General features: G+C 29.6%; 57 protein-coding genes (1 of these 57 only partly in view). 26 read left to right on the forward strand and 31 right to left on the reverse strand.

The window, feature by feature from the left end:
- Positions 1–17 precede the first annotated feature (17 nt).
- Positions 18–323 (reverse strand): hypothetical protein, encoded by a 306-nt coding sequence (locus ACTTA4_RS00325; protein ID WP_440633046.1) that lies wholly within the window; start codon positions 321–323, stop codon positions 18–20.
- Between the two features lie 127 nt (positions 324–450).
- Between ACTTA4_RS00325 and ACTTA4_RS00330 the strand changes: the two genes are divergently transcribed.
- Entirely contained in the window at positions 451–1761 is a 1311-nt protein-coding gene (locus tag ACTTA4_RS00330) for an NCS2 family permease (RefSeq protein ID WP_075506462.1), read from the forward strand.
- 38 nt (positions 1762–1799) lie between these two features.
- Here ACTTA4_RS00330 and ACTTA4_RS00335 read toward each other — a convergent pair whose 3' ends face one another.
- The gene (locus ACTTA4_RS00335; RefSeq protein WP_440613739.1) at positions 1800–2333 is read right to left on the reverse strand and encodes a phosphoribosyltransferase; all 534 of its coding nucleotides are present in this window, start codon (positions 2331–2333) and stop codon (positions 1800–1802) included.
- 28 nt (positions 2334–2361) lie between these two features.
- Between ACTTA4_RS00335 and ACTTA4_RS00340 the strand changes: the two genes are divergently transcribed.
- Complete coding sequence (locus ACTTA4_RS00340) at positions 2362–2658, forward strand: DUF1330 domain-containing protein (RefSeq protein ID WP_440633386.1); 297 nt, start codon at positions 2362–2364, stop codon at positions 2656–2658.
- Here ACTTA4_RS00340 and ACTTA4_RS00345 read toward each other — a convergent pair.
- Together ACTTA4_RS00345 and ACTTA4_RS00350 are read right to left on the reverse strand one after the other, a co-directional pair.
- Positions 2645–3280 (reverse strand): DNA-3-methyladenine glycosylase family protein, encoded by a 636-nt coding sequence (locus tag ACTTA4_RS00345; protein ID WP_440633047.1) that lies wholly within the window; start codon positions 3278–3280, stop codon positions 2645–2647. The two genes, ACTTA4_RS00340 and ACTTA4_RS00345, sit on opposite strands and share 14 nt — an antisense overlap.
- Complete coding sequence (locus ACTTA4_RS00350) at positions 3273–4154, reverse strand: DMT family transporter (protein ID WP_440633048.1); 882 nt, start codon at positions 4152–4154, stop codon at positions 3273–3275. Before ACTTA4_RS00350 ends, ACTTA4_RS00345 begins: the two co-directional genes overlap by 8 nt.
- A gap of 33 nt (positions 4155–4187) precedes the next feature.
- On the opposite strand from ACTTA4_RS00350, the gene msrA reads away from it, so the two are divergent.
- Genes msrA through ACTTA4_RS00370 form a run of 4 tightly spaced genes read left to right on the forward strand, consistent with a single transcriptional unit; the run spans position 4188 to position 9571 of the window.
- The gene (msrA, locus tag ACTTA4_RS00355) at positions 4188–4631 is read left to right on the forward strand and encodes a peptide-methionine (S)-S-oxide reductase MsrA (protein ID WP_440633049.1); all 444 of its coding nucleotides are present in this window, start codon (positions 4188–4190) and stop codon (positions 4629–4631) included.
- A gap of 1 nt (position 4632) precedes the next feature.
- Complete coding sequence (locus ACTTA4_RS00360; RefSeq protein WP_440633050.1) at positions 4633–5445, forward strand: rhodanese-like domain-containing protein; 813 nt, start codon at positions 4633–4635, stop codon at positions 5443–5445.
- Positions 5446–5448: 3 nt separating this feature from the next.
- Positions 5449–6444, forward strand: a complete 996-nt coding sequence (locus ACTTA4_RS00365; protein ID WP_440613734.1) for an efflux RND transporter periplasmic adaptor subunit — start codon at positions 5449–5451, stop codon at positions 6442–6444.
- A gap of 4 nt (positions 6445–6448) precedes the next feature.
- Positions 6449–9571, forward strand: a complete 3123-nt coding sequence (locus tag ACTTA4_RS00370; protein ID WP_440633051.1) for an efflux RND transporter permease subunit — start codon at positions 6449–6451, stop codon at positions 9569–9571.
- Here ACTTA4_RS00370 and ACTTA4_RS00375 read toward each other — a convergent pair.
- Positions 9568–10179, reverse strand: coding sequence for a transglycosylase SLT domain-containing protein (locus ACTTA4_RS00375; protein WP_440633052.1), 612 nt, complete (start codon positions 10177–10179; stop codon positions 9568–9570). The genes ACTTA4_RS00370 and ACTTA4_RS00375 overlap by 4 nt on opposite strands.
- 44 nt (positions 10180–10223) lie before the next feature.
- Here ACTTA4_RS00375 and ACTTA4_RS00380 point away from each other — a divergent pair, with 44 nt between their 5' ends.
- Positions 10224–10934 carry a 2,3-bisphosphoglycerate-dependent phosphoglycerate mutase gene (locus ACTTA4_RS00380; protein WP_440633053.1) on the forward strand — a complete coding sequence of 237 codons (711 nt, stop codon included), beginning with the start codon at positions 10224–10226 and terminating at the stop codon, positions 10932–10934.
- On the opposite strand, the gene ACTTA4_RS00385 is transcribed toward ACTTA4_RS00380, so the two are convergent.
- The 7 genes from ACTTA4_RS00385 to polA are packed head-to-tail and all read right to left on the reverse strand — an operon-like array spanning position 10912 to position 19402.
- Positions 10912–11601 (reverse strand): sugar phosphate nucleotidyltransferase, encoded by a 690-nt coding sequence (locus tag ACTTA4_RS00385; protein ID WP_440633054.1) that lies wholly within the window; start codon positions 11599–11601, stop codon positions 10912–10914. The two genes, ACTTA4_RS00380 and ACTTA4_RS00385, sit on opposite strands and share 23 nt — an antisense overlap.
- A gap of 3 nt (positions 11602–11604) precedes the next feature.
- On the reverse strand, positions 11605–12546 hold the full coding sequence (locus ACTTA4_RS00390) for a phosphotransferase (RefSeq protein WP_440633055.1): 942 nt from the start codon (positions 12544–12546) through the stop codon (positions 11605–11607).
- Positions 12547–12558: 12 nt separating this feature from the next.
- Positions 12559–13011, reverse strand: a complete 453-nt coding sequence (gene tsaE / locus ACTTA4_RS00395; protein WP_440633056.1) for a tRNA (adenosine(37)-N6)-threonylcarbamoyltransferase complex ATPase subunit type 1 TsaE — start codon at positions 13009–13011, stop codon at positions 12559–12561.
- Entirely contained in the window at positions 12995–14281 is a 1287-nt protein-coding gene (gene ahcY, locus ACTTA4_RS00400) for an adenosylhomocysteinase (protein WP_440633057.1), read from the reverse strand. The genes tsaE and ahcY overlap by 17 nt, the downstream gene beginning before the upstream one ends.
- 42 nt (positions 14282–14323) lie before the next feature.
- Positions 14324–15865: a sensor histidine kinase gene (locus tag ACTTA4_RS00405; protein ID WP_440633058.1), complete on the reverse strand. Its 1542-nt coding sequence runs from the start codon at positions 15863–15865 to the stop codon at positions 14324–14326.
- The gene (locus ACTTA4_RS00410; protein ID WP_440613724.1) at positions 15865–16572 is read right to left on the reverse strand and encodes a response regulator transcription factor; all 708 of its coding nucleotides are present in this window, start codon (positions 16570–16572) and stop codon (positions 15865–15867) included. Before ACTTA4_RS00410 ends, ACTTA4_RS00405 begins: the two co-directional genes overlap by 1 nt.
- Positions 16573–16627: 55 nt before the next feature.
- Positions 16628–19402: a DNA polymerase I gene (gene polA / locus ACTTA4_RS00415; protein WP_440633059.1), complete on the reverse strand. Its 2775-nt coding sequence runs from the start codon at positions 19400–19402 to the stop codon at positions 16628–16630.
- A 111-nt stretch (positions 19403–19513) separates the two neighbouring features.
- Between polA and ACTTA4_RS00420 the strand changes: the two genes are divergently transcribed.
- A complete protein-coding gene (locus ACTTA4_RS00420) occupies positions 19514–20065 on the forward strand; it encodes a biotin transporter BioY (protein WP_440633060.1) in 552 nt (183 codons plus the stop codon).
- Here ACTTA4_RS00420 and ACTTA4_RS00425 read toward each other — a convergent pair.
- Positions 20058–20621 carry an ActR/PrrA/RegA family redox response regulator transcription factor gene (locus ACTTA4_RS00425; RefSeq protein ID WP_440613721.1) on the reverse strand — a complete coding sequence of 188 codons (564 nt, stop codon included), beginning with the start codon at positions 20619–20621 and terminating at the stop codon, positions 20058–20060. The two genes, ACTTA4_RS00420 and ACTTA4_RS00425, sit on opposite strands and share 8 nt — an antisense overlap.
- A gap of 164 nt (positions 20622–20785) precedes the next feature.
- Between ACTTA4_RS00425 and ACTTA4_RS00430 the strand changes: the two genes are divergently transcribed.
- The 3 genes from ACTTA4_RS00430 to speB are packed head-to-tail and all read left to right on the forward strand — an operon-like array spanning position 20786 to position 23891.
- Complete coding sequence (locus tag ACTTA4_RS00430; protein ID WP_440613720.1) at positions 20786–21970, forward strand: type III PLP-dependent enzyme; 1185 nt, start codon at positions 20786–20788, stop codon at positions 21968–21970.
- A complete protein-coding gene (locus tag ACTTA4_RS00435; protein WP_440633061.1) occupies positions 21970–23013 on the forward strand; it encodes a 1,9-bis(guanidino)-5-aza-nonane synthase in 1044 nt (347 codons plus the stop codon). Before ACTTA4_RS00430 ends, ACTTA4_RS00435 begins: the two co-directional genes overlap by 1 nt.
- 2 nt (positions 23014–23015) lie before the next feature.
- Entirely contained in the window at positions 23016–23891 is an 876-nt protein-coding gene (speB, locus tag ACTTA4_RS00440) for an agmatinase (protein WP_440633062.1), read from the forward strand.
- Here speB and ACTTA4_RS00445 read toward each other — a convergent pair.
- The 4 genes from ACTTA4_RS00445 to ACTTA4_RS00460 are packed head-to-tail and all read right to left on the reverse strand — an operon-like array spanning position 23888 to position 27420.
- Positions 23888–24442 (reverse strand): queuosine precursor transporter, encoded by a 555-nt coding sequence (locus ACTTA4_RS00445; RefSeq protein WP_440633063.1) that lies wholly within the window; start codon positions 24440–24442, stop codon positions 23888–23890. The genes speB and ACTTA4_RS00445 overlap by 4 nt on opposite strands.
- On the reverse strand, positions 24442–24753 hold the full coding sequence (rpmB, locus tag ACTTA4_RS00450; RefSeq protein WP_075506505.1) for a 50S ribosomal protein L28: 312 nt from the start codon (positions 24751–24753) through the stop codon (positions 24442–24444). The genes ACTTA4_RS00445 and rpmB overlap by 1 nt, the downstream gene beginning before the upstream one ends.
- Before the next feature lie 52 nt (positions 24754–24805).
- Positions 24806–25858: a quinone-dependent dihydroorotate dehydrogenase gene (locus ACTTA4_RS00455; RefSeq protein ID WP_440633064.1), complete on the reverse strand. Its 1053-nt coding sequence runs from the start codon at positions 25856–25858 to the stop codon at positions 24806–24808.
- Positions 25858–27420, reverse strand: coding sequence for a lysine--tRNA ligase (locus ACTTA4_RS00460; protein ID WP_440633065.1), 1563 nt, complete (start codon positions 27418–27420; stop codon positions 25858–25860). The genes ACTTA4_RS00455 and ACTTA4_RS00460 overlap by 1 nt, the downstream gene beginning before the upstream one ends.
- An 86-nt stretch (positions 27421–27506) precedes the next feature.
- Between ACTTA4_RS00460 and ACTTA4_RS00465 the strand changes: the two genes are divergently transcribed.
- The 3 genes from ACTTA4_RS00465 to ACTTA4_RS00475 are packed head-to-tail and all read left to right on the forward strand — an operon-like array spanning position 27507 to position 31058.
- The gene (locus tag ACTTA4_RS00465) at positions 27507–28946 is read left to right on the forward strand and encodes a TrkH family potassium uptake protein (protein WP_440633066.1); all 1440 of its coding nucleotides are present in this window, start codon (positions 27507–27509) and stop codon (positions 28944–28946) included.
- A 2-nt stretch (positions 28947–28948) separates the two neighbouring features.
- Positions 28949–30325, forward strand: a complete 1377-nt coding sequence (locus ACTTA4_RS00470; protein WP_440633067.1) for an AmpG family muropeptide MFS transporter — start codon at positions 28949–28951, stop codon at positions 30323–30325.
- Positions 30315–31058 (forward strand): C40 family peptidase, encoded by a 744-nt coding sequence (locus ACTTA4_RS00475; protein ID WP_440633068.1) that lies wholly within the window; start codon positions 30315–30317, stop codon positions 31056–31058. Before ACTTA4_RS00470 ends, ACTTA4_RS00475 begins: the two co-directional genes overlap by 11 nt.
- Here ACTTA4_RS00475 and ACTTA4_RS00480 read toward each other — a convergent pair.
- On the reverse strand, positions 31055–31951 hold the full coding sequence (locus ACTTA4_RS00480) for a prephenate dehydrogenase (RefSeq protein ID WP_440633069.1): 897 nt from the start codon (positions 31949–31951) through the stop codon (positions 31055–31057). The two genes, ACTTA4_RS00475 and ACTTA4_RS00480, sit on opposite strands and share 4 nt — an antisense overlap.
- Positions 31952–33034: a histidinol-phosphate transaminase gene (hisC, locus tag ACTTA4_RS00485; protein WP_440633070.1), complete on the reverse strand. Its 1083-nt coding sequence runs from the start codon at positions 33032–33034 to the stop codon at positions 31952–31954.
- Between the two features lie 192 nt (positions 33035–33226).
- On the opposite strand from hisC, the gene metX reads away from it, so the two are divergent.
- The 12 genes from metX to ACTTA4_RS00545 all read left to right on the forward strand — a co-directional run bounded on the left by metX (position 33227) and on the right by ACTTA4_RS00545 (position 42256).
- On the forward strand, positions 33227–34357 hold the full coding sequence (gene metX, locus ACTTA4_RS00490; RefSeq protein ID WP_440633071.1) for a homoserine O-acetyltransferase MetX: 1131 nt from the start codon (positions 33227–33229) through the stop codon (positions 34355–34357).
- A complete protein-coding gene (gene metW, locus ACTTA4_RS00495) occupies positions 34347–34943 on the forward strand; it encodes a methionine biosynthesis protein MetW (RefSeq protein WP_262589873.1) in 597 nt (198 codons plus the stop codon). Before metX ends, metW begins: the two co-directional genes overlap by 11 nt.
- Entirely contained in the window at positions 34944–35663 is a 720-nt protein-coding gene (gene gloB / locus ACTTA4_RS00500; RefSeq protein WP_262589875.1) for a hydroxyacylglutathione hydrolase, read from the forward strand. It begins immediately after the preceding gene.
- 66 nt (positions 35664–35729) lie between these two features.
- Entirely contained in the window at positions 35730–36128 is a 399-nt protein-coding gene (gene rplU / locus ACTTA4_RS00505) for a 50S ribosomal protein L21 (RefSeq protein ID WP_440633072.1), read from the forward strand.
- Positions 36129–36142: 14 nt separating this feature from the next.
- Positions 36143–36397, forward strand: coding sequence for a 50S ribosomal protein L27 (gene rpmA / locus ACTTA4_RS00510; protein ID WP_075506491.1), 255 nt, complete (start codon positions 36143–36145; stop codon positions 36395–36397).
- A gap of 26 nt (positions 36398–36423) precedes the next feature.
- Positions 36424–37407 (forward strand): Obg family GTPase CgtA, encoded by a 984-nt coding sequence (gene cgtA, locus ACTTA4_RS00515; protein WP_262589877.1) that lies wholly within the window; start codon positions 36424–36426, stop codon positions 37405–37407.
- Positions 37397–38503: a glutamate 5-kinase gene (gene proB, locus ACTTA4_RS00520; RefSeq protein WP_440633073.1), complete on the forward strand. Its 1107-nt coding sequence runs from the start codon at positions 37397–37399 to the stop codon at positions 38501–38503. Before cgtA ends, proB begins: the two co-directional genes overlap by 11 nt.
- Positions 38504–39754 carry a glutamate-5-semialdehyde dehydrogenase gene (locus ACTTA4_RS00525; RefSeq protein WP_440633074.1) on the forward strand — a complete coding sequence of 417 codons (1251 nt, stop codon included), beginning with the start codon at positions 38504–38506 and terminating at the stop codon, positions 39752–39754.
- Positions 39750–40277: a nicotinate (nicotinamide) nucleotide adenylyltransferase gene (nadD, locus tag ACTTA4_RS00530; RefSeq protein WP_440633387.1), complete on the forward strand. Its 528-nt coding sequence runs from the start codon at positions 39750–39752 to the stop codon at positions 40275–40277. Before ACTTA4_RS00525 ends, nadD begins: the two co-directional genes overlap by 5 nt.
- Positions 40278–40294: 17 nt before the next feature.
- Positions 40295–40645 (forward strand): ribosome silencing factor, encoded by a 351-nt coding sequence (rsfS, locus tag ACTTA4_RS00535; protein ID WP_075506496.1) that lies wholly within the window; start codon positions 40295–40297, stop codon positions 40643–40645.
- Positions 40642–41778, forward strand: coding sequence for a S41 family peptidase (locus ACTTA4_RS00540; protein WP_440633075.1), 1137 nt, complete (start codon positions 40642–40644; stop codon positions 41776–41778). Before rsfS ends, ACTTA4_RS00540 begins: the two co-directional genes overlap by 4 nt.
- Before the next feature lies 1 nt (position 41779).
- The gene (locus tag ACTTA4_RS00545) at positions 41780–42256 is read left to right on the forward strand and encodes an RNA pyrophosphohydrolase (RefSeq protein ID WP_440633076.1); all 477 of its coding nucleotides are present in this window, start codon (positions 41780–41782) and stop codon (positions 42254–42256) included.
- Here ACTTA4_RS00545 and atpC read toward each other — a convergent pair.
- The 12 genes from atpC to mdh all read right to left on the reverse strand — a co-directional run.
- Positions 42249–42641: an ATP synthase F1 subunit epsilon gene (atpC, locus tag ACTTA4_RS00550; protein WP_440633077.1), complete on the reverse strand. Its 393-nt coding sequence runs from the start codon at positions 42639–42641 to the stop codon at positions 42249–42251. The two genes, ACTTA4_RS00545 and atpC, sit on opposite strands and share 8 nt — an antisense overlap.
- The gene (gene atpD, locus ACTTA4_RS00555; protein ID WP_262589885.1) at positions 42641–44059 is read right to left on the reverse strand and encodes a F0F1 ATP synthase subunit beta; all 1419 of its coding nucleotides are present in this window, start codon (positions 44057–44059) and stop codon (positions 42641–42643) included. The genes atpC and atpD overlap by 1 nt, the downstream gene beginning before the upstream one ends.
- A gap of 2 nt (positions 44060–44061) precedes the next feature.
- Entirely contained in the window at positions 44062–44934 is an 873-nt protein-coding gene (locus ACTTA4_RS00560; RefSeq protein ID WP_075506072.1) for a F0F1 ATP synthase subunit gamma, read from the reverse strand.
- A 6-nt stretch (positions 44935–44940) separates the two neighbouring features.
- Positions 44941–46476 carry a F0F1 ATP synthase subunit alpha gene (gene atpA, locus ACTTA4_RS00565; protein WP_262589886.1) on the reverse strand — a complete coding sequence of 512 codons (1536 nt, stop codon included), beginning with the start codon at positions 46474–46476 and terminating at the stop codon, positions 44941–44943.
- Complete coding sequence (gene atpH, locus ACTTA4_RS00570; protein ID WP_075506074.1) at positions 46477–47034, reverse strand: ATP synthase F1 subunit delta; 558 nt, start codon at positions 47032–47034, stop codon at positions 46477–46479. It lies immediately after the preceding gene.
- Positions 47035–47142: 108 nt separating this feature from the next.
- The gene (gene priA / locus ACTTA4_RS00575) at positions 47143–49098 is read right to left on the reverse strand and encodes a replication restart helicase PriA (protein WP_440633078.1); all 1956 of its coding nucleotides are present in this window, start codon (positions 49096–49098) and stop codon (positions 47143–47145) included.
- 22 nt (positions 49099–49120) lie between these two features.
- Entirely contained in the window at positions 49121–50521 is a 1401-nt protein-coding gene (gene lpdA / locus ACTTA4_RS00580) for a dihydrolipoyl dehydrogenase (RefSeq protein ID WP_440633079.1), read from the reverse strand.
- Positions 50522–51823, reverse strand: a complete 1302-nt coding sequence (odhB, locus tag ACTTA4_RS00585) for a 2-oxoglutarate dehydrogenase complex dihydrolipoyllysine-residue succinyltransferase (protein ID WP_262589891.1) — start codon at positions 51821–51823, stop codon at positions 50522–50524.
- 6 nt (positions 51824–51829) lie between these two features.
- Positions 51830–54748 (reverse strand): 2-oxoglutarate dehydrogenase E1 component, encoded by a 2919-nt coding sequence (locus ACTTA4_RS00590; RefSeq protein WP_075506078.1) that lies wholly within the window; start codon positions 54746–54748, stop codon positions 51830–51832.
- Positions 54749–54784: 36 nt separating this feature from the next.
- A complete protein-coding gene (sucD, locus tag ACTTA4_RS00595) occupies positions 54785–55660 on the reverse strand; it encodes a succinate--CoA ligase subunit alpha (RefSeq protein ID WP_075506079.1) in 876 nt (291 codons plus the stop codon).
- Positions 55661–56821, reverse strand: a complete 1161-nt coding sequence (sucC, locus tag ACTTA4_RS00600; protein ID WP_440633080.1) for an ADP-forming succinate--CoA ligase subunit beta — start codon at positions 56819–56821, stop codon at positions 55661–55663.
- 2 nt (positions 56822–56823) lie between these two features.
- A protein-coding gene (gene mdh / locus ACTTA4_RS00605) for a malate dehydrogenase (RefSeq protein WP_440633081.1) crosses the window boundary here: on the reverse strand, positions 56824–57671 show its 3' portion. 115 nt of this gene lie beyond the right edge of the window; only the last 848 of its 963 coding nucleotides appear in the window; its start codon lies beyond the right edge, outside the window; the stop codon is at positions 56824–56826.

Here is a 57671-nt window from a genome sequence, read left to right on the forward strand (position 1 = left end):
ATCCTCGCAGGTAAAATTTAAAAACATCCGTTGGAAGCAAATCCAATTACTAACTTATCTGGATTAATCTCAAATCTTCTCTCACATGGAAAGCCATACTTCTTGGTATTATATATAAAAATAAAATTACCCTTTTCATTTTCAAAATCTTCATCAGGTTTTCCAAGTTCCATTTGTAATTTACTTGCTGATTGACCAATAAATTCACTCAACTTTTTATTTTCTTTTTGAATAGCTGCGTCTGTTTTTTGCTTAACTGTTTGACAACCAGAAACAAATAAAAAGATAAAAAATATAGTGAATAAAATCTTCAAATTTTTCATATTAATTACACTATCATTACAATTATGGCATAAATATAAACTTATGAGTTGAATTCTGTGAATAAAATGGACTTATTCAAAGTATTATCTAGCAGAATCAAATAATTATCAGACTTTAGGAGGACAAATGCTTGATAATTATTTTAATTATAAAAAACACAAAACAGATTTTAAAACTGAAGTCATAGCAGGAACCACAACGTTCTTAACGATGGCTTATATAATGTTTTTAAATCCATTTATCTTATCGGGAGAATTCGCCGGACCCGAAAAAGGTTTCTTTGATTTCGGCGCGGTATATACAGCTACGATTTTAGCAACAGCTTTAGCATGTTTTATTATGGCTTTTTATGGAAAGACTTGGCCAATAGGACTTGCACCCGGAATGGGTATTAACGCATTCGTTGCATTTGGTGTATGTGCGGGAATGGGATACACACCTCAAGAGGCACTTGGTGCTGTATTGGTAGCAGGTGTATTATTCTTAATAATATCTTTAACGCCAATAAGAGCATGGCTAATTAACTCAATTCCAAAAAGTTTAAAATTAGGAATTGGTGCAGGTATAGGATTATTTTTAGCGATTATCGGATTACAAATTATGGAAGTGGTTGTAGATGATCCTGTGACTTTAGTTAAATTAGGTAATCTTGGAGATCCATTAGTTCTTTTAGGATGTGCAACTTTTATAGCAATCATTGTTTTAGAAAAAATGAATGTAAAAGGTAACATCATCATAGGAATTTTGGTATTTAGTATCATTGCTTGGGCTGCTGGCCTTGCTAAATTTAATGGTTTAGCTAGCTCACCTCCTCCAATGACATATCTTTTTGATTTTGATCTGTCTGCTGCAATGACTGCTAGTATGTCGACAGTAATCTTCACTTTATTGTTTATCGACTTCTTTGATACAGCTGGAACTTTAACCTCTGTTGCAAACGTTGCGGGTAAAGTTGGTAAAGATGGAAAAGTTCAAGATATCAATAAAGCAATGTTATCTGATAGTGTTGGAACAGTTGCGGGTGCAATGATGGGAACTACTACTGTAACAAGCTATGTTGAGTCCGGTGCTGGTGTAAAAGCAGGTGGTAAAACAGGAATGACATCTCTTGTAATTGGTATTTTGTTTTTAGCATGTATCTTTTTTGCTCCTTTAGCAACTAGTTTACCTAAACAAATTGATGGTGCAGCTCTACTTTTTGTGTCTGTTCTTTTTGTAAGAAATATTACAGATATTGAGTGGAACGATATTTCTGAGTCTGCTCCTGCAATACTTGCAATGATAGCAATGCCGTTAACATACAGTATTAGTAATGGAATTGCCCTAGCATTTGTTTCTTACGCATTAATTAAAATATTTACTGGAAAGTTTTCAAGCACTTCTCCAGCGATATGGGTGGTTGCAATACTTAGTGTTGTAAGTTTTGCTGTAAGTTAAATAAAATCTTAACAGGGCTAGTTTACTAGCCCTGTTAACTAATTTCTTTCAATTAATTCTTCAATAGATAATTCTTCATAATGTTCAGTTGGCTGAACAATCCATGGGTCAGAATCTAGTCTTACAGGACAGAAATCTGGTTCGAAAGTTGATGATTTTTTTTTCCAAAGACAAGCAGTTTTAACTTCTTTAATAAAATCTTTTGTTTGAGGATAATTTTTTAACCACTCAATACTTTTATTTAAAGTTAAACCAGTATCAGAAAGGTCATCTATCAATAAAACTTTACTAAAATCCTCGTTATTAGCTAATGAGCTTATTTCTCTAGCAAACATAAGTTCACCTTGCTTATCTTCCATTCCTTCGCCTGAATAACTTTGAATAACAATGTAGGCTATTGGTAATTTTAAAATCCTCGATAAGATATCAAGGATCGGTGCAGCACCTCTCATAATACCAATTAAAACTGTAGGTTTGTATTCCTTGTGAATTTGTATTGCCAGTTTCTCAACAATTTTTATATATTCATCAAAAGAGATTATGAGTTTGTCAGCCATGAAGTTTAGTATCATAAGTAAAAAAATTTAAAAAGGAGAAATGATGAAGGTTTACTGGATTGCTTTGTATAAGAAGATAGATAACCAAGAAAATATTAAAAAATATGGAGCTAAAGTTACAGATATAATCAAAAGTTATGGGGGTGTACCACTAGTAAGAGGAGGAAAGTTTAATACTTTAGAGGGAGAAACTTACCCAAGAACAGTAATTTGGGAATTTCCTAGTTATGAAAAAGCTATGGAGTGTCATGACTCTAAAGAATATCAAGAAGGTTGGGCGCTCGCAAAAGATACTACCGAAAGAAACTTACAGATAGTCGAAGCTTTTAATATTGAATAGGCTCAGGATCTATACTTCTCCAAAGATACCATGTGGCTACAGAACAATATGGGGAAAATCTTTTTTGCAATAAGTTTACATAACTTTCTGGTGGAAGATATTTTTTATTATAATTTTTTGAAATAGCTCTTAGAAGTCCTATATCTTGTACAGGCCATATATCGGGACGATTATAAGTAAATAATAAAATCATTTCAGCTGACCATCTACCTATTTGTCTTAGTTTAGATAAATAAATAATTGCTTCTTCATCAGACATACCTGGAATAACTTTAGGATTAAATGTTTTGTTTAATACTTGTTCTGCTAAACTTTTTATACCCTTAACTTTTTGTCTGCTTAATCCACAGCTCTTTAATTCAAAGCTTGATAATTTATTCACTGTTTTTGCATTAATTTTGTTTTTACACTTTTTTTTAAACTTTAAAAAAACTGAGTTAGCGGCAGCTACACTAATTTGTTGACCAATTATACTTTTACAAAGAGAAAAGAAAACATCTCGCCTTGATGTAAGAACAGTTTCTGATGGTGACTTATATTTTTTAATCAAAGAAGACATAGTTTTATCTTTTTTTGATAAATACTTTTTTGCTTTATTCCAATATGATGGGGTTTTACTCATGACGTGAAACAGATAGTTTTTTTTTCAAATACATTTCTCTTCTAAATATAATTATAGATGAAACAATAACTAATAAAGCACCTAACAAAGTTTTAGAAGTTGGTATTTCATTCCAAATAAAATATCCAAATATTATTGCAAAAACTAATCCAAGATATTTTAAGGGAGAAACCAAACTAACTTCTGAATATTTATAAGATTGTGATAGCCATAAATTTGCAAGACCACCTAATATACCAACCATTGATAACAAAAATAAATCAAGTAAACTTGGCAAGATCCATCCCTGATAAAACGATAAAAAACTTAAAAGCATTATCGAGAATGAAAAGAAAAAACTAATCAACCAGGCAGGTTCGGTTGATGATAATTTTCTTATAGCAATTGCTACATAGGAAAGACCTAAACAAAAAATAATTGGGTAAATATAATACACATTTAAAGCACTAAATCCTGGCTCGGTAATAAATATTATTCCTAAAAATCCAACTAGCACTGCCATCCATCGATATAAACCAACTTTTTCATTTAATAAAAAAATTGAAAAAATTGTAATAAAAATTGGTGCGGCAAAGGAAATACTTACAACGGTTGCCAAAGGTAAATTTCTAAGTGCAACAAATATAGAAACTAAAGCTATAAGTCCCGCTAAGCATCTTTTAAAATGAAGAACAGGTCGCGTTGTTTTATAGAAATCAAAATACCGATCTTTAGGGATAAGGAATAAAATTGGGATTATTCCACAAAAGCCTCTAAAAAACAAAACTTGCCCAACTGGATAATCATCAGACCATTTAACAATTAAATCCATTAGCGAGAAAGCGCATACAGATATAAACATATAAAAAAAGCCCAATTGATTTTTTGACAACATGTGATTAACTTAGATTAATTAAGGTATTTATCAATGGAAATAGCAATTTTAGGTTTAGGATGTTTTTGGGGACCAGAAATAAAGTTCAGCAAACTTGATGGTGTTGCAAAGACAGAAGTAGGATATTGTGGAGGTAACTCTGACAAAACAAATTATAAAGAAGTTTGTTCTGGTATAACCAATCATGCTGAAGTAGTTAAGTTAGAATTTGATCCAAATATAATTTCTTACGAAAATATTCTTGAACATTTTTTTAAATTTCATGACCCCACTACTTTAAATTCTCAAGGCCCTGACTTTGGTACTCAGTATAGAAGTGAAATTTTTTATACAAACGATGATCAAAAAACTATTGCGGAAAAGATGGTAGAAAAAGAAAATATTAAACTATCTGGCAAAGTAGTCACAAAAATTTCATTAAATAAAAACTATTGTACAGCAGAAGAGTATCACCAAAAGTATCTGGAAAAGAGATAATATGTCGTTGGTTGATACAGATTGGCTAGAGAAAAATCTCGACAAAGTGAAGATAATTGATTGTTCTTGGCATATGCCTGGTGAAAATAGAAATGCTCAAGTTGAATTTGATAAAGAGCATATCCCAAATGCTATTTTTTTTGATTTAGATAAAAATTCAGAACAAGACACAGACCTTCCTCATATGCTTCCAAGCTTAGTGGCTTGGAATGACATAATTTCAGACTTAGGAATTTCAAATGATGATCAAATTGTAATTTATGATAATTCAAATGTCATAAGTTCATGCAGAGGTTGGTATAATTTCATTTATTTTGGTCATGATCCAAAATTGGTTAATGTTCTTGATGGTGGTTTTAAAAAATGGAAAAGCGAAAATAAAGAAACATCAAATATTTCAGCAAATTTAAATAAATCTAATTATGAGGGTAATGAATTAACTAAACTTGTAAAAAATAAAGTCTTAATTGATAAAAATATTTCTAGAAAAGAATTCAAAGTAGTAGATGCACGAAGTAGAGAAAGATTTGAAGGTAAAGCTCCAGATCCAAGAAAAAATGTAAGAAGTGGTTCTATTCCAAATTCGGTATGTTTACCTTTTGTAGAGGTAATAAATGAAAATAAGACTTTTAAAAATAAAGAGGATTTAAATAAATTATTTCAAGAAATATCAAAAAATTTTGAGGAAAATTTAGTTTTTTCTTGTGGATCTGGTGTTACTGCTTGTGTTTTAGCGCTTGCATATTCTTTAGTTAATACTAAATATCTCCCAACCATTTATGACGGATCTTGGTCGGAATATGGAAAAATTTAAATTATGAAAACATCAACTAAAATCACGAGTATAATCGTCATCTTCTTTTTAATTATTGCCATAGTGATTATTGGCAGAACAATGATTGGAAATCATTTTAAGAAAAAATTTAGTAAAAGACCTCCTCCTGGAATAATAGTGACCACAACACAAGAGAGAACTTTTGAAAATGTTATAAGTACATACGGAACAGCAGCACCAGTTAAAACTCAGTCATTTAAGGTTGAAAAGTATGAGATATTAAAGCCGATAGATTTTAATAAAAAAGTTAAAAAAGGCGATGTTGTTGCTAATCTTAAGAATAGGAAAATTATTGCTCAATTTGATGGGGTTATTGGAAAAAGAGAATTTTCTGAAGATTTAGAAGTATCAAAATCTTCTTTATTAATTAATTTAGAAGATACTAGCTCACTGTATTGCGATGTTGATATACCAGAAATTTTTGTTCCATTTATAAAAGTTGGCTTACCTGTTGATATAAAGTTTTCTGGATATAAAAATAAAATTTATAAAGGTGAAGTTGACTCCTTCGCAAGCAGAATAAGCCAAGACACCAGATCATTAGCTACAAGAATAAAAATGGATAATAAATCTGGAGAAATTTTACCAGGTTCATTTTTAGAAATTTCAATTAAATACAATGTTAGAGATGGTTTAAGTGCACCTGACACAAGTACAATAGTCGAAGGTGAAAATATATTTATTTATAAAGTGGATGAGAAAAATAAAGTAATGAAAACAAATGTTACTGTAGGTGATAGATATTTAGGATTTGTAGAGATTTTAGATGGATTAAATAAAGGAGATAAAATTGTTGCTGAGGGTACAAAAAAAGTTAGACCAAATTTAACGATTAGACCTATAGAAAAAGGTGCAAAGAAAAAACAAGGAAATTCTGGTTGGGGTAAAAAAAAGGGATCCAAAAAAGCTGAAGAAAAAAAAGGTAAATTTGATTGGTTAAAAAATATTTTTAAAAAATCTGAAAAAGAAAAAAAATAATTAAATGTATATAACCGAAGTTAGTATTAAACGACCTGTTGTTGCTTGGGTAATGTCTTTAATTCTAATTATTTTTGGAATATTTGTTTTTGCGGAGCTACCAGTTCGAGAACTTCCAGATGGAATACAGCCTCCCGTAGTTCAAGTTCAAACAGATTATAAATCAGCGTCAGCAGAAATTATTGATGAAGAAATAACTCAAAAACTTGAAGACGTAATAGGTGGTGCAGAAGGTATTAAAAACATCGACTCTAGTTCTTTGAATGGACGAAGCAGAATTAATATACAATTTAATACAGATATTGATTTAGACGATGCAGCGAATGATATTAGAGAAAGAGTTGCTCGTGTTGTTGACAATTTACCTAGCGAGTCTAATCCACCCCAAATTCTAAAACAAGCAGCAGGTTTCACAACTACAATGTGGGTAGCACTGACATCTCCTACATGGGACGATCTTGATCTTGGAGATTATGCCGAAAGATATCTGATAGATGCTTTTTCAAGTGTTCCAAATGTTGGAAGGATCTTAGTTGGTGGACTAAGAGAGCTTAGTGTAAGAGTTTGGATAGATCCTATCAAATTAGCAGCCAATAACCTTACAATTCAAGAGGTTGAAAGAGCTTTAAGAAATGAAAATCTTAATATTCCTGCTGGTACATTAGAGGCAAATAATAAAGATTTAACTTTAAATATAGATAAGTCTTATTCAAACATAGATACTATAAAGAAACTTCCTCTTAGAAAAAATAAAGACAAAGTAGTAATACTTTCTGATGTTGCAAATATAGAATTTGGACCTGTTTCAGAGAAAACTTTATTCAAAGCACAAAGTAAAAATGCACTCAACTTAAAAACTGTAGGAATTGGCATATACGCTAAAAGTGGTGCTTCAACAGTAGAGTTATCAAACCAAATTAAAGCCAAAATAAAAGAATTAAATAAATCACTTCCAGATGGACTAAGTTTAGAGATAGCATTTAATAGAGCAACCTATATTGGAGCTGCAATCGAAGAAGTTTATAAAAGTTTAATTATTGCTTTTGTTCTAGTTGTTTTAATCATTTATCTTTTTCTTGGAAATCTTAAAGCGGTAATTGTACCAGCTGTAGCTCTTCCTGTTAGTTTAATTGGTTCATTTCTTGGATTGTACATTTTTGATCTCTCAATAAATATTTTTGTATTATTAAGTTTTATTTTAGCAATAGGAATAATTACTGATGACTCTGTAATTATGACAGATGCTATTTATACTAGAATAGAAAATGGTGAAACACCACTAGTTGCTGCTTATAAAGGTTCTAAGCAAATTACTTTTGCTATTATTGCAACTACTTTAATTTTAATTGCAGTGTTCTTGCCCCTTATATTTATTAAAGGAATATCTGGAACTTTATTTAAAGAGACAGCCATAGCGCTATCATTTTCAATTGTAGTATCATCCTTTGTTGCATTAACTCTATCTCCAATGCTTGGAAGTAAGTTTTTAAATAAAAAAGAAAAAGTTAATTTCTTAGTTAGAAAATTTAATAATAAATTTAAATCTTTTACCGGATTTTATATTGATTCACTCAAGTACTGGATAAATAGACAAAAAACTATTTCGATATTTATAATTTTTATCGTTGCAGCATCTGCTTATCTTTTTAATTTTTCAAAAAAAGAATTACTGCCTATGGAGGATAGAGGTTCTTATTTAATAATAGGTTCGACAGATGAAGGTAGTTCATTTGAATATACTCAAGAAAAAGCTCAGATAATTGAAGGAAGAATATTAAGATTATTGCAAGCAGAAGATAGCCCATATGAAAGACTAATCATGAGAGTTCCTGGATTTGGAAGATCCGCAACATCTTATAACACTTTTATAATAATTGCTTTACTTGATGAATGGAAAAATAGAGAAAAAAATAGTCAAACTGTATTAAGAGAAGCTATTGGACAAGTGGTTTCGGTTCCAGAAACTTTTGCATTTCCAATATCTCCGCAAGGAATAAGAGTTTCAAACTACAACAAACCAGTACAGATGGTTATTTATGGGACAAGCTATGAAGAATTAGAAGATATTCAAAATAGTGTTCTAAGAGAATTAAGAAAAAATAGAAATATGTTCAGAATTGAAAGTGATTACACAAAAAACAAACCTGAAGTTAAATTAATCACAAACAAAAATCGAGCTAATGACCTAGGTGTATCTACAGAAAATATAGGTAGAACTCTTGAAACACTTTATGGAGGAAAAAGAGTTACTTCATTTAGTAAAGAAGGAAGAGAATACCCAATAATCTTACAACAATATTTAGCTGATAGACGTGATCAAGACGGATTATCAAAAATATTTGTAAGATCTGAAACAACTGGAAAATTAGTTTCAATAGCTAGTCTTGTTGAATTTGAGGAAAAAGGAACTGCAGAGGCACTACCAAGATATAATCGACAAAGAGCTGTTACAATTTCAGCTGCACTATCAGAAAATTACACACTAACTGAAGCTGTTAAATATTTAGAAGATGTAATGATAAAAGTTGCGCCTCAAAACCAAATTACTTGGAAAGGAAAATCAGAAGAATTGAAAGAAACTACAAACGAAATTTATTTAATTTTTGCTTTAGCTTTGTTGACTGCTTATTTGGTAATGGCAGCAACATTTAACTCATTTGTACACCCTTTCATAATTATTTTGACAGTTCCTTTGGCTGTATTTGGTGGTTTAGTATTTATTTTATTTTTAAATAGTTCAGTAAATATATTCTCACAAATTGCCTTGATCATTCTTATTGGTATTTCTACGAAGAATAGTATTTTAATAGTCGATTATGCCAATCAAATAAGAACAACAGGTGTTAAAATTCAAGAGGCAGTGTTGAGGGCCTGTAAGCTAAGAATTAGACCTATTATAATGACATCACTAAGTACTATGATTGCTATGATACCTTTGGTTATCGGAAATATAGGTCCTGGTGCTGGAGAAGGATCAAGATTAGCAGTTGGTGCAACTATTTTAGGTGGAATGATTATATCAACATTCTTTACTCTATATGTAACCCCTACAATGTATTTAGCATTAGCAAAAAATACTAAGCGGATTGACGCCGTAGATATAGAGCTGAAAAAACAATTAAATTAAAAAATAATATACTTACTTGTAGTTAATTTATTTTTACAATCTGATAATTGTTTTTTATAAATATTTGACTGTTTCTCAACTCTTTTAGCTAAGTTAATAATCTTCTTATTTTTTTTATAATTTTTGTAATTTCCCCACCCCTCATGGTATGCAACATATTGTCTAAAAGCATCTTTCTTTGAAACTTTTAAAATTTTCTCAGTTTTGTTTGTATACCAACCAATAAAATCTACACTATCTTTAAATCTTGTTCTTGTTGCAAATTTATTTCCAGTTTCTTCTTTGTATTGTTTCCAAGTACCTTTCACCGCTTGAGAATATCCAAAAGAACTAGAAGGTCTTTTGTAAGGAATAACTTTGAATATTTTTTGTCTTGGAGGTTTTGCCAACCTATCAAAACTAGATTCCATCTTTATAATAGCTAATTGTAAATACACAGGTGTACCCCACTTTGCTTCTGCTTTTTTAGCATGCTTATACCACAGATATCGTTCATTAAATATTGAGCAACCATCTGCAGTGTTAGATGGAATTGATGAGCAAGCAGAAAGTAAAATAAAATTAAATAATAAAAAAAAATATTTATATTTTTGAAAAAAATATTTCATTAATCTTGTAGTTTTATTTATCAAATTAATTTAAAAGGTGGAAGATGAGTTATTTAGTTTTAGTTAGACACGGTCAAAGTGTTTGGAATTTAGAAAAAAAATTTACAGGATGGGTAGATGTTGATTTGACAGAAAATGGTAAATCTGAAGCAAAAAAAGCAGGTGAATTAATTAATAAAAACAACCTAACAATAGATCTTTATTTCTCATCTGTTCAATTAAGAGCCAAAAATACATTAAAAATAATTCAAGGAGAATTAAAGGATAATAAAGTTCCTAGTGAGGCATGGGAATTAAACGAAAGACATTATGGTGCACTTACTGGTCTTAATAAAGACGAAATGAAGATAAAATTGGGGGAAGATAAGGTACATCAGTTTAGAAGGTCTTGGGATTTAAGACCTGATCCTCTAGAAAAACAAAATCCATATCATCCATGTAATATAGAAATTTATAAAAATATTCCTGAAGACAAAATACCTAGTACAGAGTCTCTAAAAGACACTTATGAGAGAGTAATAGATTTTTACAAAAAGAAAATTGAAATCATAAATGATAAAAATATTTTAATATCTGCACATGGAAATTCAATTAGAGCTCTTTGTAAGTACCTATTTAATTTGGATAATAATGTAATTTCAAAATTAGAAATACCAACAGGTAATCCTTTGCTCATTGAAGTAAATGTAGATAGAAAAGTTTTAAGTGCTAAATATTTAGACTCTGATAGAGCTAAAGATCTTTTAGTTTTTTGAAGATTTCCAAATTAGTTAAATGATAAAAATTTTGTTTGCTTTCATATCCATTTAAATCTTTGGTATCAATCAATTTGTTCCAAATTTTAGAAATTGAAAACTTTTCATTAGTTTCATTTTTAAACAATTTTTTACTTAATATCTGACAGCCGATGTAAATATAATTTTTATCTAATTCCTTAGTAATAATATTATTTTCTAAATTGAAATCGCCCTTTAAATTTTTATCAAAACTTAAATTTTTATTTACTAATAGAAGAATATTTTTTAGTTTTTCACTAAAATAGAACTCTTCCATTTTATTAATTTCATCAAAATACTCTTTTGTCCAAACAGTATCAGGATTAAAAACTATAAAATCATCTTCATTAGAATGCTTAATTAAATTTAAAATACCACCCCCAGTATCTAGAATTTCTTTTCCATCTTCTATAATTTCAATATCAATATCAAAATTTTTATCTTTAAAAAATTTTGGAAAATGATCTTTTAAATAGAATGAATTTATTAAAATTTTCTTAATTCCCAAACTTTTAATCAATTGGATGCACTTTTCTAACATTGTTACATTATGTAACTCTAACAATGGTTTGGGTGTATCTAATGTTATTGGGTTTAATCTTTTTCCATATCCTGCACATAATATTAACGCTGTATTTATTTTCATAATTTAATTGATAAATTCTGGAAAATTATTTTTTAATAATAATTTTAAATCCTTAAAAATCTTATTCTGTTTTAATCTGTAATCTATCATTTCCCATGCATAAGGGATTAATTGAATATATTTTTTTTTATTATCTCTATAAGCGAGCCTTGTAAAAATTCCAATGATTTTTAAATTTCTTAGAACTGACAGTATTTCAAAGTCTTGTTTAAATTTAATTAAGTTAATTTTTTTATTGGTTTTTATATAATAATCAAAAATCTTTTTTTTTAATCTGTTATTAGTTTTAAATCTAACATCATCTATCAATGATGCTAAATCATAAGCTTTATTTCCAATAAGAGCGTCTTGATTGTCAATTAAGCTAATTTGATTTTTAAAATACATTAAATTTGAAACATGAAAATCCCTATGTACAAAAGTAATGTTTTTATTATTAAGTTTAGATAATAATTTATTTATCTCGTTTTTAAATTTTTTTTTGAATAAAGATTTATTTCTATTTAATTTTTTTTCAACATACCAGTCACTAAAAAGTTTTGCTTCATTATATAAAATTTTATTTTTATATAATTCAAGTTTGTAATTTTGATTTAAAAAGTTTTTTATTTTTTTAGTTTTTATACTTTGTAATTTATTCAGTATGTTAATAATATTTTTAAAAAATAAATACTTATTTCTTTTTTTATTTTTTAAAATTTTAAATAACGAAACATTTCCAAAATCCTGAATTTCAATGAAGTTTTTTTTATAATTATGGCTAATCAGATTTGGTGCAGATATTCTATTTTTTATTAAAATTTTGTTGACTGCATCATAAATTAATAAATTTTTCTTTTTTTCTTTTTTTGCATAAACAACTATAGAGTTATTTTTTTTACTTCTATAAAAAGTTCTAAATGATGCATCTCCTTTAATTTTTTGCAAATCTTTTGATTTTTTCATTCTATTATATTCTTAATCGATGCCTGTGATCTCAACACTTCTATTATTTAGCTCATTTTCATAGTTAAATCTTAATACAATAACTTTTTCCTGAATATCTTTAACTAACTCTGGCCACTCAACAAAAGTAATTAAATTATTATCTTTTTCAAATATGTTTAGATCATTAGTATCTCTTTTATTTTTAATCCTAAATAAATCGTAATGTTTTATCTTCTTGGGACCTATTTGATATTCATTTAATAAATTAAATGTTGGACTTGAAACTTCCGTAATTGGAAAATCTGAACTTTTTTGAAATTCATTAATCAAATATTTTATAAATGTAGTTTTGCCCACACCCATTTCACCATATAAAAATATAATTTCTCCACCTTGCAAAAAATTTTTAAAACTTTCTGCTAAAACTTTTGTTGTTTTTTCTGAACTTATATCGATCTTGCTATTTTTAATAGCGATAGGCATCTGGTTTGAATGGGCCTTCTGTTCCAACACTTATGTAATCTGCTTGTTCTTTTGATAATTTTGTTAATTTAGCCCCAACTTTTTTCAAATGTAATGTTGCTACTTTTTCATCTAAGTGCTTGGGTAAAACATAAACTTTATTTTCATAATTTTTATGGTTATGCCAAAGTTCTATTTGAGCAATTACTTGATTGGTAAAAGATGCGCTCATTACGAAACTTGGATGTCCAGTTGCACAACCTAAATTAACTAATCTTCCCTCGGCTAAAAGGATAATTCTTTTTCCACTTGGTAATTCGATTTCATGTACTTGAGGCTTAACTTCTGTCCATTTGTAATTTTTCAATGCCTCAACTTGTATTTCATTATCAAAGTGTCCAATATTACATAAGATTGCTCTATCTTTCATATCTCTCATATGATCAGCTGTAACTATATCTTTATTTCCAGTTGCTGTAACAACTATGTCTGCTCTACTAATAGCTTCTTCCATTAAAACTACTTCATAACCTTCCATTGCTGCCTGAAGCGCACAAATAGGATCTGCTTCAGTAACAAGAACTCTAGCACCACTTTGTCTTAAAGATGCGGCACTTCCTTTTCCAACGTCACCAAAACCAGCAACTATTGCAATTTTACCCGACATCATAACATCAGTAGCTCTTCTGATGCCGTCAACTAAACTTTCTCTACATCCATATAAGTTATCAAATTTAGATTTCGTTACAGAGTCATTAACGTTTATTGCAGGAACTAACAGAGAATTATCTTTCTCCATTTTATTTAATGCTTTAATTCCAGTTGTAGTCTCCTCTGAAACACCTTTTATATCTTTCATTAAATCTTTATATTCATTGTGCATGATGGCAGTTAAATCTCCCCCATCATCTAATAACATGTTGGGTTTCCAATCAGGTTTTCCAACTATTGTTTGTTTAATACACCACAAGTACTCTTCTTCTGTTTCACCTTTCCATGCATAAACAGGAATTCCAGCTTTCGCTATTGCTGCTGCAGCATGGTCTTGTGTAGAAAATATATTGCAAGATGACCATCTTACTTCTGCTCCAAGATCTACTAATGTCTCAATTAGTACTGCTGTTTGGATAGTCATATGGAGACATCCAATAATTCTAGCACCTTTTAATGGTTTTTCTTTTGAATACTCTTCTCTTAATGCCATTAAACCAGGCATTTCACTTTCTGCGATAGAAATTTCTTTTCTTCCAAATTCAGCTTGGGAAATATCTTTTACTTTAAAATCATCCATAGCGAGCTTTATACAGTTAAGTTCTATTTTATCAACTAAAGATTACAAACTAGGAAATTGTATTTCTATCGATGCTCCTTGCTTATCGAGCCTATTGGATGCTTCAATTTTTCCATCATGAAGATCAACTAAATTTTTTACAATATTTAAACCTAATCCTGAATGCTCACCAAAATTTTCTGGTCTATTACTGTAAAAACGATTAAAAATTTTTGAAGTATCTTTCTCTTTAAATCCCTGTCCTTCATCTAAAATTTTAACTGTAACTTTTTTTTCTAATCCATTTGAAACATTCACGATTACCTCACTACCATCGTCACTAAATGAAATAGAATTATCTAATAAATTTGCAATGATTTGTTCAATCCTATTTTCAATTCCATTAATTAGATACTCTGACTTTCCATCGTTTTGATAGTTTATACTTATATTTTTTTTGAATTTATAAATGTTATTATAATCATCAACAACAGATTGGATAATTGGTTGTATATCTAATTTTTTCATTTGCTCTTTACTAAGAGCAACTTCATCTTTCAACATTTGTGAATAATCTGTGATTAATCTTTCAATTCTTTGTACATCGTGGGTAAGAATATCTAAAAGCTTATTCTGTTGATTTATATCTTTTGTATCTTTTAAAATTTCTGATGCACTTTTTAAAGATGCTAGTGGATTTCTTATTTCATGCACTAAGTCTGTTGAGAAATTTTCTGCATGAGAAATTCGTTTTTGTAATTCATTAGTCATATCCTCCATTGAATTAGATAATAATCCTAATTCGTCATTTCTATTCTTCAAATTTTCAATTCCTGTTTTGCCGGGATTTTTTTCTTTTACTCTGATTGTGTATCCAACTAAATTTTGAATTGGTTTAATAAAATATCTACTAAGTACAAAAGAAAAAATTAAAATTACAAAACCAACTGATATTGCCGTTCTAATTACAAATGCTCTTCTCTCATCTATAGCTGTTTTAATTTCATTAGCGTTCTCAGATATAACTATAAAACCTAAATCATTTTCATCACTTTTTACATTTTTAACTGTTGTAACTTTAAATTGATTTAAATTATCTTCTGTAAAAGTATAATAATTTCCATAGTTATCTGAATTGTTATACCTTTCTAATAAATCTTTAAATGAAGCTTTTGTTTCATTATTTTGGGAAGAATTATTTTCTTTGTTTTCATCTTCCTTGACTTCATCACTCAAACTTTCAAATTCAATTTTATCTAATCGTGTTGAAAAAGATCGTGGATCAAGATCTAAAGTATCAGTATCACCAATTAATTCTAATTTATTGTCAAAGAAAATAACTCTGTCTAAATTTTGAAAAATAAATCTTGTAGAAAATAAGAATTTTCTAATATCATTTTCCTGAAATTTTATATTCAATCTTTTAATATTATCAGTCGTATTATTAATAATATTAATATGATCTTCAGATTTTTTTTTTAATAAACTTGGTTCAATATTTGTAAGATAAGTAAGTGTAAATAAACCAATAATTGTAAATATTACAAAGTTTATAAAAAGAAATTTTTTAAGTATAGAAAGTGTTTTTAAGTATTTACTAAACATCAGCTAACATTCCATCTATATCCACTACCATATCTAGTTTCAATAGCTGAAAAATCAGGATCTACTTTTTTGAATTTTTTTCTTATTCTTTTGACGTGACTATCAATAGTTCTATCTTCAATATCTGTATCTTCTCTGTAAGCAATATCCATTAGTTGAGCTCTTTCTTTAATTATTCCAGGTCTTTTTGCCAATTCTTTAACAATCAAAAACTCAGTAGTTGTTAATTTATCTGGTAACTGTTTGCCATTCCACTCACATTCAAGCTGAGATGGGTCAAGTTTTAATCTACCATGTGAAATTAAGCTTTTATTTTCTTCCAATGTATTGTTTGAATCTTTTTTTCTTAATTGAACTCTTATTCTTTCAATCAAAACTTTAATTGAAAATCCTCCAGATTTTTTTACAAAATCATCTGCACCTAATTTTAATCCTAGCAACTCATCAATTTCATCATCTTTTGATGTTAAAAATATTACCGGAAGAGAAGTTTTTTTTCTTAATTTTTTAAGCAATTCTTCTCCATCCATTTTAGGCATTTTAATATCAATAACTGCTAAGTCAGGTGGCATTCTAGTAAGACCGATTAATGCACTCTCTCCATCAATATATGTTTGAACTTTGAAACCCTCTTTTTCTAAAGCAATACTAAGACTAGTTAGTATGTTTCTGTCATCATCAATTAAAGCTATAGTTTGTGTTTGCATTTTTATTTTTTATATAAAAATATTAAATTGTTCTAAATTAGGCAATTGAATATAATTAGTGAAGCATTCCCCAATTATCACCAACATTTACATCAACTGTTAAAGGGGTAGAAAAGGAATGATAATCACTTTGAGTAACACTGGTCATCTCATTCTCTATTAACTTGACCATTGCCTTCTCCTCTTTTTTTGGGACTTCAAAAATAAGCTCATCGTGTATTTGAAGAAGTATTTTTGATTTCAAATTTTTTTCTTCATTTAATTTTTTGTGTAATCTGATCATTGCTAATCTCATAACTTCAGATGCTGACCCTTGTATTGGAGCATTAATTGCTGCTCTCTCTTGAAAATTTCTTACATTAAAATTTTTATCATTTATTCCATTAAAATGAGATCTTCTTCCGAATATGTTATTTACATAGCCACTTTTTCTACAAAACTTAATTGTGCTATCCATGTAAACTTTTATTTCAGGAAATTTAGCAAAATAAGCATTAAGAAATGCTTCTGCTTCATAATTAGAAACATTTATTTGTTTTGCTAAACCATACTGAGAAATACCATAAATTATTCCGAAGTTTATTGCCTTAGCCTTCCTTCTGTGGTCTTGATTTACCTTTTTGATATCAATATTAAATATTTGGCTAGCTGTTAATGAGTGAATATCCTCATTATTTTTAAAAGCTTTTTTAAGTTCTTTAACATCTGCAAGATCTGCTAAAATTCTCATCTCAATTTGATTATAGTCTGCTGATATCAACAAATGATCTTTTTTGGCCTTAAACGCTTTTCTTATATCTTTTCCATCTTCAGATTTAATTGGAATATTTTGCAAATTTGGATCACTTGAGGCCAATCTGCCTGTTGTTGTTGCTGCTAATAAAAAAGATGTATGAACCCTTTTTGTATTTGGATTAATATGCTCTGGCAAAGCGTCGGAGTAAGTATTTTTTAATTTTGAAACCTGTCTCCAATCTAATACTAATTTTGGAAATTCATGACCTTTGAAGGCTAAATCTTCTAAGACACTTGCACTTGTTGCAAAACTTCCCTTTTTTGTTTTTTTTGTTCCTGCAATCTTAAGGTCATTATATATAATTTCTCCCAATTGTTTTGGTGAAGCGATATTGAATTCTTTCTTAGAAATTTTAAAAACTTCCTTTTCAATTTTTTTAATTTTCTTGTCAAATTTAGAAGAAAGAGAATTTAAAAATTTACTATCTACCTCAACACCTTCAATTTCCATGAACGCAAGTATTTTAATTAGTGGTTTTTCAAAAATCTCATAGATATTAAATAATTTTTCAGATTTTAAGCTTTTGACAAACTTTTTATATAACCTGAAAGTAATGTCTGCATCTTCTGCTGCATAATTTTTTGCTGCTTCTAACTCTACTTCGCTAAAATTTATTTCTTTTTTACCAGTTCCAACAATTTCTTTGAATGAAATCGTCTTATGTCCTAGATGAATATCTGAAAGAGTATCCATATTATGTCTATTCTTTCCAGCATCTAATACATAGGACATAAGCATGGTATCTTCCATTGATGAAAGTGAAATGCCAAGTTTGTAGAGAACTATAAAATCAAATTTAATATTTTGACCAATTTTTTTAACACTTGGATCCTCTAATAAATTTTTTAATTTATAAATAACACTATCTTTATTTAAACAGTCCTGAGATTTATGACCAACTGGGATATAACAAGCTTTTCCAATTTTTGAACAAAGTGAAATTCCAACTAAATCAGCCTGATGAGGGTCTAACGAACTTGTCTCTGTATCGACAGCAACTTCCCCCGCTTCCTCTGCTTCTTCTATCCACTCATCAATTTCATTAATATCTGTAATTAGATGATAATCTTTATTATTTATTGGTTTTTGTTTTTCAGTAGATTTTAAATTATTTTCAGATCCAGATAACTTTGGTTCACCATAAGCTGAAATTGCAGAACTTAATAATCTATTAAATTCCATTTCTCTTAAAAATTTATACAGTTTATCTTTATCAACCTCTTTGAGTTTAAATTCTGTTAAGTTTTTATTTACTGGAGACTTGTTGTCTAGAGTCACAAGTTTTTTACTAATTAAAGCTTTATCTTTATTCTCTATTAAAGTTTCTCTTCTTTTGTTCTGTTTAATCTCATGAGCAGAGTCTAATAATTTTTCTAGAGTGCCATACTTATTAATTAATTCTGCGGCTGTTTTCACTCCTATTCCTGGAACACCAGGTACGTTGTCACTACTATCGCCTGCTAAAGATTGAACATCTATAACTTTTGAAGCATCAACACCAAACTTTTTAATCACATCGTCCTCTGTGATAAATTTATTTTTCATGGGATCAAAAATTCGAACGCCTTTTTTATAAAGCTGCATTAAATCTTTGTCGGATGAAACGATTGTAACTTTAGCTCCTTTTTTAAGAATTTGATCAACATATGTGGCTATTAAATCGTCAGCTTCATAGTTTGGTAAATCCACAGAAGGTAAATTAAATGCTAAAACTGATTTTCTAATATATTCAAATTGAGGTGCCAAATCATCAGGGGCCTCAGATCGATTTGCTTTATAATCACTATAAATTTCATTTCTAAAGGTCTTTCTGGCTGAGTCAAAAATTACTGCAAAATGAGTTGGTTTTTGTAAATTTTGATCAGATTTTGAATCCTCTAATAATTTAAACAACATGCTACAAAATCCACTAACAGCACCTGTAGGTAGCCCATCACTTTTTCTAGTTAATGGTGGTAAGGCATAATAAGCTCTAAAAATATAACCAGAGCCGTCAATTAAATAAAAATGATCTGTTTTTTGTATTTTATTCATGAAGATTAACAAATATTACATTGCTAACAATTTCTGTATATAAAAAAATAAATTTAAACCTTTAAGCTAATATAGCTAGATTATTTTTTATATTTTGAGTATTATTTTACTATGGAACTTACAAAAAACTTAACACAAACAAAAATTATAAAATCTTTGTTAGCTGTGATTCTGGGTTCAATTGCTTTAACTATCTCTGCAAAAATTAAAATTCCATTTTATCCAGTTCCAATGACAATGCAGACATTTGTTGTTTTATTCTTAGGTGTAAGCCTAGGTTATAAAATTGGATTAGCTTCTGTAGGTTTATATTTATTAGAGGGGATTGCGGGATTACCTGTATTTTCAAACTCCCCAGAAAAAGGAATTGGTATAGTCTATTTTACTGGTCCAACGATGGGATATTTAATTGGTTTTTTAACTGCTTGTTATTTAGCCTCAAAAATTAATACAAAAGATAGTTTTATAATTATTCTAACTAAATTAGTTATTGCAACATCTACAATCTATATCTTGGGTTTAATATGGCTGGGTACTCTGATTGGTTGGGATAAACCGATATTTTCACTTGGTGCAAAACCATTTTTATTAGCAGAACTATTTAAAATTATTATTTTAGCTTTAGCCGCTAAACGAATAATTAAAATAAGAAATATTATCTAGGGGATCTTTTAGATAGAATTCTTTGAAGAGTTCTTCTGTGCATCTTCAATCTTCGAGCTGTTTCAGAAACATTCCTATTACATAATTCAAATACTCTATGAATATGTTCCCATTTAACTCTATCTGCTGACATTGGATTTTCTGGTGGTGCAGCCTTTTTAGCTGGATCTGCCAACAATGCTTTTTCTACATCTTCTGCATCTGCTGGTTTTGCTAAGTAATCAATTGCACCTTCTTTAATAGCTGCAACTGCAGTGGGAATATTTCCATAACCCGTGAGCATTATAATTCTACTATCATTATTAGAAGATTGAATCTCCTTAACGACCTCAAGGCCATTACCGTCTCCAAGTCTTAAGTCCACAACTGCAAAACCTGGTTTTTTACTTTTAACGGATTCAACTCCCTTTTGTACACTCTCAGCTTGAAAAACTTCAAAACCTTTTTTTTCCATAGCTCTTGCCAATCTTTCTCTAAAAGGATTGTCATCATCTACTATTAAAAGCGACTTATTTTCGAAATCGCTTAGATTTTGTAATTTGGCTTCATTTTTCATCAACCTTATATGGGGTCAAAATCTGATATTACAATATATGAAAATTGCGCAAATCAGCCTTGAATTATTTGCTTTACATTGCCTGTGTTTACATTATATGGCTCAAATTATTAAAGTTTTATTAAAAACTTTTTTTTATTAAATTTTTTTTGGAGGCATATGAAATGCAAAAATTTAAGTCAGTTGAAGAACTTATAAATCAACTGAAACCTGAAAAGCCTGTTTATTGTATTAGGAAGAAATCCATAGAGTCTTCAGTTAAATTTTTCTTAGATAAGTTCCCTGGAAAAATTTTATATGCAGTTAAAACAAACCCACATCCCGAAGTTATTCAAACAATTTTAAACACAGGTGTAAACCAATTTGATGTTGCCTCAATTGAAGAAATTAAAGCTATAAGAAAACTTACTCAAAATGCAAAATGTTCTTATATGCATACTGTAAAAAGTAGAGAAAGTATCAAAGAGGCCTATTTTAATTATGGTGTAAAAACTTTCTCATTAGACACAAAAGAAGAGTTAATCAAAATTATTGAAAGTACAAATAATGCAAAAGATTTAGAATTATTTGTAAGAGTTGCTGTTTCAAATGAGCATGCTGAAATTGATTTATCTAAAAAATTTGGAGCACTAACATCTGAAGCTGTAGGATTACTAAGATTAGTAAAACAATATGCAAAAAAAATTGGATTAAGTTTCCATGTTGGATCGCAGTGTATGCATCCAATTTCATATGCTAAAGGTATAAATGAGATTGGAAATATAATTAAAAAAACAAAAATAATCCCTGATACAATAAATGTTGGTGGAGGATTTCCAACAATTTATCCAGATTTAATTCCGCAATCATTAGATGAATACTTCAATGAAATTAAAAAAAGTTTGTCTAATTTAAAATTAGAGAAGTTGCCGGAGATAATTTGTGAACCAGGAAGAGCATTAGTTGCGGAAAGTGGTTCAACAATAGTTAAAGTTAATTTAAGAAAAAAACAAAAACTTTATATAAACGATGGAACATATGGAACCCTATTTGATGCAGGAACACCTAACATAGTTTATCCATCTAAAATGATTAAAGAAAATTCAAATAAAATAATTTCAAAAAAATTGACTGCTTTTGATTTCTTTGGTCCTACTTGCGATAGCATGGATTATATGAAAGGACCTTTTCTATTACCAAATAATATTAAGGAAAATGATTACATAGAGCTTGGTCAACTTGGAGCATATGGATTAACTTTTAGAACACAATTCAATGGTTACTATTCAGATGAAATTTATGAAGTTGAAGATAAACCAATAATGTCAATGTATGAAAAAGACGTTAACAGCGCTCATATGGTTGCTTAATGTCAGACCAAAAAAATCCAGGACATAACAGTAAAAGAGATTTTTTAAAAAATCCTGTCGAACATATAGATATTACTTCATTTGACTCTAGAACAATTATTTCTTCAATGGAGAAAATGTCGTTTGTATCTAGAGAAACTGCAAATGCAGCGAACATTTACAACGAAATGCTTAAAGATAAGGAATGTACAATTTTTCTTACTTTAGCAGGATCAACATCTGCAGCAGGATGTATGAATATTTATAAAGATCTTGTTAAATATAATATGGTTGATGCAATTGTAGCAACAGGGGCATCAATTGTAGATATGGATTTTTTTGAAGCTCTTGGATTTAAACATTATCAAGGATCTCAATTTCAAGATGATACTGAATTAAGAGACAACTATATTGATAGAATTTACGACACATATATCGACGAAGAAGAGCTTCAAATGTGTGATAAAATTATTTGCGAAATAGCAGATACTTTAGAACCAAGAAGTTATACTTCGAGAGAGTTTATTTTAGAAATGGGAAAATATTTAAAAAAAAATTCAAAAAAGAAAGACTCTTTAATTGAAACAGCTTACGATAATAATGTTCCAATTTTTTGTCCAGCTTTCACAGATTCAAGCGCAGGTTTTGGTCTTGTAATGCATCAAGAAAAAAATCCAAAAAAACATATGACTATAGACTCAGTTAGAGAATTTAGAGAACTAACTGAAATTAAAATCAAATCAAAAGGTTCTGGTTTATTTATGATTGGTGGAGGAGTTCCTAAAAATTTTATTCAAGACACTGTTATTTGTGCTGAGCTTCTTGGTAAAAATGTAGATATGCATAAGTATGCTGTACAAATTACAGTTGCTGATAGTAGAGATGGTGCATGTAGTAGTTCTACTTTAAAAGAAGCAAGTTCTTGGGGTAAAGTGGATATCACTAAAGAGCAAATGGTATTTGCTGAAGCAACAAGTGTATTACCATTAATAGCTAGCGATGCTTACCACAAAGGTGAGTGGAAAAATAGAGAACGAAAAAACTTCTCAAAATTATTTATATAAAATTGAAATATTTATCAAACAAACATGGTTTCTTAGGAATTGATAATACATTCAACTTCAAAGAAAAAGTAGTAGTCGTTCCATTTGGACTTGAAAAAACAGTTAGTTATGGTGGTGGAACAAAAAATGGACCAAAAGAAATTATCAAAGCTTCTCACCAAGTTGAACTTTATGATGAGGAACTAAATTGTGAACCTTACAAAAAAATAGGTATCAAGACATTAAAACCATTTAAAATTGATAAAAATATCAAAGTAGCATTAAATAAAATTTCTAAAATCAATGGTAAAATTTTAGATAAAAAACTATTTCCAATGACTTTTGGTGGTGAACATTCAATTACACCAGGATGCATTGTTCCTTTTACAAAAAAATATAAAAATATTTGTCTTTTACATTTCGATGCGCACGCAGATTTACGTGAAAGTTATAATGGTGAAAAATTTTCACATGCATCGGCAATAAGAAGATGTTTAGATTATAAAAATGTATCTTTAATTTCTTTTGGAATTAGAAATATATCAGAAAGTGAGATTCCATTTTTAAAAAAAAATTTAAATAGAATAGATATCTTCTGGGCAAAAGATAAAAAGAAATGGAATTTAAATAAATTTAAAAAATTAATAAAAAATAAGACTGTTTACTTAACGTTTGATGTCGACGGATTAGATTCAAGTATTATGCCTGCTACTGGAACACCTGAACCAGGTGGATTGTTGTGGGATGAGACATTAGAGATAATTAGAATTGCTGCAAAAAATTCAAATATAGTTGGAGCTGACATTAATGAACTTTCTCCAATTAAAGGATTTAACTCATATAATTTTCTTGTTGCTAAATTAGCTTATAAAATTTTATCTTATAAATTTTTATATTAGACTTTAATAGGCTTAAATATTTTTAATAACATTCTAAATGGTATTAACATTATTAATGCTACTAGTATTTTAACACCCAAATCACCCAAAGATAAAGTAACCCAAGGAACTCCTGTTCCATAAAATGATATTGAGAAAAATAAAAAAGTATCAATAGTTGAACCAATTAATGATGAAGTTAGAGGTGCAACAAACCACTGTTTTTTTCTTAAACGATCAAATATTTGAATATCAAGCAATTGGGCTGTAAGGAAAGCCACTCCTGATCCAACTGCAATTCTAACAGAAATTAAATCTTCGAAGTTTGTTGAAAAAAATAAAGTAAAAATAATTCCTATAAAAAAACCAAAATAAACTATTTTTCTCGCAATTATCTTTCCATAAGATCTATTTGCTAAATCGGTTATCAAAAAAGCTACAGGATAACTAAAAGCTCCATAAGTAAGAATTTCATTTAATCCATAATAATTTATTGGAAATTGAACAAGATAGTTTGATGACAAAACAACCAAACCCATCATTAGAGATAGGCCGATAAAAAATTTATTCATTAAGCAGATTTAGCTACTGGCTTTTTTTTATATGGTGATTTTAATAAAATAACTTTTTTAAGTTTTTTTAATCTTGGTGATATATTTTTATTTTTTACAGTTTTTAAGAATTCGTCAAAACTTCCCTTTTTATCAACTGATCTTACTCCTGAATTGCTAACTGTTAATTTTAAACTTCTTCCAGCTAGCTCACTTGTAAATTTTACTTTTTTCAAATTAGGTAAGAATCTTCTTTTAGTCTTATTGTTAGCATGACTAACATTATGACCCTTCATTGGAATTTTACCGGTTAGTTCGCATTTTTTTGACATAATTTCACTGCCTATATAAGGGGAGATATTAAGGGCGTCAAGTTTATTAAAATTAAGAAAGAGTTTTATTTCCAACGATTTCTGAAATATTTTTCACTCCATCTCTAAGAAGTAATTCTTTTAGCTCTTTTTTAATGTTTGCAGCAATGTTTGGTCCTTGAAATACCATCCCTGTATATAACTGAATATAATCTGCCCCTGACAAAAATTTATCATGTGCAGACTTTCCAGAATCAATACCTCCTACCCCAATTATTTTAATTCTACCATTTAACAATTTAAAGAATTTATTAATGAGTAAATTTGATTTTTGTTCAATTGGCTTTCCTGACAACCCTCCTTTTTGGTGTCGTTGAATATTTTTTAAATCATCTCTAGTACTTTCTGATGTATTTGAAATAATTATTGCAGATATATCATTTTCCAAAAGGATCTCTGATATTAATTCTATTTGCTTTAAATCAATATCTGGAGAAATTTTAACTACAATTGGAATTTTGGTTTTCAATTCATTTTTTTTATCTTTAATTGATTTTAATAATTCTTTTAATTTATTTTCATCATGAAAATTTCTTAGATTTTCAGTATTTGGAGATGAAATATTAATTGTAATATAATCAGCAACTTCATGAAATTTTTCTAATCCAATTAAATAATCATTCAATCGATTATCAGAATCTTTATTTGGTCCAACATTTACTCCAAGTATTCCATTTTTTTTATTTGATTTTATTCTATTTAAAATAGTTTCAGATCCTTGATTGTTAAATCCCAATCTATTAATTAATGCTTGATCTTCAACTAATCTAAATACTCTTGGCTTTTCATTACCATATTGTTTTAAAGGAGTAACAGTTCCAACTTCAACAAAACCAAATCCTAATTTAAACAAAGGATTGTAAACCTCTGCATTTTTATCAAAACCAGCTGCTATTCCTATTGGGTTGCTTAAATCTTTGCCAAATATTTGTGTTTTAAAAATAGGATTATTTTTATTTTCATCAAATACATTTGATACCAAATTAAATTTTAAAGATTGAATTGCTAGAGTATGGGCTTTTTCTGGATCTAATTTGAAAATTAAAGATCTTAAATTTGAATACATTATTTGAGTTTACTCATTATAAGGTCTTTTGTTTCATTAACACCAAAAAAACTTATAAAAAATCCCATTCTTGGTCCATTTTCATCACCAAAAACCACCTCATAAATAAGTTTAAACCAATCTCTTAAATTTTCAGCATAACCATTTTCTTTTCCAGTAGAATAAATCAAAGTTTGAATTTCCTCTGGTGGCATCTGATCATTACATTTTTCTAAGGTTGAAATTAAAGCCACAAGAGCTTTTTTTTCATCTTCAGAAGGTGTTTTGTATTTTTTTTGAGACTTAATTACATCATTAAAATATCTAATTGCGTAACCTACTAATCCATCAAAAATAGGAAAGTTAGTTTCTTGAATATTGGGTTTGTATTTTTTTACAAATTTCCATAATAAATCTTTACTATCTGCATTACTTGTTTCGACTAAATTCAATAACATTGAAAAACTCATAATCATGTCTTCTTTTGGAATACTCCCATTGTGGACATGCCACACTGGATTCATCACTAATTGCTGCTCTGTCTGCTTTTTAGATTTTTCAATGTTATCCAAATATTCATCTACTGCTTTTGGAACTATTTCTTTATAAAGTTTTTTAGCTCTTTTTGGATTTTGATACATATATAGAGATAAACTTTCTGGTGAAGCATACTTCAACCATTGATCAATAGTTATTCCATTACCTTTAGATTTTGAAATTTTCTCACCTTTTTCATCTAGAAAAAGTTCATATGCAAATCCTGATGGATTCTTTTTACCCAATAAATTAATGATTTTTGTAGATAAAATTGCACTTTCAATCAAATCCTTACCATACATTTCAAAATCAACATCTAAAGCAAACCATCTCATTGCCCAATCTACTTTCCACTGTAATTTACAATTACCATCTAAAATACTACTCTCTAATTTTTTACCTTTATTATCGAATATTATTTTAGAATTAGACTGATCAATTTCTAAAACAGGTATCTCCAAAACATGACCTGAGTCAGGACATACTGGTAAAAAGGGACTGTATGTTTTTTGCCTTTCTTTCCCAAGTGTTGGTAAAATAATATTCATTATTCCTTCATAATTTTCTAAAATGATTTTCAAAGTAGGATTAAAAAATCCTGCCTTGTACAAAGATGTGGAACTTTTAAAATTATATTTAAAATTAAAACTGTTTAAAAAATCCTTCAGCATTTCATTATTATGTTCTCCAAAACTATTAAATTTTTGAAAAGGATCAGGTACTTGCGTTAAAGGTTTGTGAAGGTTTTGTTGCAATAATTCTTGGTTAGGAACATTATCTGGAACTTTTCTTAAGCCATCCATGTCATCTGAAAATGTAATAATTTCTGTTGGTAAATCTGTGAGTTGATTAAGTGCATTTACCATCATTGAAGTTCGTGCAACTTCTCCAAAAGTTCCTATGTGAGGTAATCCACTTGGACCATATCCAGTTTGGAGAGTAATCTTACCTTTTTTTTCAATAAAAGCTTTTCTTTCACGAAGCATTTTTTTAGCTTCAACAAAAGGCCAAGCACTTGTCTTTTCTAGGACATCTTTTTTAATCATGATTGCTCTTTTTAACCTTAAACTAGTGATTATATTAATTCTTATAGAGTTGAAATTTATTTACCATAAAATATTGTTCTTTCAAAATGTCTAATTACAAAACTGTTTTTTTTACGCTTGGAATTCTGCAAATAATATTGGGTGTATCAATGTTCATCCCAATTATAGTACAATTCTTTTACTCAGAGATAGACTCTTCTTTCTTTGGCTCATCTATTGTGACCATAATCTTTGGAACTTTATTTTTTTTATCAAATTTAGATCACGATAAAAAACTTAATCTACAACAAGCTTTCTTATTAACTGCACTATCTTGGATTAGTATTGCAGTATTTGGATCCTTACCGTTTGTATTCTCTAGTATTGAACTTTCAATTACAGACTCTTTTTTTGAAAGTATGTCAGGAATTACTACAACTGGATCTACAATAATTTCAGATTTAGAGAACGCACCAAAAGGTCTTCTTTTATGGAGAGCTCTTTTACAATGGCTAGGTGGAATTGGAATAATTGTAATGGCGATTACTTTAATGCCTATAATGAATGTTGGGGGTATGCAATTATTTAAAATTTCAAGTAATGACTCTTCAGAAAAAATACTCCCTAAGTCAAAAGAAATAGCACTTAGATTAATTTATATTTACTCAGGATTAACAGGCCTTTGTGCAATCACTTATTGGATATTTGGTATGGGTAAATTTGACAGCTTAACCCACTCAATGACTACAATTGCTACTGGAGGATTTTCTAACTACAACGAGTCAATTGGATACTTTAATAGTTTGCCAATTGAAATTTCATCAATGTTTTTTATTATATTGGGAAGTATTCCTTTTATTGCTTACATTAAATTTATAAGTGGAAACAAAAAAATTTTTTTAAATGATATTCAAATCAAAACTTTTTTAAAAATTATAATATTCACTGTTATAATTTTATCTATTTACTTATTATTTTCTAACCAAGAAAACTTTAGTTTAAGATCAATATTTTTTAATACTATATCAATCCTGAGTGGTACTGGTTATGTAAACGCAGAATTTGATAGATGGGGTAGTTTTCCTATAACCCTGTTTCTTGCACTGATGTTTATAGGTGGATGTGCAGGATCTACAGCTTGTGGTGTAAAAATATTTAGAATTCAAATTCTTTATCTATTTATTCTAAATCAATTAAAAAAAATAATTTATCCTAAAGGGGTATTTGTAATTAAGTATGATCAAAGTGCAGTTGATGAAAAGTTTATAGCTTCAATTATTTCATTTATTTACTTTTATATCGTAATATTTTTTATTCTTACTGCATTGTTATCCTTAACTGGTTTAGATTTTATTACTGCTATCTCAGGTGCAGCTACATCTATTTCAAATGTTGGACCTGGTCTTGGTCCAATAATTGGCCCAAATGGAGATTTTTCATCATTGCCTGATCTTTCTAAGTGGATTCTAACAGTTGGTATGATTTTAGGTAGACTTGAGCTGTTTGCGATATTAGTATTGTTCTTACCATCATTTTGGAAAAATTAGTTATGTCTGAAATAAAAAAAACATCCTGGTTAGAATCCATTTCAGTTTACAAAGATATCCGAATGCTAAGAATTTTATTACTTGGTGCAATCAGTGGATTTCCATGGGTTTTGATTGCTAGTAGTTTAAGTCTTTGGTTAAAGGAAGAAGGATTAAGTAGATCTACTATCGGATGGGCAGGACTTATTTTTGGAGTTTATGCTTTTAATTATCTTTGGGCACCAATTATAGATAGAATTCAAATTCCTTTCCTAACTAAAAAATTAGGTCACCGAAGAGGATGGATTGTTTTAATGCAATTAGTAATTCTAATAAGTTTACTAGTTTGGAGTATTATAAACCCTACAGAAAACTTAGCGTTAATAATTACAGTTGGATTAATCATCGCTATAGCATCAGCAACTCAAGACATAACGGTAGATGCATTAAGAATTGAACAAATTAATGAAAATGAGGGAAAATCAATGGCAGCAGGTGCTGCAATGGCTGTGGTTGGTTGGTGGACAGGTTATAAATTAGGTGGTGTAGTTGCTTTATTTACTGCGGAGTTCTTTGAAAATATTGGTATCCAAGATTACTGGCAAGCAACTTTTTTAATATTAGGTGTTCTAATTATTTTAATGAATATTGCTCTGATGTTTGTTCATGAACCAGTAGAAACTGACAGACAATCAAAGCAAAAGGAAACTGATAATCTAATTAAAGGTAAACTAGGATCTAACAATATTATTACAACCTTTGTTGCCTATATAACTGGAACAATTGGTGGGCCCATTATTAGCTTCTTTAAAAAAAATGGTTTTGCCATAGCTGCAGGAATTTTAGGGTTTGTTTTTTTGTTCAAAATTGGAGAGGCATTCATGGGTAGAATGTCGATTGTATTTTATAAAGAAATAGGCTTTTCAAAAGGACAAATAGCAATCTATTCAAAAGGATTGGGTTGGATCACAACCGTCGTATTTACTTTAATTGGTGGCGTAATGGCCATGAGGGCTGGAACTATAAAAACTATGTTCTTTGCAGGAGGTTTAATGGCGGTTACAAATCTGTTATTTGCTGTCTTAGCATGGACTGGTAAATCTGAACTATTATTTGCAATAGCAGTTATTGCTGACGATATTACTGCAGCTTTTGCAACTGTTGCATTTGTAGCATTTATATCTTTACTGGTTGATAGAACATACACAGCAACACAATACGCATTACTTGCATCTATAGGGACTGCTGGAAGAACAACTTTAGCATCATCATCAGGAGCTTTAGTAGATTGGTTAAATGGAGATTGGGGAACATTTTTTGTCTTAACAACTATTATGGTTATTCCTTCACTAATATGCCTATGGATGATAAAAAATAAAATTAAAATTGGTGCAAAATAAATTTTATTTTACAGGTAGTTTTTCTAATATTTATAAAAAACCTTCTAAATTTTCAGAAGTAACCTCACAAATATTGTATGGAGAAAAATTTAAAATTTTATCTAAAACTAAAAATTGGATAAAAATAAAATCTAGTTTTGATAATTATACTGGGTACATTCAAAATAAAAATTATTCAAAAGAATTTAAAGCTAATTATAAGGTAAGTAGCTTAAAAGCAAATATCTATAAAAAACCAAATTTAAAAACTAATATTTATCTATCTCTTGGATCAAAGTTGTCAGTTAAAGAAACTAATAAAAATTTTGCCAGAATTGATAAAAATGAATGGATTAAAAAAAAAGATATAAAAAAAATAAATTATAAAGAAAAAAACTTCATTAAAATTTTTAAAAAATTTTTGAATATAAAATATATCTGGGGTGGAAAAAGTTACAGGGGAATAGATTGCTCAGCCCTATTACAAATATTTTATTATTATAATAATAAGTTTTTTCCTCGAGATACCAAAGATCAAATTAAATATTTAAAAGGAAACATAAAAAGAAATTATCAAAAGGGAGATATCATTTTTTGGAAAGGGCATGTCGCAATGTGTTTAAATTCCAAGCAATTAATACATGCATATGGACCTGAAAAGAAAGTATTGATCATGCCTATAATTAAGACAATTAGAAGAATTGAAAATACAGCAAAACTTAAAGTTAAAAAAATAGCTAAAATTAAAATTTAGCTTCTTCCAAAATCTGGCTTATTAATATCTTGTTTGAGTTTGATTATTTTTGATCTGACTTTTTTAGTTTCAGTAAGCTTGTTAATAATAGATTTATTATTTTTTGAATTAATATCAGATTTAAATGATTTTAAATTTTTAATAAATAAATCAATAGCATTTGAAATATTTTTATTGTTATTGAAAAAAATATCTCGCCACATAATCTCATTAGAAGCTGCTATTCTTGAAAAATCTCTTAGTCCTCCTGCACTATATTTGATTAAATCATAGCTTTGTTTTTTCTCGAAATCTTGAGCTGACTTAACTAAATTATATGCAATTAAGTGAGGCAAATGACTAGTTATTGAAAAAATTTTGTCATGTTTTTCTGCTGACATGATTGTTACTTTTGATCCAATCTTCTCCCAAAATTTTTTCAGAAAATTTAAATTTTTTTTAATTGTATTTTTTTCTTTAATTAAAATACACCATCTACCCTCGAACATGTTGCTCTTTCCGTGCTGTGGTCCACTTACTTCAGAACCAGCAATTGGGTGACTGGAAGTCCATGCAATTCCTTTTTTTAAAAATTTTTTTATTATTTTTGATGATTCAATTTTTGAAGAACCAACATCAGTAATTAATGTGTTAGGAGAAATATAATTATTTATTTTCATAATAATATTTTTGTATTCACTCATAGGTGTACAAAAAATAATAAAATTAGATTTTGTTACAGCTTCTTTTAATGAACTAACTACTTTTCCAGGTAATTTAAGATTTTTAATTCTTGATATATTCTTTTTTGACTTTTCATAAATATATACCTTATCTGCTAATTTATTTTTGTGTATAGATCTTAAAACTGAAGATCCAAGTAAACCACAACCTATGATTAAAATATTTTTCATTTAATTAAAAATCTTTCTCACTGCATTCATGAATATTAAATTTTCTCTAGATGAGCCAATAGTTAATCTCAATTTGTTTTTAATATGATAACCATCTTCAGTAGATCTTAATATAATTCCTTTATTTTTTAATTTTTGGTAAAGAAAATTTGCTGAATATTTACAGTCATCAAAATTTAATAGTAAAAAATTTGCTGATACATCGTTTGAAAAAATATTATATTTTTCGAGAAATTTTTTTAGTCTATTTGCATAATTTAAATTATGTCTAATTGACTTTTGAATGAATTGCTTATCCTTCAATGACTCTGCGGCCGCAACTTGAGCCAAACCATTTACATTAAAAGGTGGTTTAATTACATTTAACGCTCTAATTATTTGTTTCGATCCATGTCCCCAGCCAATTCTTAATGAGGCCAAGCCAAACATTTTAGAAAATGTTCGTAATATAAATACGTTGTCTTTATTTTTAAATAATTCTAAACCAGAGCTGTAATCATCATTTTTCATATATTCTGAGTACGCGTCATCAATTACTAATAAAATATTTCTATTCAACTTTCTTCTAAGTTCTAATGTCTCTTTTTTAGTTAAATATGTTCCTGTTGGATTGTTTGGATTTGCAATAAAAACTATTTTGGTTTTCTTAGATACTTTTTTCAATATTTCTTCAATTGAAACTTTAAAATTATTTTCTTTTGCAAATACAACTTTTGCACCAACAATTTTTGCATAAATCCTGTACATTAAAAAACTATATTGAGGAACAATCACTTCATCCTTTGGATGTAGATATAATTGACATAACATTTGAATTACCTCGTCAGAACCTGCTCCACATATTATTTTATCGAAATTGCATTTATATGCTTTAGATATTGCCATTTTAAGATTAGTGGATTTTCCATCTGGATATTTATCTAATACTAAATTTTTTTGAGATATTACTTTTTTTGCTAACGGGCTCATCCCTAAAGCAGACTCATTAGCTGACAATTTAATGACCTTATTAATTTTGTTAATTTTAGATTTGCCAGGCTTATAAGCTTCTATGTTAAATTTTTTAAATTTAGGTGTGCTCATTTTTTTTATTTTTATGAGCTCTTTATAGATAAAAAAACAAATATTTATAGAGAATATGATCTTATTTTAAAAAATTGACATAAATTACAAGTTCTTGTACAAAATTTATGCGCTGATTTAACTGAATTGCGAGCGCTTAAAAAAAACCGCTAAAATAGTTTTTTTTCTCACAATTCATCTAAAGGCCTTAAAATGAATACAGAAAAAAATATTAATACATTAATTATAAAGAAACCTCTTAAATTGGATTGTGGTAAAACTATAAACAATTTTCCAATTGCATTCGAAACTTATGGGTCTTTAAATGAGAATAAAGACAATGCTATATTAGTATTTCATGCACTAACTGGAGATCAATTTGTAACTGGTTTAAATCCTGTTACTAAAAAAGACGGTTGGTGGAGTTTTGCTGTAGGTCCAGACAAAGCAATAGATACCAATAAATATTTTGTTATTTGTTCAAATGTAATTGGTGGATGTATGGGATCTTATGGACCAAGCCATAAAGATCCTGAAACACAGAAAACTTTTGGAACTGATTTTCCAGTTATTACAATTAATGACATGGTGAATGCACAATATAATTTACTTGAACACTTTGGAATTGATAAACTATTTGCAATTACCGGAGGTTCCATGGGAGGTATGCAAGTTCTTCAATTTATCACCAACTTTCCTGATAAAGCTAAAACTGTTATACCCATTGCTACAACCTCAAGTCATTCAGCACAAAATATTGCTTTTAATGAACTAGGAAGACAAGCAATCACTGCTGACAGCGATTGGAAAGATGGAAATTATGAAGCTAATAATACCAACCCAGGTAAAGGGCTTGCTGTTGCAAGAATGGCAGCTCATATAACTTATCTCTCAAAAAAAGGTTTGCAGGAAAAGTTTGGGAGAAAATTGCAAGAAAGAGAAGATTTGAAATTTGGTTTTGATGCAGATTTTCAAATTGAGAGTTATTTGAGATACCAAGGATCTGTGTTTGTAGATAGATTTGATGCAAACAGTTACCTCTACATAACTAGGGCTATGGATTATTTTGATTTAGTTAAACAATTTAATGGAAATTTGTCTGATGCATTTAAAAATACAAAAGCTAAATTTTTTGTTATTTCTTTTACTTCTGATTGGCTTTATCCAACCCAAGAAAATAAAGATATTGTTATAGCTTTAAATTCTATTGGAGCAGATGTTGGTTTTGTAGAAATTGTATCTGATAAAGGTCACGACTCTTTTTTATTAGATGTACCCGATTTTTTAAATGCTCTGAAGAATTTCTTAGACAAATCTTATATAGAATTAAAAAATGAAAAATGAATTTAAAGTAATATCAGATTTAATTGAGGATAATAAAAAAGTTTTAGATGTAGGTTGTGCAGATGGAACTTTGATGCAATTTTTAAAAGAACATAAAAATATAAATGTAAGAGGGCTAGAAATTTCTAAGGAAAAAGTACAAGAATGTATTGCAAAAGGATTAACTGTAATAGAAGGTAACGCAGAGAAAGATTTAAAACAATTTCCTGATAAATCGTTTGACTATGTGGTATTGAGTCAAACACTCCAAGCATTTTTAAGCCCTGAAATTGTTTTAGATGAACTTTTAAGAGTTGGAAAAAAAGCAATTGTAACGATACCAAATTTTGGTAATTGGCAAGTTAGATTGCATCTATTATTTAAGGGCACAATGCCAATAACAAAATCTTTACCAGAACAATGGCACAGTACACCTAATTTACATATGTGCACAATTAAAGATTTTGTAAATTTTATAAAATTTAAAGAAATTAAAATGATAAAAACTTTAGCTTTAAATAGTAACAACACTTCAAATATAACAAATAGTAATTTAGGAACTAAAAATTTATTTGCTGATCTTGGAATATTTTTAATAGAAAAATAAATGAAAGTTGAAATTATACCGTGCCTACAAGATAATTATAGTTATTTAATTATTGATAATGAAAAACAGGAAGCATGTGTTGTTGATCCAAGTGAAGCTAAACCAATAATCAATTACTTAAACGATAAAAATATTAAATTAAAATATATCTTAAATACTCATCATCATTATGATCATGTTGGGGGTAATACTGAATTAAAAAAAAAATTTGGATCTGTTGTTTTAGGATTTAATGGAGATGCAAAAAGGATACCAGAGATTGATATCTTGTTAAAAGATAATGAAATTTGGAATAGCGGAAATTTTAAAGCTAAAATTATTCATATCCCTGGACACACAACAGGACATATTTGTTTTTATTTTTTTGAAGAAAACTTACTATTCACCGGAGATACTCTCTTCTCACTTGGATGTGGTAGAATTTTTGAGGGTACATATGAACAAATGTATAACTCTTTAAGTAAATTAAAATCTTTACCTAAAGAAACAAAAATCTATTGTGGCCATGAATATACTTTAAATAATTCAAAATTCTGCTTGAAACATGATTCTGAAAACTCTTCTTTGTTAAAGAAAATAGAATTTATAAAACAACAAAGAAATAATAATTTACCTACTATTCCATCAACCTTACAAGATGAAATTGATTGTAATATTTTTTTAAGAGCTAATGACCTAAAATCCTTTTCAAAATTAAGGGATTTAAAGGATAATTTCTAACTAATTCAGCTTGACTATAGGCTTCCGGTAACTATATTGCGGTTACTTAAATTTAATATTCATACTATGTCATACGCAGTAATAAAAACAGGTGGTAAACAGTACAAAGTTAAATCTGGTGAGATATTAAAAATTGAAAAGTTACCAGATTCAAAGCCTGAGACTAAGATAGAATTTAATGAAATCCTAGCATATGGGGATGATAAAAATATTGAGGTTGGAACTCCTAATGTTGAAGGTGCTAAGGTAGAGGCAGATTTAATTAAAAATAGTAAAAATAGAACAATTCTAATTTTCAAAAAAAGAAGAAGACAAAATTCAAGAAGAAAAAATGGACACAGACAACAATTTTCTTTGATTAGAATTAACAAAATTTTTTCAAAAGATGGTAAAGTATTATCTGAAGCTGAAAAAATTAAACCAGCTCCCAAAAAAGAAGAAGTTAAGGAAGCTGCAAGTAAATAGTTATTAGGTAAATTATGGCAACAAAAAAAGCAGGTGGATCATCGAGAAACGGACGAGATAGTGCTGGTCGAAGACTTGGTGTTAAAAAATACGGTGGAGAAACTGTAATACCTGGAAATATAATTGTTAGACAAAGAGGAACAAAAATTTTTCCTGGCGAAAATGTTGGAATGGGAAAAGATCATTCAATTTTTTCTGTTATCAAAGGTAAAGTTGTATTCAAAAAATCTAAATTAGATAGAACTTACGTTTCAGTAAAACCCAATTAATAGTACAACCAAGAAAATGTTGTATTATGAAATTTCTCGATCAAGTTAAAATTTATATTAAGGCTGGAAACGGCGGTGACGGTTCACCAAGTTTTAGAAGAGAAAAGTATGTTGAGTTTGGAGGACCTGATGGAGGTGATGGAGGCAGGGGTGGCTCTATCATTTTAAAATCAGAAGAAAACTTAAACACTTTAATTGATTACAGATATCAACAACATCATAAAGCTCAGCGTGGAGAGAATGGTTCTGGTCAAAATCGAACAGGTAAAAGTGGTGATGATTTGGTTTTAAAAGTTCCTCTTGGAACCCAGGTATTTGAAGAAGATAACAAAACTCTATTATTTGATTTTAACAAAAAAGGAGAAGAGTACATTGCAGCTAATGGTGGCAAAGGTGGTTTGGGAAATACTAGATTTAAAAGTTCTACAAACAGAGCTCCAAGAAAATTTACAAAAGGAACTTTGGGAGAAGAGTTTACAATTTGGTTACAACTTAAAACAATAGCTGATATCGGAATTATCGGATTACCTAACGCAGGAAAATCAAGTTTGTTGGCAGCACTCACAAACGCAAATCCTAAAATTGCTAATTATAAATTTACAACACTTAATCCTAACTTAGGTGTTGCTAGCTATGATGATAAAGAAATCACAATAGCCGATATACCAGGATTAGTAGAAGGTGCTCATGAAGGTGTTGGACTTGGGATACAGTTTTTAAAACATATAGAAAGATGCAAATCTTTATTACATTTAATTGATATTACTAATCTTGATCTTAAGGAATCTTATGATCAGGTTAAAAATGAACTTAAAAATTACAGTTCTAAAATGCTTGAAAAGAGAGAGTTAATTGTGTTTAACAAAATAGATTTAATTGATGAAGACACAGCTAAAGATGTAATTGATGATTTCTCTAAAGATAAAAATTGTGAGATAATGACTATGACAACTTTAAATAAAGAGTCGGTTTCAAAAATTAAGGCAAAATTATTATCCTATGTATCTTAAAAACTCGAAAATTATTGTTATTAAAATTGGTTCATCTTTATTAGTTGATGAAAATAAAAAAATTAGAAAAAAATGGCTTTCAAGCTTTGCGAGGGACATCAAAAAACTAAAAGATAAAAATCAAAAAGTAGTCATTGTTAGTTCAGGTGCTATCGCTCTTGGATGTAAAAAAATGAATTTTAACAAAAAAAATATTAAGTTAGATAAAAGTCAAGCAATTGCCTCTATTGGCCAAATTGAACTAATGAATTTATTCTCTCAGACCTTCTCAAAATTCAAATTAAATATTTCACAAATTTTGTTGACTCTAGAAGATACGGAGGAACGAAGAAGATCCTTAAATGCCAAAAGAACATTCGAAAATTTATTCGAACTTGGATTTATCCCAGTTGTTAATGAGAATGATACAATTGCAACAACTGAAATAAAATATGGAGATAATGATAGATTGGCATCTAGAGTAGCTCAAATTACAAACGCCGATACATTAATTTTACTTTCAGATGTAGATGGCCTTTTTACAAAAAATCCAAAAGTAAATAAAGACGCTAAACTAATAAAAATAGTAAATGATATAAACAAAGACTTAAAAGAAATTAATATCAAAGGAATTAATGAATATGGAAGTGGAGGGATGCAAACAAAAATTGAAGCTGCTAAAATTTGTCAATTAGCTGGCAGCAGTATGATTATTGCAAACGGACTGTATTCAAATCCTATTTCAAAAATTATTGAAAAAAATAATTGTACATGGTTCAGCCCAAAGGTCTCTAAACTTCATGCTAGAAAAAAATGGATAATTAGCTCAATTGCACCTAAAGGAAATATTGTAATTGATGATGGAGCCAAAAAAGCGTTAAAGCTTGGAAAAAGTTTACTGGCTGCAGGTATTAAAAATGTATCAGGAAGATTTAACAAAGGTGATCATATAAAAGTTTTAGATAAAAAAAATAATGAATGTGCTAGGGGTTTAAGTTCTTTTTCTTCTGATGAAGTAAAAAAAATTATGGGACACCATTCGAATGAAATTCAAAAATTACTTGGTTATGTTGCAAAATCTGAAGTTATTCATAAAGATGATATGGTAGAAGTATAAATGAATAATTATATGAATTTAATCGGTAAAAGAGCAAGAAAAGCAAGTCAATATAAAATAGACACAAAAGTTAAAAATAGTGTTTTAGCCTCCTATGCCAAAATGCTTGACGAAAACAAAGTTTTAATAATTAAAGAAAATACTAAAGATATTAATTATGCAAAAAAAATAGGATTAAAAGAAAATTTAATTAATAGACTTCATTTAAATGAGAAAAAAATAAACGACATCAGAAATTCTATTATTAGTATTATTAGATTTAAAGATCCCATTAATCATGTTCTAGAAAAGTGGAAAAGACCTAATGGATTAAGTATTAGTAGAGTATCAATTCCAATAGGAGTTATTGGTGTAATTTATGAAAGTAGGCCAAATGTTACATCAGATGTTGCGGGTTTATGTTTCAAATCAGGTAATGCAGTAATCTTAAGAGGAGGTTCTGAGGCAATCAATTCAAATAGAATTTTATCAAAACTTTTTAGAAAAGCGCTCAAAAAAAATAAAGTAGATGAAAACTTTATACAATTTATAGACTCTAAAAACAGAAAGATGGTTGATGTAATGCTTTCCAAAATGAAAGAATATATTGATGTTATAATTCCACGTGGTGGAAAAAATCTTGTAAGAAAAGTTCAAGAACTTTCTAAGGTTCCTATAATTGGTCATCTTGAGGGTATTTGCCATACATATGTCGACAAAGACGCTGAATTAAAGATGGCAAATAGAGTTGTTACTAACGCAAAATTAAGAAACACCAGCATATGTGGGGCGACTGAAACCATTATTCTACATAAAAATATTGTTAAAAAATTTAGCAATACAATCCTGGGCAATTTAGAGAAAAATGGTTGTAAAATTTATGGAGAAAAGACTTTGGCTAAATTTTATAAGGGTAAAATTTTTAAAGCTACTGAAAAAGATTGGTCTACAGAATATTTAAGCTCAGCAGTTTCTGTCAAAATAGTAAACAACCTCAGTGAAGCTATAAATCATATTAATAAGTATGGAACAATGCATACAGACTCAATAATTACAAAAAACAAAAAAACAGCTAATCAATTTCTAAAAGAAGTCAAAAGCTCTATTGCTATGCATAATACTTCAACTCAATTTGCAGATGGAGGTGAATTTGGGTTCGGAGGAGAAGTTGGAATTTCTACCAATGTACTACCACCAAGAGGGCCTGTAGGACTTAATCAACTTGTTTCATACAAATACCAAATTACAAGTAACGGTAAAATAAGAAATTAATTTGAAATCAAATAAGACAAAAATAGGAATTTTAGGAGGATCATTTGATCCTGCACATAAAGGTCATCTAGCTATTTCAAAAGAAGCAAAAAAAAGATTTGAGCTTAAAAATATTATTTGGGCAATAACAAAAAAAAATCCTTTTAAAAACCAGAGCAAAACCTCAGTTACTGAAAGAATAAAATTCTGCAAAAAAATTATTGGTAACAATTCATTTATAAAAGTGAGATTTTACGAAAATAAAATTAATTCAAATAAAACAATTGATTTAATTAATCATTTAAAAAAAAATAAAAATATTGAAATCTATTTTTTAATGGGAGCAGATAACTTAATAAATTTTCACAAATGGTATAAATCAAAATCTATTTCACAAAAGTGTAATATTTTAGTTTTCGATAGACATGGCTACAAAAAAAACTCTTTAAAATCAAAGACATTTAGGGCTATCGGTAATACCACCCTCAAATTCATAGAGTTTAATAAAGTCAACATTTCATCTTCTCAATTAAGAAAAATTTGATAGTCTAAATTTAATTAATGGATAAAATTTCAGATCTCAAAGAAATTGTAATCACCACATTAGATCTTAACAAAGCTGAAGACATAGTAACTATTGATCTAAAAGATAAAAGTTCGATGGCAGATTATATGATAATAGCAAGCGGTACATCATCTAGACATATACAGTCTTTATCTGAACAAGTGTTAGAAAAACTTAAAGATAATGGAATTAAAGACTCTAAAATTGAGGGTAAAGAAAGTGGTGAATGGAAATTGGTAGACGGTATAGATCTAATCGTTCATATTTTTCATCCAGAGAAAAGAAAATTTTATGAATTAGAAAAAATCTGGTCAGAATTTATTCCTAAAGAAAAAGTAATGATATGAAAATAATTAAATATTACTCAATTATTTTGTTATCATTTTTTTATTTAAGTTCAGCAAACTCTTCTGAAGTAGATATTTACAAAAAAATAGATTTATTTGGTGAGGTTTTAGAAAAAATAAATAGAGAATATATTGATGAGATCAATCAATCTGAGAGCATGGACTCTGCTATCAATGGCTTACTTCAATCTTTAGACCCTTATTCCTCTTATATGTCTCCTGAAATTCTGGAGGAAATGCAAACTGAAACTAGCGGTGAATTTGGTGGCCTTGGAATTGAGGTAAGTATGGAAGCAGGAGTTGTTAAAGTTATTTCACCTATTGACGACACACCAGCGTCAAAAGCTGGATTAAAAGCTGGTGATTACATTGTGAAAATTAATGATACCCAAGTTCAAGGGAAATCTCTAAGTGAAGCTGTTGATTTAATGCGAGGTCCAGTAGGTTCAAGTATAGAGTTAACAGTTAGACGAAGAGGAGAAAAAAAAGCATTAACATTTAATATCACTAGAGAAATAATTGAAATTCAATCAGTTAAGTCAGAGTTATTAGAGGAAAATATTGGCTATATTAGATTAACTTCATTTAATGAAAACAGTAGTGATCAAATAGAAAAACAAATAAAGAAATTAAAAAAAAATAAAAATCTTAATTCATTTATTTTGGATTTAAGAAATAATCCAGGTGGATTACTAAACCAAGCAATAAGAATATCTGATTTCTTTTTAGAAAATGGTGAAATTGTCTCCACTAAAAGTAGAAAAAAATCTGATAATAGAAAATGGTTTGCAAAAAAAGGAGACATAACTGACGGAAAAACATTATTAGTACTGATAAATTATGGATCAGCTTCAGCATCAGAAATTGTTGCAGGAGCTTTAAAAGACCACAAAAGAGCAATTGTTGTAGGTGAGAACAGTTATGGCAAAGGTTCAGTTCAATCTATTATTCCTCTTAAAAATAGAGGTGCAATACGTTTAACTGTTGCAAAATATTATCTTCCATCTGGAAAATCTATATCTGAGGTTGGTGTACGTCCAGACATTGAAGTGAATGAGGAAGGTGATGATTTTAAAATAAGAACTGACACTGATAATCAACTAAATTACGCAATTAAATTACTCAACGGATAAAATGAAAAAAAATTTAGATAATCTTCCACTAAGAAGTGGAGTAGGAATTGTTGTGTTAAATAAAGAGAACAAAGTGTTTGTTGCCAAAAGAATAGATAACCCTAAAAATTTTTGGCAAATGCCTCAAGGTGGTGTAGATGAGGGTGAGGATTTTTTAAAAGCTGCTTACAGAGAACTTGAAGAAGAGACCAGTATTAAAAATGTTGAATTAATAAAAGAATTAGATGGGACTATAACTTATGAACTTCCAGATAGATTGCTTGGTTTGATTTGGAAAGGAAAGTACAGAGGTCAAAAACAAAAATGGTTTTTAATGAGATTTGTCGGGTCAGATAGTGAAATAAATATCAAAACTAAACACCCTGAGTTTTTAGAGTGGAAATGGATAGAGCTAGACAAAATCACAGACTTAGTGGTTGATTTTAAACTACACGTTTACAAAGAAGTTAAAGATAAAGTAAAAAAAATTCTTAATTAAGAGTTTTTAAAACTTCAATTTTTTGATCTACTAAATATTTAGCTTGATCATTAATATCTGACTTCCCTGCCTCTTCTTCAGCTTTTTTCAGTAAATCCTGTTGAACAGATTTATCCATATCAGACAAATTATAAATTGAGCTTGTTAGAATAGATAAATTATTATTTTTAAACTCTACTATACCATCCTCAACATAATAATTTTCATCACCAGATTTTGAACTTACTTTAATAATACCTGGTTTTAAAAATGAGATAATTGAAATGTGATCTTTTAATATCCCCATTTCTCCCTCAAAAGCAGGTACTACTACTTCCGATACATCTTCTTTAACTAAAAAAGATTTTTCGGGATTTACTATCTCAATTTTAAATTCTTCGCTCATTAAGCTGCAGCTTCTTTTTCCATTTTTTGAGCTTTTTCAATAGCCTCTTCAATTGTACCGACCATATAAAAAGCTGCTTCTGGCAAGTGATCATATTCACCCTTACAGATTGCATCAAATCCTTTGATTGTAGATTCAAGATCAACTAATTTTCCTGGTGAACCTGTAAATACTTCAGCAACAAAGAATGGTTGAGATAAAAATCTTTGAATCTTTCTTGCTCTTGCTACAACTAATTTATCTTCCTCAGACAATTCATCCATACCAAGGATAGCAATAATATCCTGAAGTGATTTATAAGATTGTAAAATTCTTTGTACATCTCTCGCAACTCTATAGTGCTCATCACCAACTATTCTTGGATCTAGAATTCTTGAAGTAGAATCTAATGGGTCTACTGCAGGATAAATACCAATTTCAGCTATTTGTCTTGAAAGTACAGTAGTAGCATCCAAGTGAGCAAATGATGTTGCAGGTGCTGGATCAGTCAAGTCATCAGCTGGAACATAAATCGCTTGCACAGAAGTAATTGATCCTTTGTTTGTTGTTGTAATTCTTTCTTGAAGATTACCCATATCAGTAGCTAATGTAGGCTGATATCCTACAGCTGAAGGAATTCTACCTAATAAAGCAGATACCTCTGAACCAGCTTGAGTAAATCTAAAAATATTATCAACGAAGAATAAAACGTCTTGTCCTTCTTGATCTCTAAAATATTCTGCAACTGTTAATCCAGTTAAAGCAACCCTTGCTCTTGCTCCTGGAGGTTCATTCATTTGTCCATAAACCAATGCAGCTTTAGAACCTGGGCCATCTTGCTTGATTACTCCAGATTCCATCATCTCATGGTAAAGATCATTCCCTTCTCTAGTTCTTTCTCCAACTCCAGCAAAAACTGAAAATCCACCATGTGCTTTTGCAACGTTGTTAATCAATTCCATAATTAAAACTGTCTTACCAACACCAGCACCTCCAAATAGTCCAATTTTTCCTCCTTTGGCATATGGTGCTAATAAGTCGATAACTTTAATACCAGTAACTAATATTTCAGTTTCAGTCGATTGATCATTAAATTCAGGTGCAGCTCTGTGAATAGGCCAGCTTTCTTTAGTTTTGACCTCACCTCTTTCGTCAATTGGCTCACCAATTACATTAATAATTCTACCTAGTGTTTCTGGTCCAACAGGTACCTGAATAGGAGCATTCGTATTTACAACTTCATCTCCTCTTTTTAATCCTTCAGTAGCATCCATTGCAATAGTTCTTACAGTAGTTTCTCCTAAGTGCTGAGCAACCTCTAAAACCAATCTATTGTCACCATTTTTACATTCTAATGCTGTTAAAATTTCCGGTAATTCTCCTTCAAATTTTACGTCTACTACCGCTCCAATAACTTGTGTGATTATTCCTTTGCTCATAATTATAAACTTTCTGCTCCTGATATGATTTCTATTAGTTCTTTAGTAATTGCTGCCTGACGACTTCTATTATATTCGATAGTAAGTTTGTCAACCATTTCACCTGCGTTTCGGGTTGCATTATCCATTGCACTCATTCTGGATCCTTGTTCGCTAGCTGAATTCTCTAACATTGCCTTAAATATTTGTGTTGAAATATTTTTTGGCAACAAATTGCTTAAAATTTCATCTTCATCTGGTTCAAATTCGTAACTTTCATCTGAACTATTTTCACTTCCCTCATCATTTAAAGGAATTATTTGTTGAGCCTGTGGGATTTGTGTAATTACATTTTTAAATTTATTGTAAAAAATTGTACAAACATCAAATTCACCTGCTTCAAATTTTTCAATAATAATTTTTCCTACTTTATCTGCATCAAAATAATTTGCATTTTTCGATTCTTTAAATGAAATATTTTCAATTATTTTGTCACCATAAATTCTCTTAAGCTGGTCATTGCCTTTTGAACCTACAGTGATAATTTTAAGCTCTTTATTCTCATCTAAAATTTTAGAAAAGTAACTTTTTGCTTTCTTAATTATGTTGGAATTAAACCCACCACATAGACCTCTATCTGATGTCATTACAACACAAAGATGAACTTTGTCTTGTCCTGTACCAGCTAATAACTTTGGTGCATTTTCTTTATCTGAAATTCCACTAGAAAGGTTTAAAATTACATTGTTCATTTTTTCTGAATAAGGTCGTCCTTTTTCAGCACTTTCTTGTGCTTTTCTTAATTTTGCAGCTGCAACCATTTTCATAGCCTTAGTAATCTTTTGTGTAGATTTTACACTGGCTATTCTTTTTTTTAGGTCGTCTAAACTTGCCATATCAAATTAAGATTTAAGAGTTTCCTTTAATTGAGTAATCAGTTCAACTAATAACTTTTCTTTATCCTCTTCAAGTTTTCCTGAACTTTGTATCGACTCAATAATCTCAGGTTTTTCTGATTTACATTTCTCAATGATTTTACTTTCAAAACCTGCAACATCTTTTAAATCGATATCATCAAGATATCCTTTAACACCACAGAAAACCGAAATTACTTGTTCAGCAACTGTCATTGGAGAATATTGCTTTTGTTTTAAAAGCTCAGTTAATTTTGATCCTCTATTCAATAACTGTTGAGTAGAAGCATCTAAATCTGAACCAAATTGAGCAAATGCTGCCATTTCTCTATATTGAGCAAGCTCAAGTTTCATAGATCCTGAAACTTTTTTCATCGCTTTAGTTTGTGCAGATGAACCTACCCTTGAAACTGATAAACCAACATTAATTGCAGGTCTAATTCCTTGGTTGAATAATTCAGTTTCTAAGAAAATCTGACCATCCGTAATTGAAATTACATTTGTTGGAATAAATGCAGATACGTCTCCACCTTGAGTTTCAATAATTGGAAGTGCTGTTAAAGATCCTCCTCCATGTTCATCACTCAATTTTGCAGCTCTTTCTAATAATCTACTATGTAAATAGAATACATCACCTGGATAAGCCTCACGTCCTGGAGGTCTTCTAAGTAAAAGTGACATTTGTCTGTAAGCAACTGCTTGTTTTGATAAATCATCGTAAATAATCAACGCGTGCATTCCATTATCTCTGAAATATTCACCCATAGCACAACCAGTATATGGAGCTAAAAACTGAAGCGGTGCTGAGTCTGATGCTGTTGCAGCAACAATTGTTGTGTATTCCATTGCACCAGCTTCCTCTAAAGTTTTTTGAATTTGTCTAACAGTTGATCTTTTCTGACCTACAGCAACATAAATACAATATAATTTTTGTTTTTCGTCGCCTGATTCATTGATCTTTTTTTGGTTTATGATTGCATCAACTGCAACAGCAGTTTTTCCTGTTTGTCTATCACCAATAATTAATTCCCTTTGTCCTCTTCCGATTGGAACCAAACTATCAATTGATTTTAAACCAGTTTGCATTGGTTCATTAACTGATTGTCTAGGGATAATTCCAGGAGCCTTAACCTCTACTCTGCTCTTTTGTACACTTTTATCTAATGCACCCTTGCCATCAATTGGATTTCCCAAACCATCGACTACTCTACCTAGTAACTCTTTTCCAACTGGCGTATCAACAATTTTTCCAGTTCTTTTTACAACATCACCTTCTTTAACATTTCTGTCATCACCAAAAATTACAACACCAACGTTTTCGCTCTCTAAGTTTAGGGCCATACCTTTAGAGCCATCAGAAAATTCAACCATCTCTCCAGCCTGAACATTGTCAAGACCGTAAATTCTAGCGATACCATCACCAACCGATAAAACTTGACCTACCTCAGTAACTTCTGCTTTATCTCCAAAATTTTTTATTTGTTCTTTTAATATTTTTGTAACTTCTGAAGGATTTATTTCCATTTATGCCTCTATCATTCTATTTTCGATTTGTTGTAATTTACTTTTAATTGAGGTATCAACCATAGTACTCCCTACCTGTACTACTAAACCTCCTATTAAACTTTCATCATGTTTGTAGTTTAATTTTATTTTTGAACTAAAGTTTTTAGTTAATTCTTCCGTAATTTGTTTAATTTCTTCATTAGATAATTGTTTAGCAGATCTTAATTCGGCTTTTAGTTCTCCCCTTTTTTCCGAACAGATCTCGATGAAACTTTTAAGAATTCTTTCTACAAAAAAGAACCTTCTCTTTTGAATTAAAAAACTTAAAAAATTTTTTAACAATTGATCAAATTTATAATTTTCTGAGATTGTATTAACTACTTTTAATAAATCATCTTGGCTTGTAGTTGGATCTTTTATTAAATTTGAAAAATCTTGGCTTTGTTCTAACAATTTTAGAACTGAGAGTGACTGCTCTTCTATTTGGGATGTAACATTGCTTTCAGTAGATAATTCATAAAGCGCAAGTGAATACCTTTCTGCTGAAGTAATTGAAAATCCTGTGTCTTTGCTCAACTTGATACCTCTAAAATGTTGAAGATTATTTAAAAATCACGCTCTAATTAGCATATGACCTTTATGTCTTCAAGTGACTGATTGATGAAAAAGTCCTCTTTTTTGGGCCTAATTGAAGTTAATTGGATCAACATCAACTGAAAGTTTTATTCCTTTAGAAAATTTGTATTTTGGAACTGATTTTGCAATAGCATTTTGTAGTTTCATAGATTTTGAACCTCTAATTAAAAATCTGACCCTAAAATTTCTTTTTAGTCTAAATATAGGAGCCTCAACTGGACCCAATATATTTCCCTCAATTTTATTTTCTAAATAATTTTTAAAGTCATAAGCCTCTTTTTCTAATTTTTTTTGATTTTCACCAGTCATAATCAGAGAAATAAATCTTTGATAAGGTGGAAGTTTATTTTTTTTTCTAATTTCTAGTTCTCTTTTTAAAAATATATCAGGATTTTTATTTGTAATTTCTAAAATCATATTTTTATTATTGTTATAGGTTTGAAAATATACTGTTGCAGGTTTTCCTGTTCTTCCAGCTCTTCCTGATAACTGATGATATAACTGCAAATTTTTTTCAGCTCCTCTTAAATCATTTCCGTTAGCTGATAAATCAATATCAACAACAACAATACAATTTAAACTTGGAAAGTGAAATCCTTTAGAAATTAATTGTGTACCAACTAATATTTCAGTTTGATTATTTATAATTCTTTCTAATTTACTTGATGAGTCTTTTTTATTCATTGTATCACTTGAAAAAATTTCAACTTCCTTATTAGGAAATTTTTTTTTAACTTCCTCAGATATCCTCTCTACACCAGGTCCACTAAAGACAAAATTACATTCACCCTCTTTTGAGCAATCTCTTTTTAAATCAGTTTTAAAACCACAATAGTGACATAATAAATTTTTTTTATTTTTATGATAAACAAGGTTGATAGTACAATTTGGACAAGAATAGCTAGTTAAACAATTTTTGCACAACGCATGAGGTGAAAAACCTCTTCTATTTAAAAAAAATAAAACCTGATCTTTTCTCTCAAGGTGAAAATTTACTTTTTCGATTATTTTATCTGATAACCACGATTGTTTTTCAAGTTTGGTTTTATTAAGATCTATAATTTCGTAATTTGGTAATGAAGCATTTTTATATCTCTCTGTAAGTCTTGATAAGGAATATTTTCCTTTTTGAATATTTTCAAAAGTTTCAATTGATGGAACGGCTGTAATTAAATTAACTGGTATATTTTCAAATGAAGCTCTAGAGATTGCCATATCTCGTGCATTATAAGTTACACCCTCATCTTGTTTGAATGATTGATCGTGCTCCTCATCTACAATTATCATACCTAGATTTTTAAAAGGTAAAAATAATGACGATCTTGCACCTATAATTGCTTTAACTTCTCCATTAGATATTCCACTCCAAATTAATTCTTTCTTTTTTTTTGAAACTCCTGAGTGCCACACTGCTGCGTTAAAACCAAAATATTCATTAAATTTTTTTTCAAATTGACCTGTTAAACCTATTTCAGGTAAAAGAATTAACCCCTGATATCCTTGTTTTATAAGGTTTTTTAAAGCTTCAAAATATACAAGAGTTTTACCTGATCCTGTTGTCCCTTGTAATACGTGCACTCTAAAATTTTGGTTAGTGCTTACCATTTCTTCATATGCTTTGATTTGATCTTTGGTTAATTTTATAGATGTATTTTTAATCTCACTTTTAAAATTATTGTAAGAACTTAGCTCCTTATTTTCTATTGCATGACTACTTAACAAAATAAGCTTTAGAGCCATTCCTTTTGGAATAATATTGTACTCTGAAAACCAGTTTAAAAATTTAATAGTATTTTTTTTTAGAGGAGTCACATCTAACTTCCTCAAAACTTTTTTTATTTTAAATGTTTTGTTGCTATTTTTTTCAAATTCGTCCCAAACTACACCTGTAATTTTTGATTTGCCAAAAGGAACTTCCACATAGTCTCCTAATTTAAGATCAATACTACTTTCATAAGTAAATGGATGATCAAAAATATTAGGTAAAAGAATCGGAAATTTCATATTTTTATAATATGAAAAAAAATTAAGAGTGTATTGCTCTTTTATCTACTGATAATGCAGCTTCTTTAACTGCTTCAGAAAAAGTTGGATGCGCATGACATGTTCTTGCTATATCTTCTGAACTTGCACCAAATTCCATAGCTACACCTATTTCAGCAATTAACTCTCCTGCATGAGGGCCTATAATATGAGCTCCTAATACTTTGTCTGTTTGCTCATCTGCTAATATTTTTACAAATCCCTCAGCATCATCAATTGCTTTAGCTCTAGAATTTGCCATAAATGAAAATTTACCGACTTTATACTTTTGATTAAGTTCTTTTAATTGTTCTTCTGTTTTTCCTATAGATGCAACTTCTGGAGTAGTATACACAACACCAGGTATTGTATCATAATTAACATGTCCAGATTGTCCTGCAATATTTTCTGCAACTGCGATTCCTTCATCTTCAGCTTTATGAGCAAGCATTGGTCCAGATATTACATCACCAATAGCAAAAATATTTTCGACATTTGTTTTAAAAGTTTTGTCAGTTTTTATTCTTTTTCTTTCGTCTAAATCAATTCCTACTGCATCTAAATTTAGTCCATCCGTATTTGGCTTTCTACCAACAGAAATTAACACCACATCACATTCAAAATTGTTTTTATTGCCATCTTTATCTACTGTTGAAACAACTGCTCCGTTGTTATTTTTCTGAATTGTTTCAACTTTGTTTTGCATATTAAATTTAATGCCTTGTTTTTTTAAAATTTTCATAAACTCAGATGAAATTTCTTTATCCATTCCAGGTGTAATATGATCTAAGAATTCTACGACCTGGACTTCTGAACCTAATCTTGACCAAACTGAACCCATCTCTAAACCAATGTAGCCACCTCCAACCACAACCATTTTATTTGGTACTTTTTCTAATTTTAAGGCCCCTGTAGAGGAAACAATTACTTTTTCATCAATATCAATTCCAGGTAATGAAACTGGTACAGATCCGGTTGCTATTACTGTTTTTTCTGACTCAATAATTGTCTCATTATTCTTATCATCTTTAATTAAAATTTGATTTTTTGATTTAAAGCTTCCGTGACCTTTAAAATAAGTAACTTTGTTTTTTTTTAAAAGAAATTCAACACCTTTAGTCAATATTGTTACAGCTTTATCTTTACTTTTCATCATCTTTTCAAGGTTAAGTTTCACCTCACCTATCTCGATACCCTTATTAGATAAATTTTTTACTTTATGAAATTCTTCAGAAAGATTTAATAAACTTTTTGAGGGTATACAGCCAACATTTAAGCAAGTTCCTCCTAGTGAACCTCTGGACTCTATACATGCTGTTTTTAAACCTAATTGTGCAAGCCTAATTGCACAAACATAACCACCAGGCCCTCCTCCAATAACTACAGCTTGAAATTTTTCTGACATTTAAATATCCAAAAATAATCTTCTAGGATCTTCTAGATTTTCTTTAATCATTTTTAAGAAAGAAACAGATTCTTTACCATCAATAATTCTGTGATCATAAGAAAGAGCTAAATACATGATAGGTCTTATTTTTATTTCACCTTCTACTACCACAGGGCGCTCTACAATGTTGTGCATACCTAGAACACCAGATTGAGGTAAGTTTAGAATTGGAGTTGATAACATTGATCCATACACACCACCATTACTGATAGTAAATGTTCCTCCTTGTAAATCTTCAATTGTTAATTTTCCATCTCTAGCTTTTTCAGAAATATCTTTGATATTTTTTTCAATATCTGCAAATGAAAGCTCATCTGCATTTCTTAAAACTGGAACAACTAAACCTTTATCCGTACCTACAGCAAAACTAATATTATAATAGTTTTTATATATAATTTCATCGCCATCAATTTCAGCATTAACAGCAGGGAAATGTTTCAAGGCCACTACACATGCTTTAACAAAGAATGACATGAAGCCTAATTTAATTCCATATCTACTTTGAAAGTCTTGTTGATTTTCTTTTCTCATTTCCATTATATTTGTCATATCAACTTCATTAAAAGTTGTAAGTAATGCAGCATTTTCTTGAGCTTGTTTTAATCTCTTAGCAATTGTTTGCCTTAGTCTGGTCATTTTAATTCGTTCTTCTTGACCATATTGAATTTTTCTCTCTGATGGTTTTGGATTTGCTCCCATTAGACCAATTAAATCTCCTTTTAAAACCTGACCATTTTTTCCTGAACCTTGAACTGAATTAACATCAATATTATTTTCAGTAACAATTTTTCTGACAGCAGGAGACAAGGTATCATTTTTATTATCTATTACTGGCGCTGGTTTTGGTGCTACTTCCTCAGTCAAAACTAAGGGCTTAGGTTTTTGAATTTCTGTTTTTTTATCTTCAAAAATTTCTGGTTCTTTTTTATTTGTATCTAATTTTATTACATTGTTTTCAGGAGGAGCTTCTTCAACTTGTTTGGGTTCCTCTTTTTTTTCAGTTGGTATCACTTTTGCTGAACCATTTTCTGAAACAGAACCTAATAAAGCTCCAACTTCCACTGTGGAGCCATCTTGTGAATTAATTTCTGTTAAAACACCAGTTATTGGTGATGGGACTTCTAAATTAACTTTGTCAGTTTCAAGTTCTACAATTGGTTCATCAGCTTCAACTGCATCTCCAGTTTTTTTTAACCATTTTGCAACCGTTGCTTCTGTAATACTCTCACCAAGTACTGGAACTACTATTTTTTCACTCATTATAATTTAATCAAACACCTTATTAATTATTTCTTGTTGCTGAGAATTATGCCTCTTTGCATATCCAGTTGCTGGAGTTGCATCAGGGCTTCTTCCTATATAAGAAATTTCATTATATTTAGCCTTTAAAGTATCTAATGTCCATTGAATATAATCTCTCACTGAAAACCATGCTCCCATATTCTTTGGCTCTTCTTGACACCAAAAGAATTTAGCATTTTTGGCATAAGGTTTAAGTTCGTTTACTAAAGCTTTTGCTGGGAAAGGATAAAGTTGTTCTATTCTAAACATAATTACATCATCTCTTTTTAATTTTTCTCTAGCATCAAGTAAGTCAAAGTAAACTTTGCCTGAGCACAAAATAACTTTTTTAATCTCAGAGCTTTCTTTAAGTTTAATAAAACCATTTGATTTTGGATCGATCGCATGATCCCACAAAACTCTATGGAAAGTATTTTGTTTGTTAAAATCCTCTAAGTTAGAAACACAGTATTTATTTCTGAGTAATGACTTTGGAGTCATTATAATTAGTGGTTTTCTAAAATCTCTATGCATTTGACGTCTTAATGCATGATAATAATTGGCTGGAGTTGTACAATTCATAACTTGCATATTGTCGTTTGAACATAACTGTAAAAATCTTTCTAATCTAGCAGATGAATGTTCAGGACCTTGACCTTCGTATCCATGAGGTAACAACATTACAAGGCCTGATGCTCTATTCCATTTTCTCTCACCTGATGCTATAAACTGATCAATCACAACTTGAGCTCCATTTGCAAAATCTCCAAATTGAGCTTCCCAAATTGTTAGAGTGTTTGGTTCAACTAAACTGTAACCATATTCGAAACCTAAAACTGCAAGTTCAGATAAAAAACTATCTACTACTTCAAATTGTTTTTGACCTTTGACAATATTATTTAATGGAATATATCTCGAATTATCAATTTGATTTCTTAGTACAGAATGTCTTTGACTAAAAGTTCCTCTACCAGAGTCTTGTCCAACTAAACGAACTGGATATCCTTCAACTAACAAAGATCCAAACGCAAGAGCTTCTGCTGAAGACCAATCAATTCCCACTCCTTTTTCAATCGAGTCTCTTCTCGCATTTAATATTTTACTAATAGTTTTATGAATATTTTTTTCTGATGGTACTGTATTTATTTTTTTTGAAATTATTTTTAATTTCTCCTCATCAAAACCTGATATTCCTCTTTTATCTTTTCCTTTCTCAGGTTTATATCTTGACCATGTACCCTCAAACCATTCTATTTTAGGCTTGTAGTCTTTTGCACTTTTATATTGATCATCTAATAAATCTTTAAATGATTTAACATTTTGATTTAATAATTCTTGAGTAATTGATTTTTCATTAACCAGTTTATTCCCATAAATTTTATATACACTTGGGTGAGATTTAATTTTTTGATACATCAATGGCTGAGTAAACGATGGCTCATCTCCCTCATTATGACCAAACCTTCTGTAACAAATTAAATCTACTACAACGTCTCTATTAAATTTTAATCTGAATTCTGTAGCTATTCTGGTAGCATAAACAACTGCCTCTGGATCGTCTCCATTAACATGTAAAATTGGAGCCTCAACCATTTTTGCAACATCAGAAGGATAAGGTGACGATCTTGCAAATCGAGGACTCGTTGTAAAACCAATTTGATTATTTACAATTATATGAATAGTTCCACCAGTGTTATGTCCTGGTAGACCTGACATAGCAAAACATTCTGCTACCACACCCTGACCAGCAAATGCAGCATCACCATGAATTAGTATTGGGATAACTTTGTTTCTCTCTTTGTCTTTATGAAAAAATTGTTTTGCTCTAGTTTGTCCTAAAACGACAGGATTTACTGCTTCAAGGTGAGATGGATTATCTGTCAAACTAACATGAACAGAATTTCCATCAAATTGTCTGTCAGAAGATGCACCAAGATGATATTTTACATCTCCAGCACTATCCTCAGAGTCATCACTATATTCACCAGCAAATTCATTAAATATTCTTTTATAAGATTTTTGTAAAACGTTAGCCAAAACATTTAGTCTGCCTCTATGAGACATTCCAATTTTAACCTCTTTAATTTGTTGTTGACCACCAATTTTAATTATTTGCTCAAGTGCAGGAATTAAACTTTCTCCTCCATCTAATCCAAATCTTTTTGTACCAACATACTTAGTTGCTAAAAATTTTTCAAAACCTTCTGCTTGAACTAATTTATTTAGAATTGCTTCCTTACCATTTTTAGTAAACTGAAGAGCTTTATCATCTTGCTCAATTCTATCTCTAAACCATTTTCTTTCATCAGGATTAGAAATGTGCATAAACTCATAACCTATTTTTCCACAATAGGTTTTTTTCATAAATTTTAAAATTTCTTTAATATTGGCATACTTTTTATTTATCACGCCGTTTAAGAAAATTTTTCTTTCATAGTTTTCTTTCTTAAAACCATAAAACTCTGGATGAAGTTCATCTAAATATTCAGATTCTCTCATTCCCAAAGGATCAAGATCAGCTAACAAATGCCCCCTTAATCTGTAAGCTCTGATTAACGCAACTGCACTTATTGAATCTTTGTTAGAATCTGCAAGTAATTGAAAATTAAATTTTTCTGAAGTATCTATTTTTTCATTATTTAAATTAGTAATTTCATTTTCATCTATTTTCTTTTGAAGCTCATCAATATTTATTTTGGTCTTTTCTGGTCCCCATGACGGTCCATTTATTTCATTAGCAATTACTTTTATTTCATCACCGATTCCTTCAAAATAATTTAACCAACTTTCAGGTAGATCTTTATCTTTGTTAATAAATTTTAAGTACATTTGCTCAATGAATGCACTATTTGATTTATGTAAAAATGAATTTTTTTCGAAATCGAGATTTTTTGATGATGACATCTTATTTATTTAATATATCCCTCTAAAAAATATTTTTCAATTAGACAGTTTATCAAATAAAGTTTTACCAATTATTGATGGTGATTTTGCGACTGTAATTCCACATTCTTCCATTTTTTTTATTTTATCCTCTGCACCACCTTTACCTCCAGAAATAATTGCACCTGCATGCCCCATTCTTCTCCCTGGTGGCGCGGTAATTCCAGCTATAAATCCAACTGTTGGTTTTTTAATCTTATGGTTTTTCAAAAATTCTGCAGCTTCCTCTTCAGCAGAACCTCCTATCTCTCCAATCATTAAAATTGATTGTGTCTCTTCATCATTTAAAAACAGATCTAAACAATCTATAAAATTAGTACCATTTATAGGATCTCCTCCAATTCCGATACATGTTGATTGCCCTAATCCATTTTCAGTTGTTTGAGCAACCGCTTCGTAGGTTAAAGTTCCAGATCTAGATACAATTCCAACTGAACCTCTTTTATGAATATTACCAGGCATAATTCCAATTTTACATTCATCTGGAGTTATAATTCCTGGACAATTTGGACCTATAAGTCTGCTATTAGACCCATCTAATTTTTTTCTAACCTTAAGCATATCTTGAATTGGGATACCTTCAGTAATGCAAACAATTAATTCAACAGATGCATCGATAGCTTCTATAATTGCTGCGGCAGCAAATTTTGCAGGCACATAAATCATAGTGGCATCTGCCCCAACTGCATCTTTAGCTTCAGCCACAGAATTAAATACGGGTCTATCTAAATGCTTTTGACCTCCTTTTTTAGGAGTAACACCTCCTACTAAATTTGTTCCATATTTTATTGCTTGCTCTGAATGAAATGTTCCATGTGCACCTGTAAAACCCTGACAAATTACTTTAGTTTCCTTATTAACTAAAACTGACATTTATTTAATAGCCTCAACAATTTTTTTAGCAGCATCATCTAAATTCTCTGCTGAAATTAATTTTAAACCCGAATTATCTAAAATTTCTTTTCCCTCTTTAAAATTTGTCCCTGCGAGTCGAACTACCAAAGGTACGCTAATATTAATTTCTTTTGCAGCGTCCACTACTCCTTGTGCAAGCACATCGCATCTCATTATTCCTCCAAAAATATTTATCAAAATTCCCTTAACATTTTTGTCTGAAAGAATGATTTTAAATGCTGCAGAAACTTTTTCTTTTGAGGCTCCACCTCCTACATCTAAGAAATTAGCTGGTTCTTTGCCGTATAATTTGATGATGTCCATAGTTGCCATTGCTAGACCTGCGCCATTAACCATACATCCAATACTTCCATCTAACTTGATATAAGCTAAATCATGTTTGCTGGCTTCAATCTCAGTTGGATCTTCTTCATTTAGATCTCTTAATTCTAGTATTTCAGGGTGTCTAAATAATGCGTTAGAGTCGAAATTAACTTTCGCATCTAAACAAACAATTTTTCCCTCCTTTGTTAAAATTAAAGGATTTACCTCAACCATATTAGCATCTGTACTAATAAACATTTTATAAATCGATTTGATTAGTAAAATTGCTTGATCTTTTGCATCACTGTTTAAATCAAAAATTTTAATTACTGACTCACAATCTGCATCTGATATTTCTTCTGCCATATCAACTTTAGTTGTAATAATTTTTTCTGGATTTGAGCTTGCTACTTCTTCGATATCCATTCCACCTTGATCACTTGAAATAAATGCAATCTTTGAGCTCGCTCTATCAACTAAACATGATAAATAGAATTCTTTTTCTATATTAGAGGATACTTCAACATATAATCGCTTAACTTCTCTTCCTTCTGGTCCTGTTTGATGGGTTACAAGTGTTTTTCCAAGCAACTCATTTGCTGAATTTTTTAATTCCTCAAGTGTATTAAGAATTTTAACTCCTCCAGCTTTACCTCTGCCACCAGCGTGAATTTGGGCCTTTAAAACATACTTTTCAGTTTTTAAATTTTTTGCTTTTTCAATCAAGTCATCAACACTTGTTGAAAAAAATCCTGCTGGAACTATTGCTCCATATTTCTTTAAAATTTCTTTTGCTTGGTGCTCGTGAATGTTCATTATTATTTTGAAAGATCTGGATCTATTTTAGAAGCAGCTTCCCAAAGAGCTTTTACAGCATCAATAGAGTGCATAAACTCTTTATTTTCTTTTTCATCTAAATCCACTACTTCAATTTTCTCAACTCCGTTTTTACCAATTACAACTGGTACTCCAGCATAAACATTTTCTACCCCGTACTCACCATTTAACTGCACTGCGCAAGGTAATAATTTTTTTTCATCTTTTAAATACGATTCAGCCATTTGAACTCCCGATGCTGCTGGTGCATAAAAAGCAGAACCTTTTTCTAAATACTTGACGATTTCTGCTCCACCGTCTCTAGTTCTTTGATTAATTTCTTCAACTCTCTCTTGAGAAATCTTTCCCTCTTTCACAAGATCCAATAAAGGTTTGCCAGATACTTTTGTAAATCTTGGCATTGGAACCATAGTATCTCCATGACCACCCATAACCATTGCTTCAATCTCTCTTACAGGCACACCAAACTCTAATGATAAAAACAGTTTAAATCTTGAGCTATCTAAAATTCCTGCCATGCCGACAACTTTATTTGCAGGCAAACCTGAAAACTTTTGAAACGCCATAACCATCACATCTAAAGGGTTGGTGATACAAATTACGAAGGCGTTCGGTGCATTTTCTTTTACGCCTTGAGCTACCTGTTTAATAATTTTTAAATTTATACCAAGAAGGTCATCTCTACTCATTCCTGGCTTTCTAGGAACTCCTGCTGTAATTATGATAACATCAGAATCTTTAATATCTTTATAATCGTCTGTACCTGATAATTTTACATTAAATCCATCAACTGATGATGATTGAGCTATATCTAAAGCCTTTCCTTTAG

The organism is Candidatus Pelagibacter sp. HIMB1485 (genome assembly GCF_052048055.1).
Classification (GTDB): Bacteria; Pseudomonadota; Alphaproteobacteria; order Pelagibacterales; family Pelagibacteraceae; genus Pelagibacter.

Excerpts from the sequence above, each read along its gene's own strand:
- ACTTA4_RS00325 (WP_440633046.1), bottom strand. The coding sequence starts at position 323 with ATGAAAAATTTGAAGATTTTATTCACTATATTTTTTATCTTTTTATTT.
- ACTTA4_RS00330 (WP_075506462.1), top strand. The coding sequence starts at position 451 with ATGCTTGATAATTATTTTAATTATAAAAAACACAAAACAGATTTTAAA.
- ACTTA4_RS00335 (WP_440613739.1), bottom strand. The coding sequence starts at position 2,333 with ATGATACTAAACTTCATGGCTGACAAACTCATAATCTCTTTTGATGAA.
- ACTTA4_RS00340 (WP_440633386.1), top strand. The coding sequence starts at position 2,362 with ATGAAGGTTTACTGGATTGCTTTGTATAAGAAGATAGATAACCAAGAA.
- ACTTA4_RS00345 (WP_440633047.1), bottom strand. The coding sequence starts at position 3,280 with ATGAGTAAAACCCCATCATATTGGAATAAAGCAAAAAAGTATTTATCA.
- ACTTA4_RS00350 (WP_440633048.1), bottom strand. The coding sequence starts at position 4,154 with ATGTTGTCAAAAAATCAATTGGGCTTTTTTTATATGTTTATATCTGTA.
- msrA (WP_440633049.1), top strand. The coding sequence starts at position 4,188 with ATGGAAATAGCAATTTTAGGTTTAGGATGTTTTTGGGGACCAGAAATA.
- ACTTA4_RS00360 (WP_440633050.1), top strand. The coding sequence starts at position 4,633 with ATGTCGTTGGTTGATACAGATTGGCTAGAGAAAAATCTCGACAAAGTG.
- ACTTA4_RS00365 (WP_440613734.1), top strand. The coding sequence starts at position 5,449 with ATGAAAACATCAACTAAAATCACGAGTATAATCGTCATCTTCTTTTTA.
- ACTTA4_RS00370 (WP_440633051.1), top strand. The coding sequence starts at position 6,449 with ATGTATATAACCGAAGTTAGTATTAAACGACCTGTTGTTGCTTGGGTA.
- ACTTA4_RS00375 (WP_440633052.1), bottom strand. The coding sequence starts at position 10,179 with ATGAAATATTTTTTTCAAAAATATAAATATTTTTTTTTATTATTTAAT.
- ACTTA4_RS00380 (WP_440633053.1), top strand. The coding sequence starts at position 10,224 with ATGAGTTATTTAGTTTTAGTTAGACACGGTCAAAGTGTTTGGAATTTA.
- ACTTA4_RS00385 (WP_440633054.1), bottom strand. The coding sequence starts at position 11,601 with ATGAAAATAAATACAGCGTTAATATTATGTGCAGGATATGGAAAAAGA.
- ACTTA4_RS00390 (WP_440633055.1), bottom strand. The coding sequence starts at position 12,546 with ATGAAAAAATCAAAAGATTTGCAAAAAATTAAAGGAGATGCATCATTT.
- tsaE (WP_440633056.1), bottom strand. The coding sequence starts at position 13,011 with ATGCCTATCGCTATTAAAAATAGCAAGATCGATATAAGTTCAGAAAAA.
- ahcY (WP_440633057.1), bottom strand. The coding sequence starts at position 14,281 with ATGGATGATTTTAAAGTAAAAGATATTTCCCAAGCTGAATTTGGAAGA.
- ACTTA4_RS00405 (WP_440633058.1), bottom strand. The coding sequence starts at position 15,865 with ATGTTTAGTAAATACTTAAAAACACTTTCTATACTTAAAAAATTTCTT.
- ACTTA4_RS00410 (WP_440613724.1), bottom strand. The coding sequence starts at position 16,572 with ATGCAAACACAAACTATAGCTTTAATTGATGATGACAGAAACATACTA.
- polA (WP_440633059.1), bottom strand. The coding sequence starts at position 19,402 with ATGAATAAAATACAAAAAACAGATCATTTTTATTTAATTGACGGCTCT.
- ACTTA4_RS00420 (WP_440633060.1), top strand. The coding sequence starts at position 19,514 with ATGGAACTTACAAAAAACTTAACACAAACAAAAATTATAAAATCTTTG.
- ACTTA4_RS00425 (WP_440613721.1), bottom strand. The coding sequence starts at position 20,621 with ATGAAAAATGAAGCCAAATTACAAAATCTAAGCGATTTCGAAAATAAG.
- ACTTA4_RS00430 (WP_440613720.1), top strand. The coding sequence starts at position 20,786 with ATGCAAAAATTTAAGTCAGTTGAAGAACTTATAAATCAACTGAAACCT.
- ACTTA4_RS00435 (WP_440633061.1), top strand. The coding sequence starts at position 21,970 with ATGTCAGACCAAAAAAATCCAGGACATAACAGTAAAAGAGATTTTTTA.
- ACTTA4_RS00445 (WP_440633063.1), bottom strand. The coding sequence starts at position 24,442 with ATGAATAAATTTTTTATCGGCCTATCTCTAATGATGGGTTTGGTTGTT.
- rpmB (WP_075506505.1), bottom strand. The coding sequence starts at position 24,753 with ATGTCAAAAAAATGCGAACTAACCGGTAAAATTCCAATGAAGGGTCAT.
- ACTTA4_RS00455 (WP_440633064.1), bottom strand. The coding sequence starts at position 25,858 with ATGTATTCAAATTTAAGATCTTTAATTTTCAAATTAGATCCAGAAAAA.
- ACTTA4_RS00460 (WP_440633065.1), bottom strand. The coding sequence starts at position 27,420 with ATGATTAAAAAAGATGTCCTAGAAAAGACAAGTGCTTGGCCTTTTGTT.
- ACTTA4_RS00465 (WP_440633066.1), top strand. The coding sequence starts at position 27,507 with ATGTCTAATTACAAAACTGTTTTTTTTACGCTTGGAATTCTGCAAATA.
- ACTTA4_RS00470 (WP_440633067.1), top strand. The coding sequence starts at position 28,949 with ATGTCTGAAATAAAAAAAACATCCTGGTTAGAATCCATTTCAGTTTAC.
- ACTTA4_RS00480 (WP_440633069.1), bottom strand. The coding sequence starts at position 31,951 with ATGAAAAATATTTTAATCATAGGTTGTGGTTTACTTGGATCTTCAGTT.
- hisC (WP_440633070.1), bottom strand. The coding sequence starts at position 33,034 with ATGAGCACACCTAAATTTAAAAAATTTAACATAGAAGCTTATAAGCCT.
- metX (WP_440633071.1), top strand. The coding sequence starts at position 33,227 with ATGAATACAGAAAAAAATATTAATACATTAATTATAAAGAAACCTCTT.
- metW (WP_262589873.1), top strand. The coding sequence starts at position 34,347 with ATGAAAAATGAATTTAAAGTAATATCAGATTTAATTGAGGATAATAAA.
- gloB (WP_262589875.1), top strand. The coding sequence starts at position 34,944 with ATGAAAGTTGAAATTATACCGTGCCTACAAGATAATTATAGTTATTTA.
- rplU (WP_440633072.1), top strand. The coding sequence starts at position 35,730 with ATGTCATACGCAGTAATAAAAACAGGTGGTAAACAGTACAAAGTTAAA.
- rpmA (WP_075506491.1), top strand. The coding sequence starts at position 36,143 with ATGGCAACAAAAAAAGCAGGTGGATCATCGAGAAACGGACGAGATAGT.
- cgtA (WP_262589877.1), top strand. The coding sequence starts at position 36,424 with ATGAAATTTCTCGATCAAGTTAAAATTTATATTAAGGCTGGAAACGGC.
- proB (WP_440633073.1), top strand. The coding sequence starts at position 37,397 with ATGTATCTTAAAAACTCGAAAATTATTGTTATTAAAATTGGTTCATCT.
- ACTTA4_RS00525 (WP_440633074.1), top strand. The coding sequence starts at position 38,504 with ATGAATAATTATATGAATTTAATCGGTAAAAGAGCAAGAAAAGCAAGT.
- rsfS (WP_075506496.1), top strand. The coding sequence starts at position 40,295 with ATGGATAAAATTTCAGATCTCAAAGAAATTGTAATCACCACATTAGAT.
- ACTTA4_RS00540 (WP_440633075.1), top strand. The coding sequence starts at position 40,642 with ATGAAAATAATTAAATATTACTCAATTATTTTGTTATCATTTTTTTAT.
- ACTTA4_RS00545 (WP_440633076.1), top strand. The coding sequence starts at position 41,780 with ATGAAAAAAAATTTAGATAATCTTCCACTAAGAAGTGGAGTAGGAATT.
- atpC (WP_440633077.1), bottom strand. The coding sequence starts at position 42,641 with ATGAGCGAAGAATTTAAAATTGAGATAGTAAATCCCGAAAAATCTTTT.
- atpD (WP_262589885.1), bottom strand. The coding sequence starts at position 44,059 with ATGAGCAAAGGAATAATCACACAAGTTATTGGAGCGGTAGTAGACGTA.
- ACTTA4_RS00560 (WP_075506072.1), bottom strand. The coding sequence starts at position 44,934 with ATGGCAAGTTTAGACGACCTAAAAAAAAGAATAGCCAGTGTAAAATCT.
- atpA (WP_262589886.1), bottom strand. The coding sequence starts at position 46,476 with ATGGAAATAAATCCTTCAGAAGTTACAAAAATATTAAAAGAACAAATA.
- priA (WP_440633078.1), bottom strand. The coding sequence starts at position 49,098 with ATGAAATTTCCGATTCTTTTACCTAATATTTTTGATCATCCATTTACT.
- lpdA (WP_440633079.1), bottom strand. The coding sequence starts at position 50,521 with ATGTCAGAAAAATTTCAAGCTGTAGTTATTGGAGGAGGGCCTGGTGGT.
- odhB (WP_262589891.1), bottom strand. The coding sequence starts at position 51,823 with ATGAGTGAAAAAATAGTAGTTCCAGTACTTGGTGAGAGTATTACAGAA.
- ACTTA4_RS00590 (WP_075506078.1), bottom strand. The coding sequence starts at position 54,748 with ATGTCATCATCAAAAAATCTCGATTTCGAAAAAAATTCATTTTTACAT.
- sucD (WP_075506079.1), bottom strand. The coding sequence starts at position 55,660 with ATGTCAGTTTTAGTTAATAAGGAAACTAAAGTAATTTGTCAGGGTTTT.
- sucC (WP_440633080.1), bottom strand. The coding sequence starts at position 56,821 with ATGAACATTCACGAGCACCAAGCAAAAGAAATTTTAAAGAAATATGGA.